We start from the raw sequence: 57,671 nt of genomic DNA on the forward strand, positions 1-57,671 counted from the left end.
GAAATTAAGGGAGGTAGTGATATGTACACTACCAGCACTGAAAAGAAAGTTTACGATGGTAGCCCTATTGTAGACAATGGACAATATAGTCTTGGTAAGAGAACCTTTATGGAAAATAACTTTAGTGCTCTTTTTACTGCTAGAAAAGATGATATACTTGGTAACTTTGGCGTAAGTGGTAACCTGGGAGGGAACCTTATGCACCGTAAATCCAGCAAATTAGAGTCTAATGTTGGAGAATTAGAAGTGCCCGATTTCTTTTCCATTAATAATGGGGTAGATAGACCAAATGTTACAGAAGGTTCTACCGAATATAAAATTAATTCTTTATACGGTACCGTTCAGCTTAATTATGACGGGTACTTATTCTTAGACCTTACTGGAAGAAATGACTGGTCTTCTTCACTTAGCGAAGATAATCGTTCTTTCTTTTATCCTTCTGTAAGTACATCTATTGTGCTTAACGATCTTATAAAAGATACCGGTGGTGAAATGCCAGGTTGGATAACATTTTCCAAACTTCGTGCATCTTATGCAGAGGTAGGTAATGATTTAGATCCTTACCAATTATATAACTCTTACTATTTAGGTAAAAACTCTAATGATGAAACCATAGCTGGAAGACGAAATACTCTATTCAACCCAGATTTACAAAGTGAGTTGATCAAATCCTGGGAAGCAGGATTCGATCTTAGGTTTTTAGATAACAGAATAGGACTGGATTTCTCCTGGTACAAAACTAATGCTACCAGGCAGTTAATTGAAATAGACCTAAACCCCTTAAGTGGTTATTTAAGAAAAAAGGTTAATGCCGGGGATATTGAAAACCAGGGGATAGAAGTAATGCTTAATGCGACTATTTTAGATAATCCGGAAGGCTTATCCTGGAGCACCAATATCAACTTTTCCAAGAACGAAAATACGCTTAATGAGCTAACGCCAGACTTAGATCGTTATAAATTAGGTGGATATGATAACGTAGAAATTATTGCTGAAGCTGGTTCTGGATACGGAAACATTTATGGTACAAAATTTAGAAGGGTAGAAGACCAAAACAGTCCTTATTTTGGTGAACTTATTTTAGATGAGAGTGGATTACCATTGGAAACCGATGAAAGCTTTTACCTGGGCAATCAACAACCTGATGCTTTAGTAGGTTGGACTAACTCTTTTAAATGGAAGCGCTTTAACTTTAGTTTCCTAATTGATGGTAGGTTTGGCGGAAAGATCTTCTCTGGTACAAATGCCGCTATGCAATTACAGGGAACTGCCAATGCCACGGTAGTTAACGGTCAAAGAGAAGAATTTGTAGTAGATGGGGTAGTAGATGTTACTCCTGAAGGAGCGAGTGATCGTGTATTTGAAGAAAATCAGGCTGCAGTAAGTCATCAAAATTATTGGGAAGCTGTTGCTGGGGTAGGAAACCTGGGAATAACTGAAGCTAATATGTATGACGCGACTAATATTAGATTGCGAAATATTAATTTAAGTTATAACTTACCTAAAGATTGGATTGATGTTCTGGCACTTACAAAAGCTAAAGTGGGTGTAAGCGCAAATAACCTTTGGATGATAGATAGTGATATGAACGGAATTGACCCAGAATCGGTTTACGCTACAGGTACAAATGCGACAGGATTTGAAAATGGCTCTTCACCAACATCTAGAAGCTATTTCTTTAATGTATCATTAAGTTTCTAAAAAATAAACTATGAAAAATTATATAAACAAAACATTATTAGCAGTCGGGATAGCGGCAGGATTAAGTTCCTGCTCCGATTTCGACGAGATCAACGAGGACCCATTTGCTGCCAATGAGGAGCAGGTGCAGGTAGCCTATTTTTTGAACAATGCTATAACAGGGGCACAACAAAACCCTCACGTAGCAGAACGAGCTTTCGTTTTATATTGGAAAGCTGCCGCAAGACAGGATAGAACTAACACGCTCCCGGTTGGAAGTGCTAACGATGGCTGGTCCAACGATTATTTCAATTCTGTATCAGGTTGGTTAAACCATGTGAATACTGGTATTGATATCGCTCACAAACAAATTGATGAAGGTAATATAAAAGAATACAGCGAGAATATTCTTCAAATTTCCAGAATATGGCGTGTGTACCTTATGAGCGAAATGAGCGATAATTTTGGACCTATTCCAATTGAAGCTTTTCAGCAGGTAAATCCAGAGTTTGCCAGCACTAAAGATGTATATTACTACATGTTGGCCGAATTAAAAGATGCAACTGCAAAATTAGATACAGAGTTAACCGAAAAACCAGATGGTGGTTTAGACCCTGCTTTTGGATTTGATTATAAGAAATGGAATAAATACGGTAATTCCATGCGTATGCGTTTAGCCATGAGATTATCTGAAGCAGACCCGGCAATGGCCAAAGAAGAATTTGAAGCGGCCGCTTCAAATGAATTTATAATGACTATAGACGAAGCTTTCGCTGTTCAGGAGAAAGGTGGATGGGATGATTTTACAGCACCTATGTCCAGGCAATGGAACGCTCAATATCTTTCAGCAACTTTAAATGATTTATTTATTGGACTTGGAGGTATAGAGACTACTTCAGCCATTGGGGAGTCCTTTGCTCCTTATGTTAAGGATAAGGATTATGCAGGTTTACTTTATGATGAGCATTTTGCAACAAAAACCAATGCTCCAAAGGCTGGGTTTTGGTTCGATGGTTTACATAAAGAAATAGATCCAAGAGCTTATAAAGCTTTCGGGATTCCAGGAAATTTTGAGGATTCTGGATTTACATTTTATCCATCCTGGACCAGCGATGCCAGAAACACTACACGAGCTTTAGTAGATGATGCCGGTGAAGTATTAGACTCAATAGATGCTTCTTTTACCTGGAATGCATCAGTTCCAGGAAGCTGGGGAGAAAAAGGTGCTAAAAATAATTTGTATTCCTATATAGGTACTATCCCAAGAATGAAATTACCATTTAGGGATGGTAGTAAGAAAAGAATTTTCTTTGCACCCTGGGAGTCTTATTTCTTAGTAGCTGAAGCTGCCGAAAAAGGATGGAATACTCCAATGGACGGTAAAACGGCCTATGAAGAAGGGATAAAAGCTAATTTCGAATACTGGGATCTTTCTGGTATGGCTAATGAATATCTCTCTTCTGAAGAATATAACAATGCCGGTACTTCTGTAAGCTGGGATCATACAGCAGAGCCACCACAAACGCACAAAATGCGTTACAAAAATGGCTATACTGGTGCAGAATCTACAGTAGATATCAAGTATCCCAATAATGACCTTTATAAAGACGGCCAGGTTAAAAACGACCATTTAACCAAGATTATTACGCAAAAGTATATTGCCCATTTCCCATACTTGCCATTGGAAGCATGGAGCGATCACAGAAGATTAGGATTACCGTTTTTCCCAAATCCAGCGGTTGAAAATCCACTTCCAGATCATCCAAATTTAAATGAGAGCAATTATATGGAAGTTCATAAGGATTTCTTCCCACAACGTTTAAAGTACCCTTCTGGATTACGTAATAGTGATAGTGAAGGTTACCAACAAGCGGTAAATTTCCTTGATGGTGATGATACTGTGTTTACGCCATTATGGTGGGCACAAAAACAATAGGTTAAAAAGTTAATTGCAGCTTTTTTTAAAGGGCTGTCTGGAGAGGAAAACCTCTTGAGACAGCCTTTTTTTGTTTTTGGGTTCAAGGTTCAACACCGCATCGTCCTTAGTCCTCGTTAACAACAAACCAAAATTAAACTAGCAGACCCAGTTTTCAGCATATAGATGTCAGGCACGCTAAAGTCCCCGCAACCCACAACTAGCAACCATATTCAGGCAAGGTCAAAGGTCAAACCCACAACCCATAACCCATAACTCATAACCCATAATCCATTACCCAAACAGAGAATACTTTCGAATATTTTTAAGATAAAATTTGGTTAAAACAATTATTGGTTTAAATTTGTTATGTATAACATAATACAATACTACTATGCAGATTTTCGCAGCTACTTATACTCCTTTAAAAAAGGATAACAGCTTTAACCCGGCGGTTATAGATGTTTATGCCAATCATTTAAAAGAAAATGATTTGTCAGGAATCTTTGTAAATGGTTCTACTGGTGACTTTGCGTCCTTAACTATAGCAGAGAGAAAAGAACAACTTGAGGCCTGGGCCAATAATAAAAAAGGTCTAAAACTTATAAATCACGTGGGTGATATTAGCCTTAAAAACGCGATAGATCTGGCTAAGCACTCCAGGGATAAAGCAGATGCAATTGCTGCCATTGCCCCTTTTTATTTTAAACCGGGAAACTTAGGTCAATTAATTGAATACTGTTCAAAAATTGCCGCCGCTGCACCGCAACTTCCGTTTTATTTTTATCATTTACCTGTTTTAACCAATGTAAATTTCGATATGCAGGAATTTTTGAAGAAAGCCATTGCCGAAATTCCTAATTTCCAGGGGATAAAATTTACTGAAAATAATTTAGTCGCTTTTCAGGAAGTAAACGGCAGCGCGAAAGGAAAAGATATTTTCTTTGGTGTAGATGAAGCTTTTCTTCCAGCAGTTGCAGCTGGATCTAAAGGAGCCGTAGGCAGTACTTTTAACCATTTAATGCCATTATATGCCAATATATTAAGAGCTATAGAAGAAGGTGATTTTAATGAAGCACAAAAATTACAAAGACTTTCCATCAGCTTTGTTAAAACTTTAGATCAGTACGGCGGCTTTAACGGTGGCGGTAAAAGCTTTATGAGAGCTTTAGGTGTAGATTGCGGACCCTCCAGGTTTCCACACACTACATTGAAGAATAAACAAATTGACGATGTTATTGCGTCTTTCACTAAATTAGGCTTGGATAAATACCTAAAAATTAGCGATACGGTTAAATAACTAATTTTTTTTAATCAATTATTATGTATAACATAAAACATTTTATACTTTTAAACTTAAATATTTGTTAACTGCAAAAAAACAAAAACTATGAAAGACCATACAATTACCAATTTTGGTTCTTTTTATAAGAGCTGTTTACCGCCAAGGAGATTGGCAAAAGACTTAAAAAGCTACTTTCTATTAGTAGTTTTATTCTGTTGCTCTGGTATTGGCTTCGCTCAAAATAAGGAGATAAACGGAACAATTAAAGACGCTAATAATGTGCCTGTGGTTGGAGTGAATGTTATTGTACAAAATACCACAAATGGAACACAGAGTGACTTTGATGGTAATTATTCTATAACTGCAGCTCCTGGAGATGTACTTGTTTTTAGTTTTATCGGTTTTAAAAATCAGGAACGTATAGTAGGTACCGATGATACTATTAATGTTGTTATGGAAGAAGACCTTGCAAGTTTAGACGAAGTAGTAATCACTGGTTATGGGAAGCAATCCCGTGCAAAGCTTACAACTTCGGTTGCAAAAATGGATACCCGTATTCTGGAAACTTCTACAAGATCTAATGCTGCAACAGCTTTACAGGGAACCATTCCTGGATTAAGAGTAACCAACACCACCGGGCAACCGGGATCAACACCTGATATTGTACTTAGGGGCGGAACAAGTTTTGATGGCTCTGGTTCACCTTTAATTCTTATAGATGGCGTTCCAGGAAGTTTTTACGCTTTAAATTCCGATGATATCGAATCTATCGAAGTTCTAAAAGATGCCGCGGCAACGGCTATTTATGGTGCAAGAGCAGCAAATGGAGTTGTATTAGTAACCACTAAGTCTGGTGAAGGTGGAAAAACAACTATTACCTATAAACAAAAATATAGCATCAATTATGAAAGGGAAACACCTGATTATCTGGATGCTGCAAATTTTATAAAATACAATCGTCAGGCAGTTTTATACTACAATGAAGCAACCGGAAGAAATAACTTTGACGCCGGATTTCTAAACGGTGCCCTGGCTTTTGGAACGGGAGGTAACACGACAAACTCTCCTTTTACTACTCAATATTTAACCAATGAAAACAGGTATTTATTAGATTATCCCGGCTGGAATACCGTGACAGACCCTGTAGATCCCAGTAAGGAAATTCTGTTTCGTCAAAATAATGTAGGGAAAGATATTTATCAACCCAGTACTTCTACCGAGCACTACATCGGTTTTCAGGGAGGAAATGAGAAAGGTTCTTATTATGCAAGTTTGGGGTATTTAGATAACGACGGGCTCATTCTCGGTTCTGGCTTTAAAAGATATTCAGGAAAATTTACCGGATCTTATAATATTTCAGAAACCTTCAAAGTAAATTCCAATATTCTGTATTCCCATTCCAATTTAAATTTAAGTCCATTAGGAAATAACAATACAGTGTTTAGAAGATTTGCGGGTCAGGCACCTACTTCAAGGACCTATAATAATAATCCAGATGGAAGTATATCTGATGATTTAAACCCAGGTACGAATTTCGGATTTGGAAATCCTTTATATTATCAGGATAAATTTATTCGTGACAATCTGGAACAACGTCTTACTGCTTCGGTAGGCATAGATTGGGATTTAATGTCTAATTTAACTTTTTCACTTACGGGAAGTCATTTTACCGTGAACAATTTAAATGAAAATTTTAATAAGGCATATTTAAATGGAAATTCTTTAATCGAAACACGAAACGCTTCTGCCAGTACCGAAAAGACATTGAGAAATCAAATTACAGGTACTTTAAATTATACCAAAACCTTCGATAAACATTACTTCGATTTATTATTGGGTGCTGAATATTACAGAGATGAATATTTTAGCTTTTCGGCTGGAACGAAAAATTCTCCAACCGACTTAATTCCAACTTTAAACGCCGGCGCTGAAGCAAATGGAGTGCCTTACAGCTATAGAACACTTCAGGTGATTGCTTCTGGTTTTGGACGACTAAATTATGATTATGACGATCGTTATCTTTTAGGTTTAACCTTTAGGTATGATGGTTCATCCAGATTGGGAAATAATAAATATGGATTTTTCCCGGGACTATCTGTAGGATGGAATTTACATAATGAAAACTTTTTCCAGGATTCTTCCATAAACAATGTTTTTACCAAAATTAAACCAAGAATTAGTTACGGGGTAAACGGTAATCTCGCATCCCTGGCTTTACCAGGTCAACCTGAACGTACTGCTAACTTTGTATCTTTCGGTTCTTACGGTTCACAAGGAGTTTATGACGGGCAAACGGGTTATGCCAATACAAGGTTACCCACGCTTGATTTGCGTTGGGAACGTTCTACAACACTCAACTTTGGGCTGGATATGTCCCTATTTGATAATCGAATCAACTTAATTGCCGATTATTTTATAAGAGATGTTGAAGATAAAATTTCAGATTTAACATTACCCTATTGGACAGGTTTTGGCTCTATTAGAACCAATAATGGAATCTTAAGAAATAAAGGATTCGAATTGCAATTGGGAGCCGATATTGTTAGAGGTGAAGGTTTTCAATGGTCGGTGAATGGTACTTTATCAAAAATTAAAAACTTTGTAGTAGAGTTGCCAGAAAATGACAACGAACTTAACCGCCAGGGGGGAACCCAAATTTATAATCCCAGCACCGGGGAACTGGAATATGTTGGAGGATTACAGGAAGGAAAACGCGTTGGGAATGATATGGTAGTTACTTATGTGCAGGATTATATTTATGCAAACCAGGCCGAAGTAGATGCCGATTCCAATGTTCAGGATGATTTCCTTCCAGATCCATTTAAGCGATACCCCGGTGACGTAGCTTGGGTAGATACTAATGGTGATGATATTATTAACAGCTTCGACAGACAGGTAATAGGAAGAACCACCCCCGATTTTTACGGAGGACTTTCCACAAACATGAGCTATAAAAACTTTAGTTTATACGTAAAAACAGATTTTGCGACCGGTCACGTTATTTATAACCATATTCGTGGAAAAGGTTTAGCTCAAACCCAGGGTAACCTTAACCAGGATGCTTTAGTTTTAGACTCCTGGACTCCCCAGAATACCGATACCGATGTACCGAGGTTTGTTTTTGTTGACGCACAGGATAATATCTTTAGAGGTGGCGAAGGAACGGTAAACAGTCGCTTTTGGGAGAAAGGAGATTATTTAGCTATTAGGGAATTAACGCTTAGCTATGATTTACCTACAGAAACATTTACCGATAAAATTAAAAAGTTAAGCTTATATGTAACGGGAACTAACCTGCATTACTTTAAAAGTTATAGTGGGGATACGCCAGAGCAAGGAGGATATCAGGCCGGACAATTTCCGTTACCCAGGACTTTTACTTTAGGACTTAATTTAACTCTTTAAAAAAGAAATAAACATGAAATATGCATATATACTTTTGGCTTTACTCACGCTAAGTGCTTGTGATAGCCAATTAGAAGTCGAAGCCCCAAGTGATCTTACATTTAATGGATTTTGGGAAGGTGAGAATGGTGTAAGAGCAGCTCATACGGGTCTTTATGGTACCTTTCGCGGTGCTGCGAATACCACCTGGGTATTGGGTACTATGAGAAGCGATGTTTGGGGTGGCCAAACTTTTGAATCTCCTTTTTACCAGGATTTTATTGAATCTAAAATAACCGTATCTACAGCACCATTTGGCGGTTGGGCAGGTTATTACTCCAGAATTCATAAAATAAATGATTTTCTGGTAAATGTACCGGAAATTGAATTTAATAACCCAGAAGATAAAGATCACATGATTGGTGAGGCTTATGGGTTAAGAGCTTACTATTACTACACCTTGTTAAAAACCTGGGGTGCTGTGCCCATAACCACAGATGTTTTAAGTACTACAGATCCAGAGGGGCTTAGTAAGGCGAGATCATCTCAGGAAGAAGTAATGCAGCTTATAAAAGATGACCTGGAGCGATCTTTAGAAGCTTTTGGAGATGATGCTTCTTTTTGGAACGGTAATAAAAATTATTGGTCCAAAGCAGCTACACTTACCTTAAAAGGAGATGTTTACATCTGGTCTGGTAATTTATTGGGAGGTGGTAACTCAGACTTTAATACTGCGAAAGATGCCTTACAGGAAGTTATGGGAATAGGTAACTTAGGCTTGGTTTCCAATTACGAAGATCTATGGGGAGCAGATAATGAAAATAATAATGAATTTATTTTCGCGGTACAATATGCTGAAGATGAAGCCGGAAACTTCTTTAATTCCTTCACGGGAAGAAGTACCGAGATCTGGCCACAATATAACGACGATGGAAATTCTATGGAAGGTTTTGTAGTAGAGGGTGCAAACCGTTATGGTCCTAGTGAAAAAACACTCATAATTACAGATGATAACGAGGATGCCAGAAAGGATGAGACTTTTATAAGGTTGTATAGCGACTCGAATAACGGTGAAGGATATCCAAACTACAACGCCGATAAGTATTATGGTTCAATTCTTAAAAAGTTTCTTGGTAGAATAGATGGAAGTGTAAGAATATTTGATAGTGATCTTCCTATTTATAGATATGCCGATGTAATTTTACTACTGGCAGAAGCTAAAAATCATCTGGGCGAAGATCCATCTGAGCAGATTAATAAAATAAGGGAAAGAGCTTATGGTGTGGATTACGATCCTGCCGTAGATGCTTATTCTTCTGGCTCTATGGAAGAAAATACCGAAGCCATTTTAGATGAACGCTATAAAGAGTTTATTGCTGAAGGAAAAAGATGGTGGGACCTACGAAGAGCCGGGGATAGTTATGTGATAGACAATGTAGAATTCCTACAACCTGGAGACGAATATAAATTATTATTGCCTATTACTTTAGATATGATTGGTAGAAATCCTTTGTTAGAACAAACTCCGGGTTACCAACAATAGGAAATAAGAATACATTAAATTTTGAATTAGCAAGAAAAGGTCACGTAAGTGGCCTTTTTTCTTTAACACATCCTGGTAAACTATCCCGTGGTGGACTTATGAAAGGTCTTTATAGTTATTGCCCTCCTATAAGTATCGGGGTAGATCTAGATTATCGTGTAATTTTTAATTGAACTCATTTAAATTTTTGAATTGTAGCCAAAAATTAGACATTTTTCACACAATTGAAGACTTTTTTGAGTTGCATAGCATCGCTACGGAACGAAAAAAAGATAAAAATTTTTCAGCCAACTGATAAAGTTTAATCGAGTTCGTTAATTTAATTGGTATTATTTTAAATTAGAGCTTTAAATTGAAATACAATTCTATAAAAAATATAGTTATGAAATCACCTTCATTTTTTATCACAAAATACTGCGCTATACTTCTTGTATTATTTGCTGCAAGTAATAATGAACCTGCTTTTGGTCAAAAAGTATCAAAATATAACAACACTGTTTTTAATGCCGGGGAAAATGAAATAGATTCCTATAGAATCCCTTCACTGGTTACTACTAAAAAAGGAAATTTACTTGCTTTTAGTGAAGCACGAAGATTAAGCTCTACCGATAAAACACCCACAAACATTGTTGTTAAAAGAAGTACAGATAATGGTAAAACCTGGTCTGCAATGCAGTTTATTACCCAGGGGAAAAATGATGCTTATATGGATCCGGTGGCTTTAGTAGATAAAGTTACCGGCAAAATTTTTCTTTTTACAAACCGATGGCCCCAAAACGATCACAGTATGAAAAAGAACACTAGCTGGCTTATAACGTCCATAGATGATGGAGTAAGTTGGTCGCAACCCAAAAATATAACCAATAAAATTACTGCGCCGGGGCATTTTATGAATGGCTTTGGCCCGGGTTCTGGAATCCAAATGCAAGGCGGGAAATTTAAAGACAGGCTTATATTACCTACTCGTCAATATGATGGAGAAATACTGGGAAATAGAACAGTGTACAGCGATGATCACGGCGAAACCTGGCAAATTGGAGAAAAGGCCTCTTTAGGAGGGGAATTTGAGATTGCTGAAAGTCCAAAAGATACACTTATTTTTAACCTGCGTGCCGGAAAAGGAGAGCGTAAAAAAGCCTGGAGCTATGACGGAGGCGTTTCCTGGACCCAAGCTGTAGTGGATAAACAATTAGAAACTACTAAAGATTATGGAGGATGCCATTCCAGTATTTTGGGAATGGATGATTTATTATATTTTTCTGGACCTGCCGGCGGGAAAACAGATAGTTTACATGAAGACCGTTTAAATCTTAAGCTTTATAAAAGCCCAGATGGAGGAGAAACCTGGCCAAATAATATCTTGCTGTTTGAGAAAGCCGCTGGATATAGTGACATCACAGCACTCCCAAATGGCGATCTTGCTATAATTTTTGAAACAGGAGATACCCAGGGTTTCCCTAAAATGATTCCTGGCAACAGGCCACCAGGCTGGATGCGTATTGATGTGATAGTGATTTCTAAAAATTCTTTAAAAAGCAATTTTTAATTTAATGACAATTGTTCACTTTTATTTCATACCAGGCCTAATTATTTGACATAGGAATGCTATTTCTGAAAAATGGCATCAAAATGAGGTTCTAAATGTTGCCGCATGGCATTCCTAAAAGTTTCAGGTGTTCCTATTTTTATATTATCAACCAACATTTTATGGGTGACAAACTTCCCTGTAGAATAACGATATTCAAAATCTTCGGGCTTGTTTTTTAAATGCACATATTCAAAAACGGGAAATAATAGTTTTTGATATTTTATAAGGGTTTTATTTTGTGAAATTTCATAAAGCTTCCCGTGAAAAGCAATTTCTCGTTCCAGCCCAAAGCTAATCCTTTTGGCTTCTGCTTCCTCTTCGGCATTGACCATATCTTCCAATTCCTGAATATCTTTATCCGTTTTTCGGGCAAAAATGAAATCGGCCATTCCCATTTCTAAAATAAGACGCAACTCGAATAGATTCTTTAAGGTATCCATGCCTAATAAAGTAGGATCCATAATCCTGGCGAAATTGGCAATAATATCGGGTTCCGTTAAAATCATTCCGCGATGCTTTTTAGATTCGATTAGCCCCAGGGTTCTTAACCTTAATAAAGCTTCGCGTATTACTGTTCTACTTACTCCCAGAGTGTCAGCAAACTCTAATTCTTTAGGAATGGCGTCCCCGTGTTGGAGTTTGTTTTCTTTGAAAAATTCTAATAATCTAATTTCAACTTTATCTACTAAAGAAAGTGTTTCTACCGGTTTTAATCTTTTATAATTCTTCATTAGTTAATTGCTTCAAGTAATGCAAATGCGTTAATAACGTTCAATCTAAGTTTAATTGCTAAAAATACATGTTTATTGCGATACTATATGTAATACATAATATAAAATTACTTAATTTGTGCTCAAGACTTTTTAAACGTATTTTCAAGTTATTAAAACCCTTTAAAGCTGTTATTAAGATGATCAAAAAAATTTCAAGCTTAGTTTTCCTATTCAGTATATTCTCTGGCTTTGCCCAACAGGCAATAGAAATGCCGGTTTCTAATACTATTAAAATTCAGGATAGTGATTCTAAAAGCGACATTATTACCAAAGCTGCTCACGTGGTACCTACTCAAAATCAACTAACCGCTTTAAAAGACGGCTTTATCGCTTTTATACATTTTGGGCCCAATACGTTTACAAAGAAGGAATGGGGTACAGGCGAAGAAGATCCAGAAGTTTTTCAATTAGAGAATTTAGATACAGATCAATGGTGTAAAGCCATTAAAGATGCCGGAATGACCAAAGTAATCTTCACCGCCAAACACCACGATGGTTTTGTACTATGGCAAAGTCGTTATACAAAACAAGGGATTATGTCTTCGCCATTTAGAAATGGAGAGGGCGACATTATGAAAGCATTGGCAAAGTCTTGCGAAAAATATGGTCTAAAGCTAGGTGTTTATCTTTCTCCGGCAGATTTATACCAAATTGAGAATAAAGATGGGCTTTATGGAAATTTAAGTGAAGCTTCTCTTAGAACAATTCCCAGAAAAGTAGAAGGCAGGCCTTTTGAAAATAAAACAACTTTTGAATTTAAAGTAGATGACTACAATGAGTATTTCTTAAACCAACTTTTTGAATTGCTTACAGAATATGGTCCTATTCATGAAGTTTGGTTTGATGGGGCGCATCCAAAGCGCAAGGGCGGACAAACCTATAACTATGCTGCCTGGAAAGAATTAATACATACTTTGGCTCCTGAAGCTGTTATTTTTGGCAAAGAAGATATTCGCTGGGGCGGAAATGAATCTGGGGAAACTCGCAAAACCGAATGGAATGTAATCCCGTTTAAAGGCAATCCTAATAATTTGGAGGTTTTTGGCGATCTCACTGCCGATACACTTGGAAATAGGAGTCAGTTGTATGACGCGGAATATTTACACTATCAGCCGGCCGAAATCAACACCAGTATTAGAGAAGGTTGGTTTTATAGGGATGAAGAAACACAGAAAGTACGCAGTGCCGATGATGTTTTTGATATTTATGAACGCGCAGTTGGTGGAAACGCTATATTTCTACTAAATATGCCTCCCAATCGTGAAGGTTTGCTTTCTCCTGAAGATGTGGGTGTATTAAAAGAAGTAGGAGAGCGCCTGGAAGAAACTTATGCCGAAGATCTTTTTAAAGAGGCTGAAGCGAATGAAGCTTTACTGGATAATAACCTGGAAACTTTTAAAATTACGAAGGACAATAATGAATTCATTAATATTAAAACCAAACAGCCGGTTACCATAAATAGGGTGTTACTTCAGGAAGCGGTTGCAACGCACGGGGAAAGAATTGAAGAACACAGTTTCGAAGCGAAGATTAATGGAGAATGGCAAGAGGTTGCCCGGGCAAGTAATGTTGGTTTTAAACGCATTTTAAGGTTTCCGGAAATAACTTCAAACGAATTCAGGTTAAAGATTTTACAATCGCGCTTACAACCTGCAGTTGCAAAAATATCTGCGCATTTTTATAAAAAGCGTCCGCCACAACTTGAGATCTCAAGAGATTCAGAAGGAATGGTGAGAATTGAACCTAAAAAAGATGAATTTACCTGGAAACGAGATATGTCACAAGTTCCTGAAACAGCTAAAGTTGAAATTAAATATTCCTTAGATGGTGTTACCCAAAGTTATAAAGATAGTTTTAGACTGAAAGAAGGAACGGTAGAAGCTTATGCTGTAAAAGATAGTTTACAGGGCAGTACTGCTTCCAGAACCTTTGGGATGCTAAAACAAGACTGGAAAGCCACTGCCGATAGCTTTAGTGGGGAAAACAGTCCGCAATTAGCCATAGATGCAAATGAAAATACATTTTGGATTTCCGGACCTAAGGGTTCTCCGCATTACCTGGAAATCGAGATGCAGCAGAAAAAACAAATAAAAGCATTTAGTTATACGCCAAAAGCTTCAGAGAAGATGAGTATGATTGAAAAAGGCGAGATCAAAATTAGTGAAGATGGAGAAGAATGGGAAACGGTATCAAATTTTGAATTTGGAAACCTTATTAATGATCCTACTACAAGAACTCACTATTTTGAAGAACCTATTAATACCAGGTTTATAAAAATTGAAGTAAAACGAATTGCCGGCGATGGAAAAACTGCCGCTGCGGCAGAAATAGACTTTTATTCTAAATAATATTCACCCTGAATAAATTCAGCTTAGGTAATGATTTTTTTTAGATGAAATTCGCAAAGGAAAAAACGCAAACCTGCCCGCCCTCAATGTTTTGAATTAGTTGGCAGGCGGGGAAACGCAGAGTATTATTGGCCACTAAAGCAGAAAAACACAAAGCTCCACCAAGATGTTCTTTGTGTTTTTCTTAGTGCCCTGGAGTCTTTGTGGCCTTTTTTATTTTTGATGAATAGGTTTTAAAGAGCAATAGGTAAATAATTTACAAATTTAACTAAGGAAAGCGCCGAGGGAGTGCGGCAATTTTCTTTAAGTTTTGGCCAGAGTTTCAACCTTGAACCTTAAATCTTTTTCTTTTTGCAAGTAAAAAATTGAGCAAAAGGCAATGGATAGTTATGTCGCTCCGCTGGAGCTCACTACAACTTACTTCTACTTCTATACTATAAATATGCCACCTCTACGAGGTTTAAGGGAATAAAAAAATCGAAACAAAATATTACAGAAAGGAAAACTGAAACTTAACGAGCTTCAGAGAAGCAAAATATTTATAGTAAAATATTCATTGTTGTCCGGTAAAAATCTAAAGTAGCAAAAAAAGCCTTGTCATCGTCATATTTTACTGAATTAGGTCTCTGTTTTCAAAACAGAACCCCCTATGGGTCAAAAATACTCAATTGACCTATGTTTTTTGTTGTTATTTCTTCGTATTTTGAGTCTGGGTTTTTCAGGAATTTGAACAGGTCAATGTAGGTCATCAAATGATACCGTATTACGGACATCATATTGGAATATGCCCAGTTCCTTTCTGCTTTTCTTTGTATGACAAGCATTATAAGCTGAATGATTAAACTGACCCAAATTTGTATTTCAATCGCATTTTGGTTATCGCCCAAAAAGTATTTAAGTGGGAAGTTCTGTTTGAGCCTTTTGAACAAGGTCTCTATCTTCCAGCGGTTTTTGTAGATATCGGCTATCTTATCGGCTTCCAGTTCATAGTTATTGGTGATGAACTCATACACTTTGCGTTTCTCTTCGTGCCAAAAAGCTATTCTCCTGAGTTGGAACTCCCCGTTCTTTTTATCGATAAGTGTGATTTTTTCATCTTTTAGGACAGCGTCGTCCACCTTGTCCGGTATATCAAACTCCTCAAGGCTTGTGTAGCGGGCATTGTCCTTTTGCCTGGTCACAAAATAGATATCGTCCAAGGTCCATTGTTGGTATTGCTTATAATCCACATAGCCTTTGTCGAAGACAACGAAAGAATCTTTTTTCAAATCGAGTTCTTTTAAAAACACATGGTCGTGGGTGGCCGCATTTGAAAACTTTATCAAGCAGGGAACATCTTCCATTGCATTTATCATCGTGTGCATCTTTATCCCGCCTTTCTTTTTACCGCCCATCGGATTTCTGCCAACACCCTTCAGGATATCACTAAAGAGCGTTATCGTTGAAGAATCGACTATTTTGAGGTCTTTTACGGCAGGCTCCCTGGTTCTGCTGTCCGATAAAAAATGACGATAGCGTTTGTATAGCAAACCATAAATATCCGCAAAGACTTCCGCGCTCCTTCGCTTGTTGGCATCGGATAATGTGCTGCGTTTTGGAAAGTCCTTTAAGCCCAAATGGTTGATCTTGCCCTCGCAGGCGAGCATTATGCTGGAGACTTCACGAAGCGAGCTGCTACCGCTGATCACGGAGAATATCATCGTGACCAAGTGCTCGTAGGTCGTGAACTTTTTAGTGTACTTATCGCTATTATGCTTCTTCGCTGTCCGGTAAACATCATTGTGATCCAAGAACTTTAAAACCTGTTTGATAATGGGTTGTCCGCTAAAGTTTTTACTTTTGTTCATATATCTGGTTTTTGTGGTAAAAAACAAGATATAAAATAAGCGGGAAATCCCTTTGGGAAATCCCGCTTTTAAAAATCTTTACCGGACACTACTGTAAAATATTTAAAAATTGGTCAAATAGCTCCAGCGAAGCGGTATATTTATGACAAATGGATAACAATCACGATTATATTTGAAATTAAACACAGTATCTTACAGATTTAAGATTCAACATAAACCTACTAGGTCCCGCAGACCTTGCAGCAAGTTGTAATCACAATTTAGAAAGACGGTAGTTAAATGCATAACTCATTTATTATTCATTAGTTATTTAATTGATTATTAAATATTTAATGTAAATTAATATTTGACAAAATTAGGCTATGAAAATTAGAAACATTCAAAATAAGATTTTCTACTGTAGTGTTTTTATTTTTTGTTATTTTCTTTTTCTGGTTTTAAATGCTTATGTAATTCATTCCAGGGCATTTGTTATAGGTTTTTTCCAGGAGCTTTTTACTTTTCCAATGATGTTGGCCCAGGTAATCTTATTGGTATTTGCCTTTAAGTATTGGCGAAGCGATCAATTCTCAATACAATCAATATGCTTTTGGTCTGTTTTAATTCTGGTTTTTACAAATACGTTTACTTATGGAAGTTACGTATTGTCTCGATTGGGGTTTTTCTAAAACCTTTGATTGACGATCTTCATTTGCTATCCGCATTCTATATAATGACACTTACCCTGCTGCTGTTTTTAATTCTACTTTAGTTTTTAGCCAGCCTCCACCAAACCCATAAGCCTGGAAAAATAAAAATAAGTTATATTTAAGCTATGGAAGAAATTTGGACAAAAGAAGCAAAATATACCTTTGAGAATAATATTGATTTTCTGGTAAATCGTTGGTCTATAAAAGTAGCCGATTCTTTTGCTAAAAAAACGTTCCAATTAATTGATTTGCTTAAAAAAAATCCTGAAATAGGACAAATTGACGAAAGATGGAGAACCCAGAAAATTTTAGTGGTACCACAGATGTATCTTTTTTATGAAATTCGAGGAAATAAATTGGTTTTACTCTATTTTTGGAATAACTTCAAACAACCTTTATTTTAATTTTTCTTTTATTCCTTCCAATATTTCGCTCCTGGTATAAGTTCTACCGTTTTCAATATCATCTTTACTCCTTTTTAAACCTTGCTCTAAATCATAGGCATAAGCTTCTTTAGGTTTTATTAAACGAATAATTTTTAAAGCTTCATCTGGCGTGAAAGAATTGGTTTTTAATTTTCGATAAAAAGTTGGTGTACTTATTCCCACTTCGCTGATTATATAGCTTTTTTTATAAGGAGAATTATCTATTAATTCTTCTATGTCATTTAAAATATTCTTGTATTCGATAATTTCTTTTATCATATTTGAAACTTTTTCATATCGTTTAATGATAAAGATAAGTAATAAAAATAATAATTCATAATATAGACAAGTAGTGTCTGATAAAAAATTTAAATACTCTAATAACTCCGATGTTGAGCTACCACAGGCTTTATTTACATTTTTGTTGTTTATTTATATGTAGAACATGCGTGTTACGAAATACAAAAAATAGTTAATTTTGTTTATCAGATAGTTACAACCAAGTTGTCTTTCTTTATTCTCGAGGCGCAGCGGCCGGATTCCAATAACTATCGGAAGTTTCGGGATTGATGCTTTAACCAAATAAAAATCCCACAGGATTTAAATAAAAATATCCTGCGGGATTTATTCATAATCAATTACAATAGGCGAATTTTCTATTCCACCACAATCTCATCAAGAAAGATAAAACTGGATTTCCCTGCGCCGGTATGCCACTCGGGTAAAGATCCCATAGATTTTACCAAAACTTTTATATAGCGTGCATTTTCATTTAATTCTCCTGAAGAAAAATTCTCAATAATCAAGCCTTGTTTTTGTGGATCTACAGGATTCTTAGCAACAGCTACTTTCTTAAAGTTACTCCCATCATCTGAAATGTAAAACTCCACACGTTCCGGTAGCATAACCCAGGAAATTAACCGCTGAAAGAAATCGGCAGAAATTTCATTGATTTCAGTTTTTGTTTTTAAATCTAAGATTACTTCAATATCCTGTCCGGCATAGCCTTGCCATCTTCCATCGGCGAAATCTTCAGAACCTTTCAACCCATCTGTAAGTCCGCCGGGACCGCCAGCAGCATAAGCAGGGTTTGCGGTACTTACCCGACCTTTAATTTCAGGCTTTGCACCAAGCGCTTTATGCACATTAAAGTATTTAGCTGAAATTTCTCCTTCTTTCGTACCCTGAAATGCTCTCGCTTTAATCTGTGCATTTTCAGTAACGCTTAAAGAACCTTTATAAAGTTCACTTTCCTTTGTTGGTTCCCCGCCATTGGTGGTATATCTAATTTCGGTATCTGGATAAAGGGTACTCAGTTTAATCTCCATTTCTCCAGGTCTTATAGCTTCGCCGGCCTTAATAAATACGTGTGTTTCCAGGTCTAAAAATTCTCGGGCTGTCTTGTCATATTTATTTAAGTTTTCAGTAAGCCAATATTCTCTATTTTCAGCTTGCCATAAATCGATATAATCAATTTTCAACTGGTGTAGCTCCTTAAATAGTTTATCCCGGGTTGCTTTGATTTCTTCTTTAGAAACTGATTTAGGATTCTCGTGAGCTTCCTGTAATTTTAGAATGAATAAGTTTTTCTTTGCGGCAAAGGCAGCTCTTTCCGCAGCATTTCTAGCGACTTCAATTACTATTTTTTCCGCTCCTACGTGATTCGACAAGGTTTTAAGTTCTTTTGCCACTGCGCTCGCTTCTTTCAGCATAGCTCTGTTGGTTTCCGCCACTTTTTGAGCCTCCTCTCCTGGATAAAAGTCAAAAATACTGCCCCAAACCGATGCGTTGCTCATACTTCCAAAAACGGGGATTTCCCTTAGTTCACTAAACTTATTAAGCGACTGCATCACGCTTTTTCCGTCTTCCATTTCAAAAAACAAAAGATCCAGGGCTTTGTTAAAAGTTTTTAGCCTACGCGCTCTCTCTTTTTTAGCCTGTGCTTCTTCCTGACTTTCAATAGGGTTCCAGGCCATTTCTGCTCCCCAAATAATGCCGTGCCAATTAGCATTAAATAAAGTTTCCCCATCATCGTCCCAGGCGGTATTTATCATTCCCATAGCGCCATATTCTTTTCCGTCGCGCACATAATTAGCAATATTTTTTACAGCCACGTCCAAATTTGGATAGATCTCACTCCAGCTTCTCACCCCGGGAGCAACCATAAAATCAAATCCCGATTCTTTAAAAGGTAAAATAGCCTTGTCAAAACTATCCCTGGGATCGTAGCCCCAGGAAAGAATAATAAGATCTTTTGGCAATTGATCTATAATTTCCTGATGGTTAACGGCGATATCGCCCCACATCATAGTTCGTTTTCCGTGTTTTTTAAGAATATCATCCAGTTTATTTATATGCATTGCATACACCGCTTCCATGCCTAAAGAATCAACCAGGGCTTTTGCTTTCCCAGAGCCGAGTCCGTCGGTTTCATCGGCTCCAATATTAAAAAACGGATGGTCGTAAGCTTTGGCGGCATCGCCAAGATACTCGTCTAAAAACTCGTAAGTTGCCGGGCTACCCGGATTTAAATTCCACTTGTTATCCGCTATTTCGTCGTAGAAAGGATTTTTTAAAATTTCTTCCATGTGGCCAAAAGCCTGCTGATTTCCGATAAGCACCACATGATATTTTGCGGCAAATTCTTCCAGCTCATTAATTTCCTCTGGCGTAAAAGAATCTAAAGGTGCGATATCGGCAAACTTCTCGTTACGAAGGGTATGCTCGGTATAAAGGTTTAAAAAATTAAGTTTATATTCCGATAATTTGCGAATGGCATCTTTGGTAAACTCTAACGTGGGAATAGGCCCCCTGCTTATATCGTCCATCCAACCCCGATATTCTAAAGCCGGCCAATCTGTGATTTCTAAAGCAGGTAAACTCTTGTTTTTTACAGATTTTATAAGTTGTTTTAAAGTTTGCACACCATAAAACAAACCTTTTTCTGTATTGGCGATTAGTTTAATTTGATCTTCTTCAATTTTTAGCCAGTATCCCTGTGCTCCAATTTGCTGAAGTTTTTCTGTATCGGGGAGGAGCTTTTTTATTTTTGACTTCGGCTTATCCTCAAGCGTATATAAGATGATATCAGCTTTTTTAGGAGATCTCACAAGTTTTGAAGCGACTCCCATTTGGTCATTTAATTCTTCTTTTAATTGCTTAAGGGCAAAATCATTATGTTCTGAGCTATTTATCCATAAACCCTGAGTTTTATCAAGGTTAAATTCAGCTTCCAAAAAAAGTACTTCCTGAGGTTTGGGGATAACAGCAATATCCTGTGCCTGCATCCCGGGAAATGAAAATCCAAAGAAAAGCATCAACATTGCAAAACTCAATTTGCTTCTTAGCCTTATTTTATTCATAGTTTTTTAAAATTTTTAAAATTGATTTGAATGTTTGTAAGTATAAGTTCAATAGACTCCTCCAGACATCAGACCTCATAGGTATTTATCCCGCATAGCTATCGGGATTGTAAGGACTTTTTGGAATTTCAGCTAAAGTAATCAATACTGTCAAATCCCAAATTAGCGAATTACCGCATTAACGTATTACCATATCACCTTTTATAAACTCTTACCCAATCAACCAGCATTTCAACAGGCAGATCTTCATCTTTAATGCTACCAACCCAGCTTCCGCCCAGCGCCTGATCTAGAATAATAAAAAACTCCTGGTCGAAAGGCCATTGTTTGGAATCGGCATCTTTAATTTTAGGATAGGAAAAGGTCTTTTTTCCATTGACAAAGAAATCTAAGCGATTTGGGTACCATTCTACACCATAAATATTATAGGCATCTACCTGAAATGGAACGGTGGTAAAATAGGGCGGATTATCCTTTTTCTCTTGAATATCTATATAATTGGTGTGTAAGGTTTGATATACGATGGTATCACGGTTAAGTTGTTCCATAATATCTATTTCCCCGCTATGTGGCCAACCACCGTATTGCGGGTCTTGAGGCATCATCCAAATCGCGGGCCAGGATCCCTTGCCTTTATCCAATTTTGCTTTTACCTCAATTTTACCATATTTAAACGCAAATTTATCGGCGGTGCGAATACATCCCGTATTGTATTTTACGGTATCATTTTTATTGGTATTTAGGATGCCGCGCAAGTGCAATTTGCCGTTTTTTACGAAACGTGTAGAGTCGGAATCTGTGCAAAAACGAGCCCAATCTGCCGAATTCCTGGGTGAGTGAGACCATTTAGCAGCATCGGGTTTACCTTCTTCTTCGAACTCATCCTGCCAAATAAGGTCCCATTTTTCTTTTTGAGGTTTATCCTTAACTTTCCCTGTACCACATCCGGTTACAAAACCAATTAAAAGTATAATTGCAAACTGTTTCATCTTGCTTATAAAGTTTTACTGTTAATATTCTGATTTTTCAAAAAACTCAGGTTGAAACCGAACCCCATTGCTTTTCCATTTTCTGTAATGTCCCATATATAAACGCATCCTAAAGTTCTCGAAATTTTCATCTTCACTATCGCTCCGAACTTCTTCGCTAAAAACCGCCATTCTGGGAAGTAGCATGTAATCTAAATGTTCTATTAATGAAATAAACTCGGTCCAAATGGCAAATTGCGATCCTAAAACATATTTAGCCTCCTCTGCATTCCATAAAACACCCCAGCTGTCGTTGGAGCAGAAATTGCAATATTTTCTTCGGAAATTTTTAATTTGTAACCTGCTTCCTTTAAATCTAAATCTTTAACTATATCCAGCTTTATTGTCTTGTCGGAAGTTTGGTTTATGGGAAATTGAATTCCGCTTAAACGCTTTATTTCCTTCTGAAAATAGTTGGTCATTTCTTTCAGGCTATCATTTTTTGAAGAAAATTGAAGGGAAGTGTTTTCATCTACTTCAAAAACACCCGAAGCACTTTCCATTTTTGCACGCGTGGGGATAAGTTGGGCTTGCATTGAGGTTAATGCTCTAAAACCAAACACCAAAAGCAGCAGACCGGTAAAACGGGTCTTCAGCAATAGATATTGACGAGATGATTTCCCGGGTTCTAAGGAATTTTGCTTGTTGAATTTAAGAAACTCCGAAAATAAAAATCCGGAGTTTCTATTGCAAGTGATTTTCATATCACGATTTATTATTTATCCTCGTAAACCTTAATAAATTGCTTATCCAATTTTTCCGAATCTTTGTATTTCTTGCGGGTTTCTTCTAATTTCTTCACCATCATCTCTCTCACTTCAGTATAATCTGGATCGTAAAAAACATTGTGCATTTCCTGCGGATCATTTTTGCGGTCATAAAGCTCCCATTCATCTACATCGTAATAAAAATGCATAATCTTATAATCTTTGGTGGCAATACCATAGTGTCTTTTTACCGCATGCTCGGCAGGATACTCATAATAATGGTAATAAACCGCATCCCTGTCCCAGGCATCTTTTTCTCCTGTTAACAATGGTAACAAACTCTTACCCTGCATTTCATCTGGGGCATTCACACCGGCTGCATCTAAAAAGGTTTGAGCAAAATCCAGGTTTTGCACCATTTCCTCTTCGGTAATACCTGCTTTTATTTTATTGGGCCATTTTATAAGTAGAGGAGTTCTAAAAGATTCTTCATACATAAAACGTTTATCGAACCAACCGTGTTCTCCCAGATAGAAGCCCTGGTCTGAGGTGTAAACAACTATTGTATTCTCAGATAAATTATTGTCATCTAAATAGTCTAAAACCCGACCTACATTTTCATCTACCGAAGCAATAGTTCCCAAGTAATCTTGCATATAACGCTGGTATTTCCATTTCATAAGGTCTTCATCGTCCATATCCGGGTATTTTTCTTCAAAATCCTGATTAATAGGACTGTAAACTTTATCCCAGGCAGCTTTCTGCTCCTCGTTCATCCTGCTGGTAGGATCCCCTAAATACCGTTCTTTGATACCCAGTTTTTTTAAGGTTGTATCCTTAACCTTATTGTCATTAGAAAGGATCATATGCGTTAGAATATTCATCTCGGCGGTTTTTGCCGCAGTACTTTTTCGGCTTTTTGGCTGCTCAATATCGATTTCCTGTGAAGCAAGTTCGGGAGAGTCTGCTTTTAGATCTTCAGGATGAATTCTGGTATAATCGTCAAACAGTGTTTCCGGTAATGGGAATTCTTTCTTTGTAAATTCTTTATAATGTCTTTCTGCCGGCAACCACGCTCGGTGTGGCGCCTTATGCAAATACATTAATAAAAATGGTTTTTCTGGATCCCGCTCTTCTTCCAGCCAGTTTATGGTAAGATCTGTAATAATATCGGTTACATAACCTTCTATCACGGTATCCCCATCTTTGGTGATAAACCTGGGGTTGTAATAACTTCCCTGGCCGGGTAAGATTTTAAATTCATTAAAACCTTTTGGGTTATTTCCAAAGTGTAACTTCCCAAACATCGCGGTTTGATAACCGGCATCCTGTAAAATTTGAGGGAAAGTAACATTGGTAGTATCAAACTTACTTAAATTATCAATTTTACCATTTAAATGGCTGTGTTTACCGGTTAAGATCACGGCTCGTGAAGGAGCGCAAATAGAATTGGTAACCGAAGCGTTCTCAAAAAGAACCCCTTCATTGGCCAGCCTATCTATATTTGGGGTGTTAATAAGCTTATCACTATAAGCACTTATGGCTTGATATGCGTGATCGTCTGACATCATAAAAACGATGTTGGGACGTTTATTCTCTTCTGGCTTCTTTTTCTCTTCTTCGTTTTTACACGAAAACAACGTTGCTGCCAAGCCAAGCGAGCAAAGGAAAATTCTGTAATTAGGCATGGGTTCTTATTTAAATTCTGGTTATTTTTTAACTGGTATTGATTTTTATTATTTCTGATTTTCAATTTGTGTTAGTGCAGTCTTCATTTCTTCCACTTTCTTCGGCATTTCTGAAGCCAAATTATTAGTCTCCCCGGGATCATTTTTGAGGTTATATAATTGTGGTTTATCACTAAATCCTGTTTCGATATTTACGTCCCAGGGGACCATGGCCGGGCCGGGATTTGGTGCGATATACTTATAATCTCCCTCAACATAAGACAATACATTCCTAATCGCTTCCTGTACCAAAGATTTTCTTCCTTGTGCTGTTTTCCCAATTAAAGCCTGCCAATGATCCTGGCTGTCTATGGCCTTGTTTTTCGGCACTTTTTGATTGGTTAAAGCGGCAAAAGATCTTAAAAAATCAACCTGACTCATCAATGCCGTAGATTCACTACCCGCAGTTATTCTTCCTTTCCATTGTACTAAAAGTGGTACTCTTGTACCGGCCTCGAAAGCGCTGTATTTTCCACCGCGAAAATTACCAAATGGGTTGTGTTCTCCCAATCTTTCGGCCGCGCCATCCACATATCCGTCATCTAAAACGGGACCGTTGTCACTGGTGAAAATTATAATCGTGTTTTCTTCTAAATTCAATTCCCGTAGTTTTTTCTGAATGGCACCAACTGTATAATCTAATTGTACAATTACATCCCCGCGTGGTCCTTTCCCGGTAACTCCGGCAAACCGTTTATGCGGCACCCGTGGCACGTGAATATCATGCGTGGCCAGGTAAAGAAAGAAAGGATGCTCTTTATTTTCTTCAATAAATGCCTCCGATTTATTTACTAAAACATCGGCTATATCTTCATCTTTCCAGCGGGCTTTTTCACCACCGTTCATATATCCAATTCGGCTTATTCCGTTTGTAATGCTCTGGTCGTGGCCGTGAGAATACATCATCTTTAATTGCTCCGGGTTGTTGTTACCGGTGGGATTGTTGTTCAGGTTTTTGCGATAACTTACCGTAATAGGATCTTCAGGATCAAGGTTAACCACCCTGTGATTTTCTAAGAAAACGGTTGGTACCCTATCACCGGTGGCGGGTAGGAGGTAGGCGTAATCGAAGCCTATTTCTAAGGGACCCGGTTTAATTTCTTCGTTCCAATTTATGGGAGCTTCTTTTCCCAGGCCAAGATGCCATTTCCCTATTACAGCAGTTTTATATCCTGCTTGTTGTAAAACCCCGGGTAGCGTGGTACGACCAGGTAAAATAAGACTGGTTGCATCTCCGGGAGCAACTCCGGTTCCTTTTTTTCTCCAGGCATATTCCCCGGTAAGCATAGAATAACGTGAAGGAGTACAGGTAGCGGCAGTAGCATAGGCGTTAGAAAATTTGAGACCGTTTTCACCCAGCTCATCTATATGTGGCGTTGGAATATCACCACCATAAATACTAATATCCCCGTAGCCCAGATCGTCGGTATAAATAAGGATGATATTGGGGTTGTTGTGACTTTGTGCTTTAACAGGAAATACCGTAAAAATCAAACAGCATAATAAGAGCAACTGAGTACCAGGTTTAAAAAAAAGCTTCATCTAAAAGAGGATTTTTGCCTATTGCAGCAAAGAAAATTAAAAGGTTTAAATTTAATTAAGTCTTAGGCTAAAAGCAAGTCATTCAAGCTATTTTAAACTAGAATTTTAAAAGATTCTTAGACTGTTAAAACCTGCTAATAACAAAAGACAGGTTATATTTCAAACCTGTCTTTTTTGGCTAATTCAATCTATTGAATAATTATCTATTTTTACTAAATAATATGCTTATGTTTTTGATCTACTATTAAAATTCGGCACTTGTTCCGGCTTCTTGGGACCAACCCGGGTTTTGGTAAATAACAGAACTACCTGAAGTTTCAGTTATTAAAAAGTGTTCGGTAGCAATTGGATTCAGGTAGTGTGCATAAGCCCAGGAATATCCATCACTAACGGGGTTACCAGAACCTAAATTGATTCTATATGGCATTAAATACATGCTTTCTTCGCTACTTGAAACGTTTGGAACACCAGCATCTCCCGGTTCTATTAAGGTAGAGTTACCTTCATCATTTTCATACCATTCTTGCATGGGACCCCATAATTTAAAACCTTCAATAATGTGTGGGTTTTCTTTTAGTTGGTCCAGCGCTCTCCATCGTTTAAGATCGAATAAACGCATTCCTTCTGCAATTAATTCACCACGTCTCTCTCTTCTAATATTATAAAGAACTGGGTCATCTAATAATTGTCCTGCCGAATAGGCGGCAAAATCATTTTCTGCGTCTTTAGAGATATCTGTAGCAGCAACGGTTATCGAGAAGTCTGGCTCTATACCTGCTCTTTCACGAATAGCTTTCCAGTATTCGGTGGCTTTAGTATTTAGGCTACCTTCTTTTAAATAGGAAGCTTCTATATAATTAAGGTAGGCTTCGGTAGCTCTAAAAACAATACTTCCTGTAGAACCGCTGTTTCCTTCAACATTACTTTGAAGATAGGATAGTCCTTTTTTAACTGAATAGCCGGTAACATCTTTGGTTTCCTGTAAACCTGTAATTTCAGGTTTTTGGATTAGAAGAGGGTCTCCATTGGTATCGGTTGCATCAGTAAGTCTAAGTTCTCCCGGTTGCTTCATAAACAGTTGAAGCCTTAAATCGCGATTTTCTTTTACATCATCAATAAAATCATCACCGGAATATCCAGAACCATCGGCATAAATGGGTAATCCGTTTCTCATTAAGAAGTTATCAACAAAGCTTCTTGTATAGCCCGAGTTACCTCCATTTTGATTTAAATAATGATTAACGTTGTGATTAATACCAATAGTCGGGTCGTAATCTCTCCATAACAAGACCTCCTGGTATTGTCCAGGATTTTCGGATCCGAACATTGTAAAATAAGGATTGTTGGAGCTATTATATGCAATATTTTCGGCCGGAATATTTGGGGTTAACGAAATGGCATCGGCCACATTTTCAGAGGCATCCATCGCCTGGCTTAGAAAAAAATCTATTTCAGCATCAATATCTATACTAAATCCATCAATTTCTCCTGCGCCCGGCCAACCGTTGCCACCCGGAACAAATGCGGTACCTTTATGATAAGTTAGCCAGCTTCCTTCGTGTAATGCCACACGGGATTTAAAAAGATGGGCTGTGTGTTTAGAAATTCTGTTTTTACCGTTCGGCGGATCTACCTGTAATAATGCAATAGCTTTATCCAGATCTTCCAGAATAAACCTTGCCACTTCATTTCGAGGATCTCTAGTTGATTCGGCAATAAGCTGTTCTAAATTATCTTCAAGCGTGTTTTTTACAATAGGGAAGTCTCCTACTGCTTTAACTTTTTGAAAATACTCATAAGCTCGTAAAAAATAAGCTTCTCCTACGTAATGTGCAATATTGGAAGGATTACCTTTAATTTCACCGGCTTCATATTTTGGTGCTGCAGTCTCCAGGAAATAGTTTAATTGGCGAATATTGCCAAAGTTCCAGGCTCCTCCAGATTGCGGTACACGCCACTCACCGGGAGCCCAAATCCTACTATAACCAGAGGTTGCCTGGTTGTCGGTATGATTATCTCTACCAAAGGTTCCTATATTCCACCCACCGTGGGTAGGGAAATTATACCGAGCAATGGTATATGCAGCCAGGTCGGCCTCTCTGTTTAAATAATCATTTGGAGTAACATTAGAGAGCGGTTCTCTATCCAAAAAATCATCTACTTCGCAGCTTGTCATAAAAACCACTGCGAATAATAAACAAACTGATTTTATATATTTATTTGATTTCATATTATTACTAATTAAAAATTAATATTAAGTCCGGCAGAAAGCACTTGCGAATAAGGATAGGTTTTACCATCACTCCAGCCTCCTAATCCAACAGATTCAGGATCAAAAATATCGATCATTTTAGAGAAGGTAAGCAAGTTTTCACCAGAAATATAAACTCTAATTCTCGAATCGTTATAAGAATTAAATGAATAACCCAGTTGCACGTTTTTTAGTCTTATATAAGAAGCATCCTGGATATAACGGGATTGAGTTTGTTGATTTTTACCACCATTAAAAGAAGGTCGTGGGTAGTAAGCATCCAGGTTAACATCGGCCAGGCCAGCCTGTACCATAGGCGATTCTTCATTTCTGAAATAATCCATATGTTCTTCAAAGCCGGCAGATTGCCACATTCCTCCATTAGCACCCCAGAAATATGGGCCATTTGGCATATAATCCCTTTTTCCAAAGCCTTCTATGAAAACTCTAAAATCAAATCCTTTGAAATCTCCACTTAAATCAAGTCCAAACCTGTAACGAGGCGTAGAATTTCCTAAAATGCTTAAATCGCCGGTGTCTCCTAAAGTACCATTACCTGAATTAATTTCTCCATCTCCATTTAAATCGGCATACATAATATCACCCGCTTGCCAGTCACTTCCTAATTGACTTTGGTTTGTATTAGCTAAGTGATTTTGCATTTCTTCGTCGGTTTTGGCAATTCCTACTGTAGTGTATCCCCAAATTTCGCCCATTTTTCTACCGTTATACCAGTCCGAAATGCTGTTTGTTGGATTTGGATAATTCACTACTTTCTGTTGAGAATCAGATAATACTCCTCTTACGCTATAATTGAAATCACCAATGCGATCTCTCCAATTTATTTCCAGTTCAAAACCGTAAGATTCCATATCGGCATTGTTAATACGGGGTACTGCAGTACCAAGAATAGCAGGTAGTTCAGGAGCAGGCCCTACCATGTCTATAGTTTTTCTATTAAAGTATTCTGCACTTAAGTTTAGCCTGTTTTTTAACAGAGCCATATCAAATCCAGCGTTCCAGCTTTTTACCCTTTCCCAGGTTAAAAGCGAACTAACCAGTCCTGGAGCACTTGCTGTATTTGGTCTTTCACCGTTTAATAACCAACCACCATTTGCAGTACCTATGGGCATAGATTGGTAGAACGGGTACCAATTATTGGTGTTTTGGTTTCCAAGTTCGCCATAAGATCCTCTTAGTTTTAATAGTTGAATACTATCCCATTTCCAAAAGTCTTCTTTTGCGATATTCCAACCAGCCGAGATTGAAGGGAACAGGTTCCAGCGTTTATCGTTTATAAACCTTGAGGAACCGTCATATCTCGCATTGAGTTCTAACAGATATTTTTCTTTAAAATTATAGTTTAACCTTCCAAAGAAACCGGCAACAGACCAATGCTGATATTGACCTTCGGTGGCCTTACTTTCATCTGTAGCTGTGTTAATAGTTGGCAAATCAGGGGTAATTAATCCACTTCTGGAAGCACCTATGGTTCTATATTTGGTCACTTCAGAATTAAATCCGGCCATAAGCTTAAAATTATGGTCCTGGTTGATATCAAAAACATAATCTGAATAAATATTGGTGCTGAAATAATCTTCTTTTCTATTGTATTCGTAAACTGAACTGTAACCCGGGGAATTCCAACCCACAGAGACAGGGTAAGGATTTCCGGCAACATCATAACCATAAGCAGGTAGAACGTCTACGTGATTATTGGTGTTGGTAACTTTATAATTTCCAATGGCATAAATATTCCAATTTTCAATAGGGGTAATGGTTAGTTGACCCTGCATAAATAATCTGTCGGTTAAATTATCGGCCCTTCCACCATCTTCTAACTGAATGATTTCACCCGATGAATCTGTAAAATACCCATTAGGATCTCTTACCGGAACAGTTGGCCATCTCCGTGCAATATTGTGATAGAATAAACCGCCTTGTTGAGTAGATCTATTGTAGTTTTCTCTCGAAAAACGAGTACTGTAATTAAATTTTACATGTTTAGAAATCTCTGTCCTAAGTTTACCAGTAAAATCATACTCATCTAAACTGTCTTCCCCATATTCTAATAATCCACCCTGGTCTACTAATCGGGCAGAGGTAAAATAGGTTGTTTTTTCAGAACCTCCACTTAGGCTTAAATTATGTTCTTGTGAGAAAGAGAAATCTTTGTACAATTCATCAAACCAATCAGTATTAGCATTAGAACCAGTATAATACTGATACCGGTCTCCATTAGCATTTGGTACGGTTCCATAATCTATTTCCCCCGCCTGGTACTGCACAATTCTGTCAATCACTTCCTGAGAAAAAGGAGGAGCCTGTCCTGCGTTAACTGCGGCTTCATTCCAATATAAAGCGAAGGTGTGCGAATCCATCATATTTGGAACCTGAATTGGCGACGTAAATCTAAAGTTATTTGAATAAGAAACTCTAGGTGCGCCAGATTGGCCGTCTTTTGTAGTAACCAAAATTACCCCGAATGCTGCTCTGGACCCATAAACCGCAGAGGCAGCAGCATCTTTTAGAACCGTGATAGACTCAATAGTTTGAGGGTTAATTGCATCTAGAGATGCTTCCATACCATCTACTAAAACTAAAGGCGCCGAATTAGATCCTGAGCCAATGGTACCTGCTCCACGAATATTGAAATTAAGCCCTGAGTTTAATTCACCCCCGAGCCCTGAAGTTTGGAAGTTTAAACCCGGCACAACCCCTTGAAGCATCTGACTTACATTGGGTACGGGTCTTGATTGTAAAACCTCTGAGTCAATCGTGGTAACTGCCCCGGTAAGATTAGCCTTCTTTTGGGTACCATAGCCTACAACAACAACTTCTTCCAAAGCTGATGCTTCTATTTCTAATTGAATATCTAATGAAGCGTTTCCATTTACTGGAACTTCCTTCCTGGCATAACCTACATATGTAATAGTTAAAACGGCATCTGCGGGAACATCTATACTAAATTCACCGTCAAAGTTGGTCATAACGCCATTTGAAGTTCCTTTCTCTATAACATTAGCACTCGGTACAGGAACCCCTGTATCTGCTTCGGTAATCTTACCTTGTACGGTAATTGTTTCTTGAGCCCAGCTAACGGTACCCAATAAAACAAGCAAAAGAAAAAATACGTAATTCTTTTTCATAAAGTTATCAGATTAAAAGATTAATTTTTAATTGTTTAAATATATGTTAAACATAATACAATATTCATTTTTTTTAGATGAACAACATCTCCTAATAGATAAATGACGAGTATTCGTCGTTGCTTTTAAAGATTAGAGTTCAAAATTGGCTGCTATATTAATTTTAATGTTAAAACATAAAACTTTTCTTAATTAAAATATTGCAAATGCTAGAAAAAGCATAATAAATTAGTATAACTGTAACGTATTGATATCGCTTTAAACACCGTTTTTATAGGAATTTTTATTAGAATTAGAGGTGAAAAGATCTTTTGCTTATATTTGTCTTATGTACAACATATAGAGATGAGGTATTCAGCATTATTTAAGGAAGAATTATTAGAAAACGTTATTCCCTTTTGGGAGAAATACTCTTTAGATAAGGAGTTTGGAGGCTATTTTACTTGTTTAACTGAAACAGGTGAGGTTTATGACAGCGATAAATTTATATGGTTACAGGGGCGCCAGGCCTGGATGTTTTCCTATTTATATAATAACGTGGCTCAGAAAGATGAGTGGTTAAAAATAGCGAAAAAGGGTATAGACTTTTTAATAAAGCACGGAATGGATGCCGATGGAAACTTCTATTTTTCAACTACCCGTGAAGGTAAGCCCCTGGTTCAACCTTACAATATTTTTTCAGATTGTTTTGCGGCTATGGCTTTTGGCCAATATGCTAAAGCTACTGGTGATAAGGAAGTTCAAAAGCTGGCTAAACAGACTTACTTAAATATTTTAGATCGAAAAGATAACCCCAAAGGGAAGTACGAAAAAAGCACTGGGAACAGACCTTTGAGAAGTTTCGCACTTCCTATGATTCTTTCTAATTTGGTTTTAGAGCTGGAAGATATTCTTTCTGAAGATGAAATTCAGCAAACCATAGACTTTAGTGTAAAAGAAGTGATGGATACTTTTTTGCAGGAAGAAAACGGACTCATATACGAATCCCTCAATCCCGACGGAACTACTAGTGATAGTTTTGAAGGCCGCTTAATTAATCCCGGTCACGGCCTGGAAGCTATGTGGTTTATGATTGCTATTGCAGAACGAAACAACGACACACAGTTGATTAATAAAGCCGTAAAAACAATGTTGAATATCCTGGATTTTGGCTGGGATAAAGAACACGGCGGCATCTTTTATTTTTTGGATGTTAAAGGACACCCAACGCAACAATTGGAATGGGACCAGAAATTATGGTGGGTACATTTAGAAGCCCTGGTTGCTTTGTCGAAGGCCTATTTGCATACTAAAGATGATAAGATTTGGGCGTGGTATGAAAAAGTGCACGATTATACCTTTAAGCGCTTTCCCGATCCCGAAAACGGAGAATGGTTTGGCTATTTAAACAGGCAGGGAGAACCACACTCATCCTTAAAAGGAGGAAAGTGGAAAGGTTGTTTCCACGTACCCCGGGGACTATTTCAATGCTGGAAAACTTTCGAAAAAATAGAAGCAGAAGGAATTCAGGAATAAAATAACAGAGCATAGAAAAGAGAGAATATAAGGAGTAAGTAATCTTGAAGACGCAACCCGGTTTGACCTGTTTATTCCGCAAATATTACGCTTTAAAACATTTTTAAATAGCTCTTAAACATAAATTGATATTTTAATTCATGCATAACATTATAAAATTAATCGCTGTTCTTTTATCGATTTTGACTGGTGGATCTGGCTATGCTCAAACAATCGATTTAGAGGAAAAATATCCTATAATTCCGACCCCTCAAAAAATCCAGTATGGTAAAAGTGAATTGCAATTTAAATCGTTCCAAATTCTTGCTTCTGAATTTTCGTCTGAAACCAATCAGTTAATCACATTCTTTGAAAACAACGGGATTTCAGAAGCCGCAGACGGTGTGAAAATTGAATTCATAAAGGACTCTATTCCTGTTCCAAATGCCGAAGAAGCTTATAAACTGCATATTGATTCTGGAATTAAAATTTGGGCTACTACTTCAAAAGGGGCATTTTACGCCATAAAATCCCTTCAGCAAGTTTTTAGACATCAAGCTAAAAACGGCGTATTGCCGCAATTGGAAATAACAGATTGGCCGGCATTCAAGATTAGGGGATTTATGCACGATACCGGCAGGAATTTTCAATCTGTTGCCCAGTTAAAAGAACAACTTGAAGTGCTTTCCCATTATAAATACAATATTTTTCATTGGCATTTGACCGATGATCCAGGTTGGCGTTTAGAAAGTAAATTATATCCGCAACTTCAAGATGAAGCAGCAACCTCACGGGACAAGGGCAAATACTATACTCAAGAAGAATTTAAAGAGGTACTGGCCTTTTGCAAGTCGAGACATATTACGGTGATACCGGAATTTGATATCCCGGGGCATTCAAGAGCTTTTAGGAAAGCTATGGGGTTTGAATCGATGAAAGACAAAAGAGCGCTTCCTGTGCTGTTGGATTTGTTTGATGAACTAGCTGGTTTGGCGAGCCCAGAAGAGATGCCCTATATTCATATTGGTACCGATGAGGTACGCAATGAGGAAGAATATGTATCCAATGACTTTGTTCCAAAAATTATGGAACGGGTTAAGGCTCACGATAGAGAGATTATTGTTTGGAAGGAAGGTATTCACGTAGAAGAAGACGCTACTTCTATTAATCAACTATGGGCGCAGCACAGCCAAAGGGAAGGTCATCGATTTATAGATTCCCGCGCTAATTATATTAATCACCTGGATCCTTTTGCAGGGATGGCACGTTTGTTTTTTCAACAACCAGCAAGACAGCCACAGGGCGATTCTCTGGCTCTGGGCGGGATTTTAGCAGCCTGGCCAGATAATAAGGTTGCCAATGAACGTGATATCTTAAAGCAAAATCCTATTTATCCGGCCATGGTTTTTTATGCAGATGCTATATGGAATGGAAGAGCAGAAAATAAGCTGGATTACTGGGCTAAACTACCGCCTACTGGCTCCCAGGAACTTCAGGAATTTCAAACTTTTGAAGAAAAAGTAATTAGGCACAGAGATCTTTTTTTTAAAGAAAAAGAATTCCCGTATGTAAAGCAGACTAATTTAAGATGGAATATCATTGGTCCTTTTGAGCACGAAGGTAATGTTGATTTGCGTTTCCCCGTTGAAGATACTATAAAATCCTCCTATACTGTAGCTGGAAAAAATTATGAATGGTCTCAACCTATAGTGGGCGGTACCATTCATTTTAAACATTTTTTTAATTTCCCGGCCTTAACGAAGGATAGAACGGGTACTTTTTACGCCTATACGGAAATCTATTCTCCAAATGATCGCGTACAGGATTTTTGGATAGGTTTTCAGGGTTGGTCACGGTCTGGAGGCAGGCGGGTGGGGCCATTTCCAGGTCAGGGAGAATGGCATACTACCAACCCGAAGATTTGGGTGAACAACATTGAAATTGCACCGCCAGTTTGGAAGCAACCAAATTTGGGCACAAATACAGCCGAGATTCCATTTATTGACGAAGATTATTTCTATAGAGCTCCCACTAAAATAGCTCTTAAGAAGGGCTGGAATAAAGTACTTTTAAAAATTCCTCAGGATAATAACTCGTGGAAATGGATGTTTACCTGCGTACCTGTAAACATTCAACCTCACGGAATACAAGAAGAAAAGGAATTGAAGTTTAAAGCAGTTTTAAATGAAAAGTCAAACCCCTAAAAGAATCAATATGTAACATATAAAACCTTTCACCCAATTTTATAATATTAAACTTAACGCTAGTCTATATGAAGAATAACGATGCAATTTTAAATTTAAAACTTATGAGAAACTTTATAATATTGTTCGCCAGTTTTGCTTTTTTTAGCTGTGGCGCCCAGAAAAGCCAGGTTCCTTCCGCTTTTCACGAAGGTGTGGAAAATTATCAAAACCTTTTTGACGCCCGAGAGCAGGAAGGCGTGGAATGCTATCGAATTCCCGCTTTAATCACTGCACCAAACGGAGATCTTATTGCTGCCATAGATGAACGAATTCCCGGTTGTGCCGATTTGCGCGGTAGTAAGGATATCAATATCGTGCAACGAAGAAGTACCGATAATGGTAAGACCTGGACCGATATCGAGACGGTGATCGATTTTCCTTACGGCCAGTCCGCTTCAGATCCGTCAATGATCGTGGATGAAGAAACCGGTGATGTTTTCCTTTTTTATAATTTTATGGATCTGGACAAAGAAAAAGATGTGTACTACCTGCACGTTATGAAAAGTAGTAACAACGGTAAAACCTGGAGCGAACCGAAGGATATTACCTCGCAAATTTCAAAGCCTGAATGGCATAAGGATTTTAAATTTATCACTTCGGGCCGTGGCATCCAAACCCAGGACGGTAGATTGCTGCACACCCTGGTAAGGCTTAAGGAAGGTGTTTACCTCTTTGGAAGTGACGACCACGGTGAAAACTGGTTTTTGATCGATAGCCCGGTGAACCCGGCCGACGAATCTAAAGTAATGCAACTTGCCGATGGCAGATATATGATTAATGCCAGGGTAAACACTGGTGAAGGATTGCGTTATGTTCATATTTCTGATGATAAAGGCAAAACCTGGGAAACGCATGCAGAGCCCCAGTTGGTAGATCCCGGGAACAACGCCAGTATTGTGCGCTATTCCTCAAAAGCTGAAGGCGATAAGCAGAACATCCTGTTATTTTCTAACTCAAATAGCAAAGAAGGACGTGAAAACCTTACGGTGCGTGTGAGTTACGACGAGGGCGAGAGCTGGGACGATGGCACAATAATCTATCCGGGCGGCACAGCATATTCAGATATGACCGTGCTTAAAAATGGCGACATCGGCATATTTTTTGAAAAAGACGGTTATAAGGAAAATGCTTTTATAAGCTTTCCATTAAAAATGTTAACGAAAAATAAGCGTTAAGATAGTAACAAATTTGTTTTAGAATTGAGCCAGCATTTTTCTGAAGAAGAATGCTGGTTTTTTTATTTCTGAAGAAATACTCTCGTAAATCAACAACCTTGATTTAGGATAGAAGAAATGATTCCGACAAATTTCGTTATTTCGAGACAAGCCTGCGTGAATTAAAGCTGTGGCTATCACCCCGCGATTAAAGTAAGCTTTCGGTACTAAAACCAGAAACATTTTAAAACCAAGAAGTTTTAATTATAGTAAAAATGAAAGAAAATTTGTTTATTCTGAAGCTTCGGTTAATTTTTTTTGCCTATTCAAAGAAGTCGCGAATTGAATCCTTTTTTGAAAAAGATGACTACAAGAAATATTGCTTTATACGCTTTTCTTTAGGTTGAATTCTTGGCTGGGACTTGTATGTATAAGGTAACAACAAATGAAATACAACAACAATGACATTGTCTAATTAAGTAAAGAAACGAAACTTTTATAAAGATTTTAGTTGAAAATTAGTAAGCAACTGAAATTTTTACATATAACATTTTTACATTAAAAACATTTAATACTAACTTTAGCAACTAACTTAAAAACCCAGTAACATGAAAAAAATTGTAAGTTTTCTATGTTTAGTAACTCTTCTGGTGGCCTGTGATAGCGGGAAAACCTATGAAGAATACAAAGACGTAGAAAACACGGAAGCCGATTACCCAATAATCCCGCTTCCCAAGAAAATGGAAACGGCAAATGGCCGGTTTCTCATTGATGGAGAAACAAAGATTTATGCGGGCGATAAGCTCGAGCAGGAAGCAGATCTTTTAGCCGAAATGCTTTCAACCGCTTCTGGAAAAAGTATTTCCCAGAAAGCTAAAGAGGATAAAAAAGCCCACGGTATTTTTTTAAATTTAGATGAGAAACTGGAGGAAGAAGGTTACACGCTAAACGTGACTTATGATAAAATTGAAATAACAGGAAAAAATGCTAAAGGTGTTTTTTATGGAATTCAGTCTTTAAGAATGCTTATGCCGCCACAAACTGAAACAGAAGCGGTTTCAGAATTAAGTATTCCGGCAGTAAGCATAGAGGATGCACCAAGATATGTTTATAGAGGAATGCATTTAGATGTGGGAAGACATATGTTTCCGGTAGATTTTATCAAGAAATATATAGATCTTTTAGCCTTGCATAAAATGAACCGGTTCCATTGGCACCTTACCGAAGATCAGGGTTGGAGGATAGAAATTAAAAAATATCCAAAACTTACCGAGATTGGTTCAGTGAGAAAAGAAACCATGGTAAAAAAGAATTTCGACCCTTATAAAGGTGATGGTGAGGAATATGGCGGATTTTACACTCAGGAGGAAGTGAAAGAGGTTGTGGCTTACGCCCAGGAGAATCATATTGTAATTATTCCTGAAATTGAGATGCCTGGTCACGCCCGCGCTGCCCTTGCAGCTTACCCAGAGCTTGGTAACGATACCGGACCTTATGAAGTGGCTACCACCTGGGGTGTTTTTGACCAGATTTATGCACCAAAAGAAGAAACTTTCGAGTTTTTAGAAAACGTACTTTTGGAAGTTATGGAGCTCTTTCCAAGTGAATATATTCATATTGGAGGTGATGAAGCGCCTAAAACCGAATGGGAAAATAGCGCCCAGGCTCAAAAAGTAATTAAGCGGGAAGGTCTTGAGAATGAACACGAACTACAAAGTTATTTCATACAGCGTATGGAAAAGTTTCTTAATAAACACGGAAGACAAATTATTGGCTGGGATGAAATCCTGGAAGGTGGTTTAGCTCCCAATGCTACCGTGATGTCCTGGCGTGGTTCTCAAGGTGGGATTGATGCTGCAAAACAGGGACACGATGTAGTAATGACGCCAAACACACATCTTTATTTCGATTATTATCAGTCTAAAGATGAAGGTGAGCCATTTGGGATTGGCGGATTTATCCCGGTTGAAAAAGTTTATTCCCTAAATCCTACGCCCAAAGAATTAAGTAAAGAAGAGGCAAAACATATTCTTGGAGCCCAGGGAAATATCTGGACAGAGTATATGAAAACAACAGATCACGTAGAATATATGGCTTTACCAAGAATGTCTGCCCTGGCCGAAGTAAGCTGGACTCCCCAGGATAAAAAAGATTGGGAAGATTTCAAATCGAGATTGGAAGTACTCGCCAAAAGATATGATGCTTTAGGCTACAACTATGCAACTCACGTTTTTGAAGAAGGGGTGAATAAGAACAATGAGGAAGGTAAAGAAAAAGAAGCGGAGTAGATCTTAAACGGATTATTCTAAAATTAACTTTGAACTCCTTTTCTGATCTATTTGGAAAAGGAGTTTTTTTTACTTTTAGGTATTCGTAAGGACTAATGCTAAGCGTAAATTTTATAAAATAATTTATAATGAAAAGAACTATCAAAACACAAGAAAACCATCTTTACAAAATCGGTAAAAACATAAATTATTTTATACGTCTTTCTATTTTTCTACTATTTTGCTTTTCGGCACAAGCCCAACTTTCCTTAGCCGATATTTTTACCGATAATATGGTACTTCAACGAAAGGAACCCATTCATGTATGGGGCACTGCCAAACCTGGGGAGAAGATAATTGTTAAATTTTCTTCGGAAGAAAAAGAAACCATCAGCAGGCCAGATGCTTCCTGGGAAATAGTATTATCAGCAAAAAACGCAAATGTAAATCCGCAAAAACTGAAAATTTCTTCTGAAACAGAACAATTGGAAATAAACAATATTTTGATTGGCGATGTCTGGTTATTAACCGGCCAATCGAATATGGAATGGCCACTAAAGAATGAAAAACATTATTCCGAAGAACAAAAACAACTGGCTGGCGATAAACTTAGGTTTTTTAACCCTACTTATGTCGGCAAGGGAGTTTATTCAGAAAGTTTTAAAAAAGAAGATCTCAAAAACCTTAATGCGCAAGATTTTTATAGGGGAAACTGGGAAGTAAGCGGGAGTAAAAACACCGGGGAATTAAGTGCCATTGGTTATTACTTTGCCAAAGAATTAATTGCTTCAGAAGAAATACCCATCGGACTCATAAACCTGGCTATTGGCGGAGCGCCCATTGAAGCCTTTATAGCCGAGGAAGATTTGCAGTCAAATTTCAGTAAAAAAATAGGTGGAAATTGGCTTAAGAACAATGAGTTACCGGTTTGGATAAGGGAACGTGGTGATCAAAATGTAGGGCATTTAAAAGACATCCCTGAGGCCGGGCCCAATCACGGTTACAAACCCGGATTTGCCTACAAAGCGGGAATTAAACCTATTAAAAAATTTCCTATTACCGGAGTGCTCTGGTATCAGGGGGAAAGTAACGCCCAGGAAATGGAACGGGTAAAAGAATATAAAGATTTGCAAAAATTGCTTATTGAAAATTATCGCAATAGCTGGCAAAAACCGGAGCTTCCGTTTTATTGGGTAGGATTGTCTTCTATAGATACCCTAAACTATAAATCACATTTTTGGCCAGAATTCCGTAATCAACAGCTTTTACTGGTGGATGAAATGGAAAACGTTGGAATGGCGGTAAGTACAGATGTGGGTGCAAAAAATGATGTACATCCCCGGGATAAAAAAACTGTGGGAAAGCGGCTTTCCCGTTTGGCATTAAATGAAGTTTATGGCAATGACATTATTGTTTCCGGACCTATACCAAAGTCGGCTGAATTTAAAAACGGCAAAATTTATATTACTTTTAAGTCGGTTGGAAATGGCTTGAGAACTCGTAATAATGGGCAGTTAAAAGGTTTTTCGGTAAACGGAAAATCGGGTGTTAAAGCGAGAATCAAAGGAAACCAGGTGATTATTGAAGCTAAAAAGAAACCTGATTTTGTCTATTATAACTGGCAGCCCTGGGCTATAGGAACTTTAATAAACAAAGAAGGCTTGCCGGCTCCAACATTTAAGCTAAAAATATTAAAAAAATAAATGCCGAAAAGCTGTAAATACCAATTATGATCAAAATTTTGTCCTCAAAAAGATTATTCTATCTAAGCCTAATCATTTTAGGATATTTTGGTTTTTTATATTTAAACGCAAAGGTTTTAAAATGGAATAGTTTATTCCTTCAGTTTATAGTGGAATTATTTACTATCCTTTTATTGGTAGGACAAGTGGGGTTGCTTGTTATCGCAGCTATACATTGGAAAAAAGATAAATTTTCAATAAAAACATACGCCTTTTGGGCGCTATTGATTTTATTGCTCAATAGCTTTTGGACAATTGGATTATGGGTAATGTCAAGAATTTAAAGTATCATCGTTCAGCTTAAAAAATTGCGAACAAAATTTAAAGTTTTTCTGCTTGCTCAACAATCGAGATTTAAATGCTCCGAAACTTCTTCGAAATTAAACTCCGCTTATATTCACGAGGGCTTTTCCTGACGTAGTTTATTCTAATGTAATTTTAAGAGTGAACGTCAAGTAGCCACAATTTTAAAAAACCAAGGATAAATCATGAAAATATGTATTATGTTATACATATAATTTTATATCTTTAACACGATTTTTAACATTTGATATATGCTTGGTCGTACTTCTTTAGTTTTTAGCTTTTTGCTTCTATTTACTACAAATTTTTTATGGGCACAAAGTGATGAGAAAATTGAATTTACCTGGGATTCTTTACCTAATTTGCCATTAGAAAAAGGCGTTAATGGTAGTTTTAGCGGGGTGCAAAACGATGCCCTAATTATAGCCGGTGGCGCCAATTTCCCTGAAGAGGAAGTATGGGAGGGTGGAGAGAAAAAATACTACAATTCGATTTATGTTCTTGAGAAAAAGAATAACGAGTTTAAATGGGTTGAGGAAATAAACGCTACACTGCCTAAAAACCTGGCTTATGGAGCATCAGTAACTAATAGCGAAGGTCTTTGGTGTATTGGTGGTATGAACGAAAACGGTATTTATAAGGATGTTTTCGTGCTTAAATGGGATGCAAATTCAAGAAAAATAATAATTGAAAAAAAACCATCTTTACCGGTGCCCCTGGCAAATATGGAAGCCAGTATTATTGGTGATAAAATTTATGTGGCGGGCGGACAGGAAAAAACCGGCGGTAAAGCCACGAAAAACTTCTTTTCTTATGCTGAAAAAGAAGGCTGGAAAAAGTTAGAAAATATCCCTGGAAAAGGTAGGATTCAACCGGTAGTCATTTCTCAAAATAATGGAAAGACTAATGTAGTTTATGTCTTTAGCGGAACCCACTACGATCCCAATGCCAAAGATCCCAACGAATTCCTTTCTGATGTTTGGCAGTACAATCCGCTATCTAAAGAATGGGTAGGGAAGGGGAAAATTCCTTCTAACAAAACTCCGGGAATGGAAGGTGGCTATGTAGGTGCTGCCCCAGCAATCAAACTAGGAGATGCGCATATCTTAATTTTTGGTGGTGCAGGGGGAGCAAACCAACTTTGGAAAGATAGATTGCAGCTTCAGGAGCAATTAAAAGCTTTGCAACAAGAAAACTTAGATACAACAAATACAGCAAAAGCAGATTCCCTACAAAAAGCTATTTCAGCAAACCTTCAAAATACTTCTTTCTCAAACACTATATGGGCTTATCACACCATCACCGATACCTGGACAAAACGCGGCAGTATTCCCGGTAAAACCCAGGTGGTCGCTAAAGCTTTAAAGTGGGGGGGTGAAGTAGTTATTCCACTTGGTGAGATTAGTCCGGGTGTGCGTACCCCGGCGATACAAAAAATTAATGTTAATCCGCGAAAAACAGATTTTGGCTGGATCAACTATGTTACCCTAATTGCATATTTAGCTTTAATGATTGGTATTGGTTGGTTTTTCTCGCCTAGGAATAAAAGTACATCAGATTATTTCCTGGCGGGCGGACGAATTCCCTGGTGGGCTGCAGGTTTAAGTATTTACGCTACCATGCTTAGTGCTATTACTTATCTTTCTCAACCGGCTTTGGCTTTTAGCTACGATTGGCAGGCTTATCTAGGATATTTTACGATTTTACTTATTGTGCCACTTATAATTACTTTCTACCTGCCTTTTTTTAGGAGATTGAATATAACTACCGCTTATGAGTACCTGGAAAAGCGTTTTAATATCGTAATTAGAATGTTTGGAAGCGGCTCGTTCGTGCTGTTTCAGTTGGCTCGAATGGGCATCGTGGTTTATCTTCCCGCCCTTGCACTATCTACAGTTGTGGGAATAGATATTTATATGGCAATTGTAATTATGGGTATCCTGGCCGTGGTTTACACTGTGATGGGAGGAATTGAAGCCGTAATTTGGACCGATGTTATCCAGGTAATTGTTTTAATTGGCGGACTTATTTTAGGACTTATTTATATTGCCGTGGATATTGGTGATGTTGGCTATATTTTCTCTACAGCTTACGAGGATAGTAAATTTCAACTTTTCGATTTTAGGTGGAGCTTTACCGAAGTGGTCACCTGGTCATTATTTTTAGGGACTTTTGCGCTAAATTTTGCACCTTATACCACAGATCAAGCTGTAGTACAACGTTATTTAACAACTTCTAACGAAAAAGAAGCTAGAAAAAGTATTTGGATGAACGGGATTGTTTCTGTTCCTGCCGGCTTGCTTATTTTTTTAATGGGGACTTTTTTATACGTGTACTTTAGAGATAATCCTGAATTTTTACAGGTAGGAATGCAAAATGACGGAATTTTCCCATTATTTATTGCAGATCATCTGCCACCGGGGGTTGCGGGATTGGTGATTGCCGGAATATATTCTGCGGCCATGTCCAGTCTTGATAGTAGTATGCATAGTGTTTCTACGGTAATCACGGTAGATTTCTACAAACGCTTTAGCAAAAAACATACTGATAATACAACAATGAGCATCGCCCGGTGGGTAACCATAACCGTAGGGATTTTAGGTACAGGTGTTGCAGCTTTTATGGCTGCATATCCCATTGCGTCTTTATTTTTCTTCTTTCAGGAGATTGTAGGATTGTTTGGTAGTGCTTTGGCCGGAGTATTTATGCTGGGTATTTTCTTTAGAAAGGCCAACTGGGTAGGTACTTTAATTGGTGCAGTTTTGAGTGTGCTTTCTTTAGTAATGGTAAAATATTATACGCCCCTAAACTTTTATATCTACCCGCTTATTGCAATTCCCGTTTGTGTTATTGGCGGTTATTTGGCAAGTTTGTTGATCCCGGTTGGAGAAACCCCTGCGGAAAATTTAGTGTATAGCAGAAAGCGTTTGAAGAAGTAATTCTGAAAGCTTGAATGAACAGACCTCACAGGTTTTGAAAACCTGTGAGGTCTAGGTTATTAAAATTACAGTTTCATTTATGAATTTCAAGTATATTTTATCCTTCACACTGTTGTTTTTTATCACTCTTGGTTTTGGCTCAAAACCAAGAGGGCTTAAAATGGTATGATCTTTCTGAACAACAATTAGAAGGCAGGACTACAAAAGCTTCAACTAATCCGTTTCAGCGTTTCCCAGATGCTATGAGAGCAAGAACACGGGAAAAAGTATGGGAATTATCAAGAAATCCTGCCGGGGTGAAATTTCGGTTTACTTCCAATGCAAAAAATATTCGGTTGGAATATGAAGTGGAAGGCGAACAGGAATTTCCGCATATGCCGGCCACTGGGGTTAGTGGCATTGATCTTTATCAAAAGAACAAAGCTGGAAATTGGCAATGGGTAAAAGGAAATTTTCGGTTTTCTGATACAATAAACTATTCTTTTCAAATTTCAGCAAAAGAAGAAACTGAGACGAAAGAGTATATGCTTTACCTACCACTATACGCCAGTTTAAAATGGATTAAGCTGGGTATAGCCAAAGGTAAGATGCTGAAAGGAATTGATGCTGAAAAAAATAAACCCATAGTTGCTTATGGTACTTCAATTACCCAGGGGGCTTGTGCCAGCCGACCGGGAAATGCCTGGACGAATAAATTAAGTAGAAAACTTGATTTGCCCATACTCAATTTTGGTTTTTCCGGAAATGGAAGATTGGAGCCCGAAATCATAGATTACATTAGTCAAATAGATGCTGAAGTTTATATTTTAGACTGTCTGGCAAACTTTACTTCGGGACAGGGCCTGGATGATAAAACGGCTTATAAACGTTTAATTTCTTCGGTAAAAACACTTCTGAAAGACAATCCCGAAACTCCTATAATTTTAACCGATCACGCGGGCTATCCCGGGGGAGAAGTTTATATCCCAAAGAAAGAACTATATGAATACTTGAATAGAGCGAATAGTAAAGCTTTTAAGGAATTAAAATCTGCCGGAATAGAAGGAATTTATTTATTATCCAAGGAACGGCTTAACCTTACTGCTGAAGATTTTGTAGATGGTGTACATCCCACCGATGGCGGAATGGAAAAATATGCCCGGGCTTATGAGGAGATCTTGGAGATGATTGCAAAGGAGAAGTAGATCAATTCCAAGAAAGTTTTGAAAAATGATAATATTGAGGTGTGAGATTCAATTTTGAAGCGTAAAAAAGCTGCCATGAATTCTCGAATATTTAGAATTTTAATGATTTTTAGACTTAAAAAACTGATTAATATACCTGAATTCTACCACAGCTCAACCCTTCCGACTTCTTCCACTATCGTAGAAGAAGCCACCTTCCCTTCGATGGGAAGGAGCTCTTTTAATTTACCTAAGTAACCCGATAAGCCTGCTCCCATCCTTGGAAAGGAGGGGATGAATTCAGCTTGGCTGAAGAAGGGGTGGTTGCGTTATTTTTATAAACCAAATTCCACCAAAAACACTCCTCTCTCTAAAGCATCAAAATTCACAAAGAAAAAGGAAGATTTTTCCCTTAGTGTTTCTTAGAGTCTTTGTGGCTAAAAATAAGATTACTATTCAGAAACCTTAATAAAATAAGGCAATTCGTCTAAATCGGCTTTTACTGTTTTTTTTCCAGGACCTTTTATGATTCTACCGGAAGCGTCTTTCCATTTACCTTTTGGAAATTGAACAATTCGTTCCCTTTTCCCTTTTTTAAGTATTGGCGCTACCAAAACTTCATCGCCCAACATAAATTGATCTTTAATATGTTCAAAGCCATTATTGGGGAAACTATATTCCATAGTGCGAACAATGGGACTTCCTGTTGCTGCAGCTTCTTTAGCGAATTTCATGATTGTTGGCGTAAATTCTTTACGTAAATCAACAGCTGCTTTTACAGCCTCTAAATGTTGGTTGTCAAGAATTCGCCAGGGAGCTACAGAAAACTGCATCATTGGCATTAACGCGTGTACCTGCGCAGAACGCACAATAAGCTCCTGGTCTATTGTTTCGGCATTTAAAAACGACGAAAACTCGCCACCACCAATCATGTCTGGTGCGCTATAAGGATACCCCATAAGCCCCTGAAAGGTAATATTTGGAATTAAGGTGGTAAGCGCACCCCAACTATGGCCTTTGTCACTAAGACGCTGCGCCAGGGCCTGTCCGCCCATTTTCCACATGGCGCGATATTCATTAAGAGGAAAATCGAGACCAATTTCCCCAAAGAGTTGGGCGTGTTCATTGGGAGTGATATTTTTATTGTAAGAAATTGTTTCTTCAGGGTAGAAATTAAAATCTCCGGCATCTAATTTAAAGCCATCAACTCCATATTCTTCAGTTAAATGTTGTAACTGCCCCTTAAACCAATCTTGAGCTTTAGGATTTGAAAAATCAAGCAAAGCACTAACCCCATTCCACCAGTGAATCATCGCCGGTTCATTGGGTGGCAAAAGCTTGGTTTGAGAGATTTTATCGGCTTCCGGATTTTTAATAAATAGTTCTTTTTTAGCCAAATCCCGATATACGTCACTATCGGGACTCACAAAGGGACAAACCCAAAGCATCACTTTAAACCCCAATTCGTGCAGCTCTTTGATCATCGCTTTAGGATCTGAAAACCTGCCTTCGTGAAAGTTCCACTTCCCGTAATCTTCCTGCCAGTTATCATCTATCATTAAAACTCCGGGAGGCATTCCATTATCAATAATGGCGTGAGCATATTTTAATATATCCTCCTGATTTTGATTATACATCAATTCAATCCACGTATTGTATTGCGGCGCTTTAAAAAGTAATTCATCTGGTAATTCTCCGGTAGTTGGAAAATAGTTTTCCGAAGCATAGCTGTAAGCATCTTTTAGGGTTTTCCCGGCTTTTACAACTTTAATATCACTTCGTGCTTCCAGGCTTATTTCATTTTCAGAAAAACTAAATTTAAAAGGTTCTTCAGACCAAATTACCCTTCCCTTATTGGAAACCAACAACGGCTGTACCTGGTTGTACTTATTATTGCCATACATATCAAAGGAGTAGCCGGTAGAAAATGGCATATTATGACCATCGCTTACCGCGCCGCCCCACCAGGATTCGCCTTTCTTAATTGGGATAGTTTTGGTAACCTGGGCCATTGTCGAAAAATTAAACAATAGCAATGCGGCCAGAAATAATATCTTATTTACTTTTGATGGGTTTGAAACCTTTTGTTTTTTGATTTGAGACATTTTTTAAAGTTATTAGTTGAAAATTATAATCGGGTGAAATAAGACCTAATTCCCTTGGGGTAACGCACTATTTGTTTCCTGAATTATTTCCTTTAAATCTTGCTTTAAGGAATCCAATTTTTCTGGATGCTGTTTTGACACGTCATTTTTCTCTCCAATATCGTCTTTTAAATTATATAATTCATAGGTGTCATTTTCATAGAAATGAAGCATTTTCCAATCCCCTTTTCTTATAGCGCTTCCGGGAGTCCAGCCACTGGTGTGATAATGCGGATAATGAAAAAACAAGGCTTCACGGCGAGGCTTTTCATTCTTTTCAATTAAAGAATACAAACTTTCGCCATCTTTATGCTGTTCGGGTACTTTTTCAAGTTTTAAGTAATCCAAAATAGTAGGGTAGAGGTCCATACTAATCACGGGCTCATCAAAAGTTTTTTCTGAAGGTTTATTTCCCGGTGGTTTAATGATAAAAGGTACGCGTAGACCGCCTTCATAAGCCCAACCTTTTCCTGCTTTTAATGGTTTTACCGAAGTTGGCGGGGTACTTCTGCGATGCCCCAGGGTTGTAAGCCCACCGTTATCTGAAGTGAAAATTATAAGCGTATTATCGGTAAGCTCTAAGGAATCTAATTTATTCAATAACTTCCCTACGTTTTTATCTAAGGAATAAATCATAGAAGCATAAGCCGCGTTACTTTGGTTTTGTACGGTATAACCACGTCCGTCTTTTTCAATTACCAGTTCACTTTCTTCCAGTTGTTCTTTCTTTTTCTGAAACTTCTCAATATACTCTTTATTTGCCTGGATGGGCGTGTGAACGGTATAAAACGCTAAATGAAGATAAAAGGGATCATCTTTATTTTCTTCCAAAAATTTAATGGACTCTTTGGTAAGCCTATCGGTTAGGTATTCTCCATCTGGACCATCTTCAAGTTTTTTATTTTTATAGGGTGCATAATAGCCTCCCGGAGGTTGTCCATAGTGAAAACCTCCTTTGTTAATATCAAACCCTTGGTCTGTAGGTAGGTTGCCTTCGTCTCCTAAATGCCATTTTCCGGCAAAAAAAGTCTTATACCCATTAGCTTTTAAAGTTTCAGCAATAGTTTTTTCTTCCAGGGGAAGTTGATGCAAATCTTCAGGACCTTTCAGTATCCGATCTTTTGGATCGTCGCCGGGAATCCAATCTGTTACGCCCACTCGTGAAGGATATTTTCCGCTTAAAATAGCGGCCCGGGTAGGAGAGCATACGGGGTTTGGCGTGTAGGCATTGGTAAACCTTGTTCCCATTTCGGCAAGCCGGTCTATATTTGGGGTTTCATAGAAATCGCTGCCATATACAGCGAGGTCTTTCCAACCCATATCATCTACGAGAAGAAATACTACATTGGGTTTGTTACCGGGGTTTTTTTCTTGTTCGCTCTTTTCAGACTTATTTTTACAACTTATAAGTCCCATGCAAATTAGCATGAGGCTGAAAGTTTTAATTCCTATTTTGGAGGAAAGTTGCTTTAATTTTGTCATTTTGTAATGAAAGTTTTGTTTAGCGTTTTTAAAATTGAACTTGTCAAAAAAAAAGGAAAAAATGATTATGATCTACAAAGAAAGATCTTTTCGATTTAATCGCAATTAACAGGTCATTCCTTAGAATTAACCTATTTAATAATCATTTATCTCAGCTCAAAAACTGCCAGTACCGCTTTATGATCGCTTGGCCATACCCCAGGAGGGCTGTCTATGGGATCTTCTGTTCGCTCTGGTTTTCTTTGATTTTTAATGATCGATCCTTTTGGTCCGATGATTTTTACACTTTTTAATTTCAGTTTTTTTGAAGGCCGATAAAATATATAATCAATTCGATCACGATCGTCAGCTTCCGGAGCCCAGGCAAGTTTATCGATTTCTACCAGTTTATTATCGGCTGGAAAAGTAAAGCCGGGGTGGGTAACGGGATTGGGATAGATTTCACGATATGCATCTTTAAAGCCTGCTTTTTCGAGTTCGCTGGTGTTACGCCAGGGCATTGCAACCCCATTGTGATCGAACAGGTTTTTAGTAGCTTCGATCCAGTCTAGATGGGAAGCTTCGTTGAGATCGGTTCCAAAAATCACCAATCTATTTTTTTCTCGCTGTTTTTGAGCATCTGCAATAAGTGCATCTATGGCTTCATCCCGTTTAGATTCCAGGTTGTCTGCTGCGATTACTTTGGGATCTGTGATTGCTGAATCCAGCTTTTTCCAGGTCGAACCGTCATAACCCCGTGGCAGGTAGATACTACAATGCCTATAATCTAGATGGCCTGTATAAAAAGCAATTTTTTTGCCCTCTACATTTATAATAGCTTTATAAACAGAACCCTGATCGTTTTTAAGCGGAAAAATAGCCTCTTGAGAAATTATAGGGTAGCGGGAAAGAATACCACTGTCTTCACTTTTTTTAGAATAGAAGGTATGACCCTCTTCCGCCAGAGCTTTTACTAATTTTTCAGCTAAAATTTCATCTTTATAATTTCGCACTTCACTTAGTGCGATAAGGTCTGCTTCACTCCTAAGAATTTCTTCAATAATAGCATCGAAACCGCCGGGAACCATAGTGCCTTCCTGCCAAATATTAAATTGAAGTACTTTTAATTCTTGTGAATGTTGTTGTGCAAAAACCGGGGTCGCCATAAATAGGATAAAAAGAATTCCTTTTTTTAGGAAATCGATAGATGATTTTAGAAGAATATACATTAAATTATAGTTTAAGATTAAACGGATCTCGGAATAGTAATTAATATTTTTTTTGTTAAAATGTATTTTAAGTCAGAATACGTTAATATTTTAAAGTTGTTTTAATTAATAACTCATATATAGCATTTAATTCTTTAAATCGCTTTATATCTAAAGAGCAACTTCTTCGTCTGCAAATTGGAGTTTGTTATTTTAAAAAACCATAATCCTTAATTTCAGATTATCGGCCTAATTTAAAAATGTTTTTAAACTTAGTAACTTTTTTTGTTTTGTTTAATTTTAAAAACAAAAATATTTACATATTTACTTTCGTAAACAAAAAAATATTAGTTTCAATTCGTTCTATTTATAATATTTCTATATTTTTGAGGAGAAATCATTTATTGAGAGACTTCAATTTTATAAAACAATTAAATTAATTTTCCATGAGTTCAGACCGCAGATCATTTTTAAGAAATATGGCCCTGGGAGGAGGGGCAATTGCAACGGGATCATTATTATCATCCTGTAGTAGTCAAGAAAAGTTAGCGCAAATTAAAGCAGCAGCCAGTAGAAAGCCTGAGATGCGTTTTAATATGAGTGGCTATGCAGCTCCACCACTGGATACCGTAAGAATAGGTATTGTTGGTATTGGAGATAGGGGTTCTGGTGCCGTAGAGCGAATGACCTATATTGAAGGAGTGGAAATCACCGCGCTTTGTGATAAAAGACAGGCTGCAGTAGATGGAGGACAAAAAATTTTGCAGGAAGCCGGACTTCCAAAAGCAGCAGAATTTGCTAATAGTGAAACGGCTTATAAAGAAATGTGCCAGAGTGATCTGGTAGATTTAGTATATGTAGTGACCTCCTGGGATTGGCATATCCCAATCGCTATTGAAGCCATGGAAAACGATAAGCACACAGCAGTAGAAGTTTCTACAGCCAGGACGATGGACGAATGTTGGCAAATTGTGGAAACATCAGAACGCACTAAAAAACACTGCGTAATCCTGGAAAATTGCTGCTATGATTATTTTGAACTGCTAACCCTTAATATGGTGCGCCAGGGTGTTTTTGGTGATCTTATTCACGGGGAAGGCGCTTATATCCACGATCTGGATTACTGGCATTTTAACAAGCCACAGGACGATAAAATGGTAGATGGTGCTTATACAGACTACTGGCGCCTTGAAGAAAACAAAAGACACGCCAATGTTTATCCTACTCACGGTCTTGGCCCAATTTGCCAGGCTATGAATATAAACCGCGGTGATAAAATGGACTATTTAACTTCCATTATGTCTGACGATTTTACTTTAGGAAAAAGAATTAAAGAAGAAGCTCAAGAAAACCCAGATCTCAAGCAGTTTGTAGGAGCAGATATGAGAGGTAATATGGATATCCAGCTTATTAAAACCAATAAAGGCCGAACTATTATGATTCAACATGATATTAGTTCTCCAAGGCCATATTCCAGAATTCATATGTTGAGCGGGACAGAATGTTTTGCGCAAAAATGGCCTTTAAAACATATTGCTTTTGGCCACGAGGTAGCCGATGCAGCAAAAATGAAAGAATTGGAGGAGAAATATACCCCAGAAATTTTAAAACGAGTAGGAGAGATGGCTAAGAAAGTTGGTGGTCACGGTGGAATGGACTTTATAATGGATTGGCGTCTTATTGACTGTTTAAGGAATGGATTGCCTATGGATATGGACGTTTATGACGCTGCTTCCTGGAGTTGTATCACGTCGTTAAGCGAATGGTCCATTGCCAATAAATCGAATTCTATTGAAGTGCCAGACTTTACCCGTGGTGCCTGGAAAACTAACAAACCCGTGGATTTAAGTATGTCTGGTAAAGCCGGTTCTACAGGGGTAAGAAACCTGGAACGCACTGGAGCCGGGAAACAGCTTAATGTGGAGTAAAATATATTTTTAAAAATTAATTTACCTTGTTGGTTAACTCAAAGAAATAGAACGAGCTAACTAACAAGGTATATTTCTTTAACTTTTCACGAGGCGATATCTCTCGCTGGGTTGCTAATTTTTTGCGTTTAACATCATTTTGATTTCGTTTAAGATTTTTAAATATATCTCAATACAATGAAGAAAAGTTTTTTATTACTTGTTTTATCTTTTGCTGTTACTTTTCCTTTTAAATCAACAGCACAGCAAGCTACTTTTATTTCAGAAGAGAAACCCAATATCATTTTTATTCTTGTAGATGATATGGGATATGGCGATGTGGGCGTTTTCTTTCAAAATGAACGTAAGGCAAATGAAGATTTTTCGGAACCCTGGCTCTCAACTCCAAATTTAGACAGAATGGCTTCGGAAGGAGCTTTGCTTACCCAACACTATACCCCTGCGCCGGTTTGTGCGCCATCTCGTGCATCTTTGCTCTCTGGTTTAAGCCAGGGGCACACCCAGGTGCGTGACAACCAGTTTGACAAAGCTTTGGGAGATAACCATACATTAGCCAATGTTTTAGGAAAAGCAGGTTATAAAACCGCAGTAATCGGAAAATGGGGCTTACAGGGACGGGTAAAAGAAGAAAATGAAAATCCGAAAAACTGGCCTGCTTACCCAACGAAAAGGGGATTTGATTATTTTTATGGTTATGTAAGGCATAGAGACGGTCATGAACATTACCCAAAAGAAGGAATTTATCGCGGAAAAAAACAGGTGTGGGAAAACGATAAGGAAGTTGGTGACGGCCTCGATAAAGCTTATACCACAGATCTTTGGACCGCAAATGCAAAAAAATGGATTGCTGAAGAAACAAAAAAAGATGATAAACCATTTTTTATGTATCTGTCTTATGACACACCTCACGCGGTATTAGAATTACCAACCCAGGCTTACCCGGAAGGTCGCGGATTAAACGGCGGACTTCAATTTACCGGAACTCCCGGAAGGATAATAAATACAGCAAGCGGAGAACCAGATAGTTGGACTCATCCCGACTATGCAAATGCTGTTTACGATCATGATAATGATCCCAAAACTGCTTTAAAACCCTGGCCAGAGACTTATAAACGCTATGCTACAAGTATTAGAAGAATTGACAATGGTGTTGGTGACATCTTGCAATTATTGAAAGATTTAGATATAGATTCTAATACAATGGTGGTCTTTGCTTCAGATAACGGCCCTTCTATAGAGTCTTATCTTCCCGGAGAATATGCCCCGAATGAGGCTAATTTTTTTGATAGTTTTGGTCCTTACGATGGGATTAAAAGAGATGTATTGGAGGGTGGCTTAAGAACCCCATTAATTGCCCGTTGGCCGAACAAAATTCCGAAAAACAATATCGTGGAAACTCCCGGGATTTTCTATGATTGGATGCCAACTTTTATTAATGCTGCCGGGCTTCCCGCCCCAGTAAATACTAATGGAGTATCGCTTTTACCTTCACTAACCGGAGAGGGTGAGCAAGCCGAAAGCACAGTTTATGTAGAGTATTTTCAGAATGGTAAATCTCCAAATTATAAAGAGTTTTCGCCAGAAAATAGACTTAAAATAAGAAAGCAGATGCAAATGCTGCGTATGGGTGATTTGGTTGGATTGCGTTATGATATCAAATCTGCCGATGATGATTTTGCGATCTTTAATGTATTAGATGATACACATCAAGGTGAAAACCTGGCAACCAGAGATTCGATGGCTGCGCTACAACAAGAAATGAAAGATAAAGTCTTACAAATTAGACGTTTTAACAGCACCGCAGTAAGACCTTATGATTCTGTAGCCGTTCCTGCTGTTGCTGCTTCAAAATTATCCAATGGAATAAACTGGGAAGGCTATAATGGTGATTTCCCCTGGATACCGCAAGTTAACTCCCTGCCCGTAGCTGACAATGGCAGAATAAAGAAAGCGAAATTTAAAGAAGTGCTTAGAAAACCCCACGATGTATTCGTTTTTAACGCTTTTATAAAGGTTCCTGAAACCGGGGAGTACACTTTTTATCTCAATACAAATAATAGAAGCTTTTTAAAAATCCATCAAATTAATCTATTAGATGGCGATTATAATTTTAAGAAAGGGGAGGAGCTTAAAGCTACCATCCAATTGGAAAAAGGTTTACATCCCTTTCAGTTGTATTACAAGAAGCAAAATGGGACAGCTCCCAAATTAGATTTACAATGGGAAGGCCCGGGTTTTAATCGAAAAAAATTTCTTCAGAACAATTTTTCAGAAATAAATAATTTTAAGTTCAACGCAGCGCTAAAAAACAATGTGGCGCTTTTAATTAATGAGTAAATATGTCAAAACAAACATTTCAGCAGCTATCTTCGGGTCTGTTGTTATTTTTTTTATGTGTTAATTACATAAACGCGCAGGATAGGGAACCCGATCCTATCTTCGAAAATCCTAATATGCAAGCCGAAAACCGCCTTCCTATGCGGGCGGCTTATTTTCCTTTTGAGGATAAAAACCTTGCCAAAAAAGGAGCAAAGAAAGAATCTGATAGATTTTTAGACCTTAATGGTACCTGGAAGTTTTTCTGGACTGAACATTATAAAAACCTTCCGGAGAATTTTGAAGCAGTGAACTTTGATGATTCTGAATGGGATAATTTTAAGGTTCCTGCCAACTGGGAATTTAATGGCTATGGAACACCAATCTATGTGAACCATCCATTTGAGTTTGCCGTAGAAAATCCGAATCCGCCATTTATTGAAAATGAGAAAAACCCTGCTGGAATTTATAGACGTACCATAGAGTTACCTGCAGATTGGGAAGACCAACAAGTATTTATTCACCTAGGAGCGGTAAAATCTGCTTTCCGTTTATATGTAAATGGAGAATATGTGGGACTTGGCGAAGACAGTAAACTGGAATCTGAATATGAACTAACCGATTTTGTAAAACCGGGTGAAAACCTAATTACGATAGAAGTGCGGCGTTGGAGTGACGGTAGTTACCTGGAAGCGCAGGATTTTTGGAGAATTAGCGGAATTCAACGAAATGTGTATATGTATGCTCGTCCAAAGGTGCATTTTTATGATCTGTTTGTAAAAAGCGGATTAAAAAACAATTATAACGACGGTGATTTTTCTTTTAATATAGAAGCATGGAACCGTACTGATAAACAACAAGATCAAAACACTGTTGTCGCTAAGCTTTTTGATGCCGATGGCAACCAGGTTTTTAAAGATGAACAAAAAACCATTGGCCTAAAGCGGAAAATGGGAAAAACCGTGCTTCAGTTTAAGAAATTGATTCCAAATGTAAAAAGTTGGTCGGCAGAGACTCCTTATTTATACGATTTGGAGGTTAGCCTATTGGATTCCGAAGGAAAATTAAAAGAAGTCATAAATATTGATGTAGGCTTTAAATCTTATGAGATTGAAGGAAACCAGTTTTTGGTAAACGGAAAACCGGTATTGTTTAAGGGAGTAAACAGGCATGAATCTCATCCTGAAACCGCTCACGTAGTCACAAAAGAACAAATGCTGGAGGACATTCGTATTATGAAAGAATTAAATATGAATGCCGTGCGCCTTTCTCATTATCCTAATGATCCAGCCTGGTATGAACTCTGTGATAAATATGGGTTTTACGTAATTGACGAAGCCAATATTGAATCGCACGGGATGTATTATGATCCAGATAAAACTTTAGGAAATAATCCCGAGTGGGAACACGCCCATATGTTGCGTATTAAAAGAATGGTAGAGAGGGATAAAAACCATCCTTCAATCGTTGCCTGGAGTATGGGAAATGAAGCCGGTAACGGTTATAATTTCTATAATGCCTATACCTGGCTAAAAGGTTTCGATACTACACGACCCGTGCAATATGAGCGTTCTACTACCGAGTGGAATACAGATATGATCGTGCCACAATATCCGCATCCTCGTTCTATGGAGCGATGGGCACAAAGCAACCCAGACAGGCCTTATATCATGAGTGAGTATGCGCACGCTATGGGGAATAGTATGGGGAATTTCAAGGAATATTGGGAAATCATTAAAAAGTATCCGCAGTTGCAAGGTGGATATATTTGGGACTGGGTTGACCAGGGAATCTACAAAGAAGTAGATGGAAAGAAAATCTTTAGTTATGGCGGCGACTGGGGTCCAGAAGATACTCCCAGCGATGACAACTTCCTTATCAACGGGGTGATTATGCCAGACAGGACCTGGAACCCACATGCTTATGAAGTGCGTAAAGTATTTCAGGAAGTGACATTTAACCTGAATGAAAATAAGGATGAACTTGAAATTTTTAACGAGTTTTTCTTCCGAGATTTATCCAATTATAAATTTACTGCAGAGTTATTAAAGAATGGTAAAGTAGTAAAATCTGAAGAACTGGGAGACTTTGCCGTGGCTCCAAGAAATTCAACTTCAGTAAAAATTCCTTTTGAAATTCCGCAGGATAAAGCAGCCGAATACAGACTGCATATTACCGGAAAAATTATTAAAGAAGAAGGTTTAATGAAGCCAGGAACTTTAATTGCAGAATCTGAATTTGCAATAACGCCACCGGTAGAAGAAGTACAAGACCTACAACCAGTTGATTTGAAAGTTGAAGAGGATGATAATATGATAAGTTTTTCTAAAGGTAGGTTTGCGATTAAATTCGATAAAACCAACGGACGTTTTTCAGATTACAAATACAAAGGAAATGTATTGATTGAAAAAGGTCCTGAGTTAAGTCTGTTCAGACCTCTTACAGATAATGATTTTGGTGCCGGACTTAACAGAAAAGCAGATTATTTAAAAGATCCAAAATTAGAAGTTGAGGACTTTAATTATGCTAAAAATGAAGAAGGTGCCACGCAGGTTAAGGTAACTTATAATGTATTGGATGGAGATGCCAAATTTGTGCAAACCACCACTATCTATGATGATGGAAAATTAAAGATCACCAATGATTTTAATGCTATTAAAGGCGATCATAATTTGGTGCTCAAATTTGGAAACAACCTTACACTTCCAAAAAAACTAGATGAATTTAAATGGTATGGCCGTGGTCCCTGGGAAAGCTATGATGACAGGAAATTTAGCGCTATGGTAGGTATTTATGAAGGGAGCGTAAAGGATCAATATCATCCCTATGTAAGGCCACAGGAATCTGGTAATAAAACAGATGTGCGCTGGGCAGAGGTGAGCAACGGAAGAAACAAAGGAATAAAAATTAGTTTTACCGATAATTTGCTTAATGTTTCAGCCTTACCATATAGCTGGGAGCAACTTTATCCTTCGGCAACGAAAAGCCAGCAGCATTCCAGGTTATTGGAAGAAGGACCTTCAACTTATTTAAATATAGATTTGAGACAAATGGGGGTAGCCGGTATAAATAGCTGGGGAACCCTTGCCCTGGAAAAATACAGGATGCCGTTTAAAGATTATAATTATAGCTACATTATTTCTCCTTTATAAGAGGAAAGGTTTAGTTAAATTAAATTTGCAACCCATCGTGATACTGGATTAGAACCAGAAAACACGATGGGTTTTTTATTGCTAAAAATTGATCTTAGATCAATGGTGGCCTAAACGCTATTATTGATTTACTGTCAAATCTCGATATCGTAGAATTCTTATAGTTTTTTGAATTAAAGGTTTTAAATACCGGGGAGATAGCCAAAGGTTTAATTAACCGGGCAATTAACTTGAGTGACCTCACAGATTTTGAAAATCTGTGAGGTCTTACTTTTGATGCTTATCTCGATTTTTATTTTTAAAGATAAAAGAGGCATCAAATTGATTGTTGAATTCCTATTGATATTCAGTGACGTAAGCACTTAAACAGGCTATTAGTAAGCTCAATATTTAATACTATCGAATGTCAGCTATATTAACCAAATAGATTAAAATCCCTGTTTTAAAACGAATTTAAAAACTCATTGGCCTCTTTAAGATTTTTGGATACCAGATCTTTATTAAAGTTTTCAAGCTCAAAATTCGTCAGAATTTTATTTAATTCGTTTAAGGCTTCGTTATTTCCTGCTTTTTCAAACTCATCTTTAAGAATTTGTATTTTCTCAAAAGCCTGAACTCCTGCCTGCAGGTTTTCAAAACGCAGGGAACTTCTTCCGCCGGGATATACAAAATAAGTGTCACCGGCAGCCCAGGTAGTAAACCTGCTATCTAATAGAGGTTCGAGTACCCAACTATTATACGCCCAGCGCAAATAACCATCTAATCCCGTTGCGGCAGCGTGCCAGGCATACCATTCACTTTCGGCCGGGGAGCTAAATGTAAAACTGTTGGGAGCAACGTGGCTGCAGCTGGTATAGAAAGTAGAAATTTTTCCGGACTTCTTACGCTCTTTAAGCACCGCTTTTGAAAAT

Annotated in this window: 34 protein-coding genes (2 of these 34 cut by a window edge); 19 read left to right on the top strand and 15 right to left on the bottom strand. The window is 37.8% G+C overall.

The features are described from left to right. The 6 genes from BUA71_RS10950 to BUA71_RS10975 all read left to right on the top strand — a co-directional run. On the top strand, positions 1 to 1,701 hold the 3' portion of the coding sequence (locus BUA71_RS10950; protein ID WP_245812573.1) for a SusC/RagA family TonB-linked outer membrane protein. 1,374 nt of this gene lie to the left of the window's left edge; only the last 1,701 of its 3,075 coding nucleotides appear in the window; its start codon lies beyond the left edge, outside the window; the stop codon is at positions 1,699 to 1,701. A gap of 10 nt (positions 1,702 to 1,711) precedes the next feature. Next, a complete protein-coding gene (locus BUA71_RS10955; protein WP_072879688.1) occupies positions 1,712 to 3,616 on the top strand; it encodes a SusD/RagB family nutrient-binding outer membrane lipoprotein in 1,905 nt (634 codons plus the stop codon). A 373-nt stretch (positions 3,617 to 3,989) separates the two neighbouring features. After that, entirely contained in the window at positions 3,990 to 4,895 is a 906-nt protein-coding gene (locus BUA71_RS10960; RefSeq protein WP_072879690.1) for a dihydrodipicolinate synthase family protein, read from the top strand. A 90-nt stretch (positions 4,896 to 4,985) separates the two neighbouring features. Beyond that, positions 4,986 to 8,285, top strand: a complete 3,300-nt coding sequence (locus BUA71_RS10965; RefSeq protein ID WP_083572084.1) for a SusC/RagA family TonB-linked outer membrane protein — start codon at positions 4,986 to 4,988, stop codon at positions 8,283 to 8,285. Between the two features lie 13 nt (positions 8,286 to 8,298). Beyond that, entirely contained in the window at positions 8,299 to 9,807 is a 1,509-nt protein-coding gene (locus BUA71_RS10970) for a RagB/SusD family nutrient uptake outer membrane protein (RefSeq protein ID WP_072879692.1), read from the top strand. A 382-nt stretch (positions 9,808 to 10,189) separates the two neighbouring features. Beyond that, positions 10,190 to 11,353 (top strand): sialidase family protein, encoded by a 1,164-nt coding sequence (locus tag BUA71_RS10975; protein WP_072879693.1) that lies wholly within the window; start codon positions 10,190 to 10,192, stop codon positions 11,351 to 11,353. A 59-nt stretch (positions 11,354 to 11,412) separates the two neighbouring features. Here the strand turns inward: BUA71_RS10975 and BUA71_RS10980 are convergent, their stop codons facing one another. After that, a complete protein-coding gene (locus tag BUA71_RS10980) occupies positions 11,413 to 12,126 on the bottom strand; it encodes a FadR/GntR family transcriptional regulator (protein ID WP_072879695.1) in 714 nt (237 codons plus the stop codon). A gap of 179 nt (positions 12,127 to 12,305) precedes the next feature. Here BUA71_RS10980 and BUA71_RS10985 point away from each other — a divergent pair, with 179 nt between their 5' ends. Beyond that, positions 12,306 to 14,516 (top strand): alpha-L-fucosidase, encoded by a 2,211-nt coding sequence (locus BUA71_RS10985; protein ID WP_083572085.1) that lies wholly within the window; start codon positions 12,306 to 12,308, stop codon positions 14,514 to 14,516. Positions 14,517 to 15,163: 647 nt separating this feature from the next. On the opposite strand, the gene BUA71_RS10990 is transcribed toward BUA71_RS10985, so the two are convergent. Continuing rightward, positions 15,164 to 16,363, bottom strand: a complete 1,200-nt coding sequence (locus BUA71_RS10990) for an IS4 family transposase (RefSeq protein ID WP_072879697.1) — start codon at positions 16,361 to 16,363, stop codon at positions 15,164 to 15,166. Positions 16,364 to 17,177: 814 nt separating this feature from the next. On the opposite strand from BUA71_RS10990, the gene BUA71_RS10995 reads away from it, so the two are divergent. Continuing rightward, entirely contained in the window at positions 17,178 to 17,456 is a 279-nt protein-coding gene (locus BUA71_RS10995) for a type II toxin-antitoxin system RelE/ParE family toxin (protein ID WP_072879699.1), read from the top strand. Here the strand turns inward: BUA71_RS10995 and BUA71_RS11000 are convergent. The 9 genes from BUA71_RS11000 to BUA71_RS11040 all read right to left on the bottom strand — a co-directional run bounded on the left by BUA71_RS11000 (position 17,448) and on the right by BUA71_RS11040 (position 31,243). Next, positions 17,448 to 17,756, bottom strand: coding sequence for a hypothetical protein (locus tag BUA71_RS11000; RefSeq protein WP_072879701.1), 309 nt, complete (start codon positions 17,754 to 17,756; stop codon positions 17,448 to 17,450). The genes BUA71_RS10995 and BUA71_RS11000 overlap by 9 nt on opposite strands. Before the next feature lie 377 nt (positions 17,757 to 18,133). Continuing rightward, complete coding sequence (locus tag BUA71_RS11005) at positions 18,134 to 20,839, bottom strand: glycoside hydrolase family 20 zincin-like fold domain-containing protein (RefSeq protein ID WP_072879703.1); 2,706 nt, start codon at positions 20,837 to 20,839, stop codon at positions 18,134 to 18,136. A gap of 194 nt (positions 20,840 to 21,033) precedes the next feature. Further along, positions 21,034 to 21,828 carry a glycoside hydrolase family 16 protein gene (locus BUA71_RS11010; RefSeq protein WP_072879705.1) on the bottom strand — a complete coding sequence of 265 codons (795 nt, stop codon included), beginning with the start codon at positions 21,826 to 21,828 and terminating at the stop codon, positions 21,034 to 21,036. Positions 21,829 to 21,849: 21 nt separating this feature from the next. Next, positions 21,850 to 22,014: a hypothetical protein gene (locus BUA71_RS17830; protein ID WP_245812574.1), complete on the bottom strand. Its 165-nt coding sequence runs from the start codon at positions 22,012 to 22,014 to the stop codon at positions 21,850 to 21,852. Between the two features lie 56 nt (positions 22,015 to 22,070). Further along, positions 22,071 to 22,571, bottom strand: a complete 501-nt coding sequence (locus tag BUA71_RS11020; RefSeq protein ID WP_072879707.1) for a glycoside hydrolase family 20 zincin-like fold domain-containing protein — start codon at positions 22,569 to 22,571, stop codon at positions 22,071 to 22,073. An 11-nt stretch (positions 22,572 to 22,582) separates the two neighbouring features. Then, positions 22,583 to 24,262 (bottom strand): sulfatase family protein, encoded by a 1,680-nt coding sequence (locus BUA71_RS11025; RefSeq protein WP_072879709.1) that lies wholly within the window; start codon positions 24,260 to 24,262, stop codon positions 22,583 to 22,585. Between the two features lie 48 nt (positions 24,263 to 24,310). Further along, positions 24,311 to 25,843, bottom strand: coding sequence for a sulfatase family protein (locus tag BUA71_RS11030; RefSeq protein ID WP_072879711.1), 1,533 nt, complete (start codon positions 25,841 to 25,843; stop codon positions 24,311 to 24,313). A 244-nt stretch (positions 25,844 to 26,087) separates the two neighbouring features. Continuing rightward, on the bottom strand, positions 26,088 to 28,073 hold the full coding sequence (locus BUA71_RS11035; RefSeq protein WP_072879713.1) for a RagB/SusD family nutrient uptake outer membrane protein: 1,986 nt from the start codon (positions 28,071 to 28,073) through the stop codon (positions 26,088 to 26,090). Between the two features lie 11 nt (positions 28,074 to 28,084). Next, positions 28,085 to 31,243: a SusC/RagA family TonB-linked outer membrane protein gene (locus BUA71_RS11040; RefSeq protein ID WP_072879715.1), complete on the bottom strand. Its 3,159-nt coding sequence runs from the start codon at positions 31,241 to 31,243 to the stop codon at positions 28,085 to 28,087. Between the two features lie 345 nt (positions 31,244 to 31,588). Between BUA71_RS11040 and BUA71_RS11045 the strand changes: the two genes are divergently transcribed. From BUA71_RS11045 to BUA71_RS11080, 8 genes are all read left to right on the top strand, one after another. After that, positions 31,589 to 32,758: a n-acyl-d-glucosamine 2-epimerase gene (locus BUA71_RS11045; RefSeq protein ID WP_072879717.1), complete on the top strand. Its 1,170-nt coding sequence runs from the start codon at positions 31,589 to 31,591 to the stop codon at positions 32,756 to 32,758. Positions 32,759 to 32,898: 140 nt separating this feature from the next. After that, positions 32,899 to 34,941, top strand: coding sequence for a family 20 glycosylhydrolase (locus tag BUA71_RS11050; protein ID WP_072879719.1), 2,043 nt, complete (start codon positions 32,899 to 32,901; stop codon positions 34,939 to 34,941). Between the two features lie 104 nt (positions 34,942 to 35,045). Next, complete coding sequence (locus BUA71_RS11055; RefSeq protein ID WP_083572090.1) at positions 35,046 to 36,158, top strand: sialidase family protein; 1,113 nt, start codon at positions 35,046 to 35,048, stop codon at positions 36,156 to 36,158. A 587-nt stretch (positions 36,159 to 36,745) separates the two neighbouring features. Next, on the top strand, positions 36,746 to 38,425 hold the full coding sequence (locus tag BUA71_RS11060; protein WP_072879721.1) for a beta-N-acetylhexosaminidase: 1,680 nt from the start codon (positions 36,746 to 36,748) through the stop codon (positions 38,423 to 38,425). Positions 38,426 to 38,553: 128 nt separating this feature from the next. Next, positions 38,554 to 40,107 (top strand): sialate O-acetylesterase, encoded by a 1,554-nt coding sequence (locus tag BUA71_RS11065; protein WP_083572086.1) that lies wholly within the window; start codon positions 38,554 to 38,556, stop codon positions 40,105 to 40,107. A gap of 26 nt (positions 40,108 to 40,133) precedes the next feature. Then, on the top strand, positions 40,134 to 40,430 hold the full coding sequence (locus BUA71_RS11070; protein ID WP_072879723.1) for a hypothetical protein: 297 nt from the start codon (positions 40,134 to 40,136) through the stop codon (positions 40,428 to 40,430). Positions 40,431 to 40,700: 270 nt separating this feature from the next. Next, the gene (locus tag BUA71_RS11075) at positions 40,701 to 43,388 is read left to right on the top strand and encodes a sodium:solute symporter family protein (protein WP_072879725.1); all 2,688 of its coding nucleotides are present in this window, start codon (positions 40,701 to 40,703) and stop codon (positions 43,386 to 43,388) included. 134 nt (positions 43,389 to 43,522) lie between these two features. Beyond that, the gene (locus BUA71_RS11080; protein ID WP_139277091.1) at positions 43,523 to 44,572 is read left to right on the top strand and encodes an SGNH/GDSL hydrolase family protein; all 1,050 of its coding nucleotides are present in this window, start codon (positions 43,523 to 43,525) and stop codon (positions 44,570 to 44,572) included. A 431-nt stretch (positions 44,573 to 45,003) separates the two neighbouring features. Here BUA71_RS11080 and BUA71_RS11085 read toward each other — a convergent pair whose 3' ends face one another. The 3 genes from BUA71_RS11085 to BUA71_RS11095 form a co-directional block, all read right to left on the bottom strand. After that, positions 45,004 to 46,656 (bottom strand): glycoside hydrolase family 31 protein, encoded by a 1,653-nt coding sequence (locus BUA71_RS11085; protein WP_072879729.1) that lies wholly within the window; start codon positions 46,654 to 46,656, stop codon positions 45,004 to 45,006. A gap of 45 nt (positions 46,657 to 46,701) precedes the next feature. Beyond that, a complete protein-coding gene (locus tag BUA71_RS11090; protein WP_072879731.1) occupies positions 46,702 to 48,177 on the bottom strand; it encodes a sulfatase in 1,476 nt (491 codons plus the stop codon). 146 nt (positions 48,178 to 48,323) lie between these two features. Then, positions 48,324 to 49,385 (bottom strand): endonuclease/exonuclease/phosphatase family protein, encoded by a 1,062-nt coding sequence (locus BUA71_RS11095; RefSeq protein WP_083572088.1) that lies wholly within the window; start codon positions 49,383 to 49,385, stop codon positions 48,324 to 48,326. 425 nt (positions 49,386 to 49,810) lie between these two features. On the opposite strand from BUA71_RS11095, the gene BUA71_RS11100 reads away from it, so the two are divergent. The 3 genes from BUA71_RS11100 (at position 49,811) to BUA71_RS11110 (ending at position 56,760) form a co-directional block, all read left to right on the top strand. Next, positions 49,811 to 51,292 carry a Gfo/Idh/MocA family protein gene (locus BUA71_RS11100; RefSeq protein WP_072879733.1) on the top strand — a complete coding sequence of 494 codons (1,482 nt, stop codon included), beginning with the start codon at positions 49,811 to 49,813 and terminating at the stop codon, positions 51,290 to 51,292. A gap of 177 nt (positions 51,293 to 51,469) precedes the next feature. Further along, positions 51,470 to 53,629: a sulfatase-like hydrolase/transferase gene (locus BUA71_RS11105; RefSeq protein ID WP_072879735.1), complete on the top strand. Its 2,160-nt coding sequence runs from the start codon at positions 51,470 to 51,472 to the stop codon at positions 53,627 to 53,629. Between the two features lie 2 nt (positions 53,630 to 53,631). Continuing rightward, complete coding sequence (locus BUA71_RS11110; RefSeq protein WP_072879737.1) at positions 53,632 to 56,760, top strand: glycoside hydrolase family 2 TIM barrel-domain containing protein; 3,129 nt, start codon at positions 53,632 to 53,634, stop codon at positions 56,758 to 56,760. A gap of 442 nt (positions 56,761 to 57,202) precedes the next feature. Here the strand turns inward: BUA71_RS11110 and BUA71_RS11115 are convergent, their stop codons facing one another. Further along, a protein-coding gene (locus BUA71_RS11115; protein WP_245812575.1) for a DUF4091 domain-containing protein crosses the window boundary here: on the bottom strand, positions 57,203 to 57,671 show its 3' portion. Its footprint extends 1,265 nt past the window's final position; 469 of the gene's 1,734 nt are visible here — the last part of the coding sequence; the start codon falls outside the window, past its right edge; it ends in the stop codon at positions 57,203 to 57,205.

The sequence above is a fragment of the Salegentibacter echinorum genome (assembly GCF_900129445.1).
In the GTDB taxonomy this organism is placed as follows: Bacteria; Bacteroidota; Bacteroidia; order Flavobacteriales; family Flavobacteriaceae; genus Salegentibacter; species Salegentibacter echinorum.

Coding starts and splice junctions, on each gene's coding strand:
- BUA71_RS11005 (WP_072879703.1), bottom strand. CDS start 20,839: ATGAATAAAATAAGGCTAAGAAGCAAATTGAGTTTTGCAATGTTGATG.
- BUA71_RS10965 (WP_083572084.1), top strand. CDS start 4,986: ATGAAAGACCATACAATTACCAATTTTGGTTCTTTTTATAAGAGCTGT.
- BUA71_RS10975 (WP_072879693.1), top strand. CDS start 10,190: ATGAAATCACCTTCATTTTTTATCACAAAATACTGCGCTATACTTCTT.
- BUA71_RS11035 (WP_072879713.1), bottom strand. CDS start 28,073: ATGAAATCAAATAAATATATAAAATCAGTTTGTTTATTATTCGCAGTG.
- BUA71_RS11075 (WP_072879725.1), top strand. CDS start 40,701: ATGCTTGGTCGTACTTCTTTAGTTTTTAGCTTTTTGCTTCTATTTACT.
- BUA71_RS11085 (WP_072879729.1), bottom strand. CDS start 46,656: ATGTCTCAAATCAAAAAACAAAAGGTTTCAAACCCATCAAAAGTAAAT.
- BUA71_RS11065 (WP_083572086.1), top strand. CDS start 38,554: ATGAAAAGAACTATCAAAACACAAGAAAACCATCTTTACAAAATCGGT.
- BUA71_RS11100 (WP_072879733.1), top strand. CDS start 49,811: ATGAGTTCAGACCGCAGATCATTTTTAAGAAATATGGCCCTGGGAGGA.
- BUA71_RS11020 (WP_072879707.1), bottom strand. CDS start 22,571: ATGAAAATCACTTGCAATAGAAACTCCGGATTTTTATTTTCGGAGTTT.
- BUA71_RS11070 (WP_072879723.1), top strand. CDS start 40,134: ATGATCAAAATTTTGTCCTCAAAAAGATTATTCTATCTAAGCCTAATC.
- BUA71_RS11010 (WP_072879705.1), bottom strand. CDS start 21,828: ATGAAACAGTTTGCAATTATACTTTTAATTGGTTTTGTAACCGGATGT.
- BUA71_RS10980 (WP_072879695.1), bottom strand. CDS start 12,126: ATGAAGAATTATAAAAGATTAAAACCGGTAGAAACACTTTCTTTAGTA.
- BUA71_RS11095 (WP_083572088.1), bottom strand. CDS start 49,385: ATGTATATTCTTCTAAAATCATCTATCGATTTCCTAAAAAAAGGAATT.
- BUA71_RS10985 (WP_083572085.1), top strand. CDS start 12,306: ATGATCAAAAAAATTTCAAGCTTAGTTTTCCTATTCAGTATATTCTCT.
- BUA71_RS11030 (WP_072879711.1), bottom strand. CDS start 25,843: ATGAAGCTTTTTTTTAAACCTGGTACTCAGTTGCTCTTATTATGCTGT.
- BUA71_RS11025 (WP_072879709.1), bottom strand. CDS start 24,262: ATGCCTAATTACAGAATTTTCCTTTGCTCGCTTGGCTTGGCAGCAACG.
- BUA71_RS11040 (WP_072879715.1), bottom strand. CDS start 31,243: ATGAAAAAGAATTACGTATTTTTTCTTTTGCTTGTTTTATTGGGTACC.
- BUA71_RS11000 (WP_072879701.1), bottom strand. CDS start 17,756: ATGATAAAAGAAATTATCGAATACAAGAATATTTTAAATGACATAGAA.
- BUA71_RS10990 (WP_072879697.1), bottom strand. CDS start 16,363: ATGAACAAAAGTAAAAACTTTAGCGGACAACCCATTATCAAACAGGTT.
- BUA71_RS17830 (WP_245812574.1), bottom strand. CDS start 22,014: ATGCTACTTCCCAGAATGGCGGTTTTTAGCGAAGAAGTTCGGAGCGAT.
- BUA71_RS11060 (WP_072879721.1), top strand. CDS start 36,746: ATGAAAAAAATTGTAAGTTTTCTATGTTTAGTAACTCTTCTGGTGGCC.
- BUA71_RS10970 (WP_072879692.1), top strand. CDS start 8,299: ATGAAATATGCATATATACTTTTGGCTTTACTCACGCTAAGTGCTTGT.
- BUA71_RS11045 (WP_072879717.1), top strand. CDS start 31,589: ATGAGGTATTCAGCATTATTTAAGGAAGAATTATTAGAAAACGTTATT.
- BUA71_RS11050 (WP_072879719.1), top strand. CDS start 32,899: ATGCATAACATTATAAAATTAATCGCTGTTCTTTTATCGATTTTGACT.
- BUA71_RS10995 (WP_072879699.1), top strand. CDS start 17,178: ATGGAAGAAATTTGGACAAAAGAAGCAAAATATACCTTTGAGAATAAT.
- BUA71_RS10955 (WP_072879688.1), top strand. CDS start 1,712: ATGAAAAATTATATAAACAAAACATTATTAGCAGTCGGGATAGCGGCA.
- BUA71_RS10960 (WP_072879690.1), top strand. CDS start 3,990: ATGCAGATTTTCGCAGCTACTTATACTCCTTTAAAAAAGGATAACAGC.
- BUA71_RS11105 (WP_072879735.1), top strand. CDS start 51,470: ATGAAGAAAAGTTTTTTATTACTTGTTTTATCTTTTGCTGTTACTTTT.
- BUA71_RS11110 (WP_072879737.1), top strand. CDS start 53,632: ATGTCAAAACAAACATTTCAGCAGCTATCTTCGGGTCTGTTGTTATTT.
- BUA71_RS11090 (WP_072879731.1), bottom strand. CDS start 48,177: ATGACAAAATTAAAGCAACTTTCCTCCAAAATAGGAATTAAAACTTTC.
- BUA71_RS11055 (WP_083572090.1), top strand. CDS start 35,046: ATGAGAAACTTTATAATATTGTTCGCCAGTTTTGCTTTTTTTAGCTGT.